Raw genomic sequence first — 57671 nt, 5'->3', positions numbered from 1 at the left:
ACTGGGCAAATTTCAAGACTAGAATCAAATATTTCACCACAAACTAAACATTTTACTAAAGTTCTCTTTGCAGACTTCTTAGCTGGGTTTTCTTTATTTTGTAAAACACATCCAAAATTATATCCAAAATCATAAGCTTCACTTAAATCATTATCACTTGGCTTAAACTTAATACGTAAGCCTTCAACGATCTTCATATTAAGCTGCTTTAATCTTTGCATGATATGTGGAACTCCTTCTCCACTCCAACCATAACTTCCAAATGCACTAGCAAGTTTCCCTCCATGAGTTCTTGCAAACATTTTTATAGTTAATTCCCAAATTGGTTCTAGAGCTTCACCAACAATAGTAGGTGTTCCAAATAAAATACCATCAGCAAAAGTTAATTCTTCTAAAACTTTTTCTTTATCATCTTCTACTAAATCATAAGATCTTACATCTATATCTCCACTAGCTTTAATTCCTTCAGTTATCTTACCTGCTAATTCCTTAGTGTATCCATAAGCACTTACATAAGGAATAATAACTGTTTTCTTAGTATTTGGATTCACTACAGTACACCATTTTTTATAAAGCTCAATAATCTCATCAATTCTGCAATCTATAACTGGTCCATGTCCTGTACAAATCATATCTATCTCTAAATCTTTGATTCTATTCAAAGCTTTTACCATAAATGGATTTTTAAAAGGTCCTATAATGCAATCAAAATAATATTTAGTTGCTCTTAAATATCCTTCATTATCTGTAACTTTACTTAATAAAATTTCATCAAAACAATAATGAGATCCAAAAGAATCACAAGTCAATAAAGTCTTATCTTCTTCTATGTATGTGTACATTGTATCTGGCCAATGAAGATTTGGAAGCATCATAAAGCGTAAAGTTTTATCCCCTACATTTAAAGTATCATTTTCTTTTACAGTTATGCTATAAAAATCACGATTTACAATATTTTTTAAAAATCCAATTGCAACTTGTGTTCCAACAATTTTAATATTAGGATTTATCTCAATAAGCTTTTCTATACTTCCAGCATGATCTGGTTCAGTATGATTCACAACAATATAATCAATATCTTTAATATCCACCAACTTCTCTAATGCATTTAAATAACCATCAAAAAACTTTGCTTTAGCTGTTTCAAATAAAACTGTCTTATCACTTGTTTTAAGTAAATAAGAATTATATGAACTACCAAATTCTGTTTCCATAATAATATCAAATACTTTTAAGTCTTTGTCTAATACACCTGTCCAATAAAAATCCTTTTTCAATTCCAATATTTCCATAAACTAATTCCTCCCTTGATGCACTTAACCATATAATATATTATATCCTATTTTATTAATTATTAACAGTATATTAACTAATAATTGTTATTTATTAAAACATTTCTTTACAAAAAAATCACTTCGAAATTAAGAAATAATTTATCTATAAAAAGCCTATCAATAGCTTATACTTAATAAATTTTATACTGGTTTAGATATAAAAAACAGGAGACTTTTTTTAAAGTGTCCTGTTTATAGGTACCATTTTAAACTGCTTTTCTTTTTCTTATTTATTCCTATACTTTTTCTCTAAAATCATCGTTACCCATTCATTAGTTTTTGTGCTCTTTATTAATTCATATCCTTGAGCTTTTAATTCTTCATAAACAACATTACTGCTCCATTCTACTAAACCAGATACATACAATCTTCCATTATCCTTTATAACATTATTTATAAGTTCCATTGAAGCTAAAGTTTCTTCTCCACCAATATTAATGAATACTACATCAAATTTCTCTTTACTTCCTAAATCTTTAGATGTAACATCTGCAACGACAACTTCTATATTACTAATATTATTTAAGGTAGCATTATATAATACTTCACTAGTTACATCTCGTATATCTAATGCCACTATTTTTTTTGCATTTTTTAATGCAGCTGCTATACTTAATATTCCAGAACCAGTTCCTAAATCAAATATGCTCAAACCTGAAAAATCTTCTTCTAATATATACCTAAGAAAATCTTGCGTAGTTTCATGAAGCCCAGTACCAAAAGACCCTTGTGATTCAAAGTTTATTTTATTTTTCTTTCCATCAATCATTTCATTTGGTTCTGCAATTATCCATCCATTATTTAAATCTACTGGTTCAAATGGCTTCTGCCAGTTGTCATCTTTTATTTCTATTAAATTTATTTTTTTATCTAAATTTAATACTTCTTTTATTTTAGCAATACATTTTTCACATTCCTCATAGTTTTCACATTCTGGATAAACCTTTAATTCTATAACTTCATTTTCTTTTTCATAAAAGCCATATCCATTAGAATCAACAGTTACTTGATAGGGAGCATCATAATAAGTAGAATAGAACCCTATACTTATAAGTTTATCAAGTATTACTTCGATTTCAGAATAGTTTACAGAAAATGATATTTGGAACATATCCTTCACCTCATTTTAATATCTCGTGTACTTGCTTGTACACTGCTTTATTTTATTTATATCTTCAAATAATTTATAACATAAAATTAAGGCTTATGAATTAAGCCCTAATGTATTTATATTTTATTGAACTTTATTGGGATTTTCTTTATTTTGTAAAAGGCATCCAAAATTATATCCATAACCATATGCTTCTTTTAACTGAGCATCACTTGGTTTAAATTTAATACGGAATCCTTCATCAACAACTTTCATTCTTAACTGTTTTAATCTTTGAATAATGTTAGGAACTGCTTCTCCACTCCATCCATAACTTCCAAATGCACTTGCAAGTTTTCCTCCATGAGTTCTTGAAAAAATTGATGTTGTTAAATCCCAAATAGGTTTTAATGCATCACCTACTATTGTAGGAGTACCGAAAAGAATTCCATCTGCAAATTCAAGCTCTTCAAGTACTTTTCCTTGATCTGCTTCTTCCATATCATAAGTTCTTACATCTATTTCTCCACTTTCTTTGATCCCTTTAGAAATTTCATTAGCTAATTCTTTAGTATATCCATAAGCACTTACATATGGTATAATAACTGTTTTTCTAGGATTTGGATTAGTTACAGTCGACCATTTATAATAATATTCCTTCACTTCATCTATTCTGCAATCTAATACTGGACCATGTCCTGTACATATCATATCAACTTCTAAATCTTTAATTCTCTCTAAAGCCTTTACCATAAATGGGTTTTTAAATGGACCAATAATGCAATCAAAATAATATTTAAGAGCTCTTAGGTATCCTTCATTATCCGTTAATTTACTTAATAATACACCATCAAAACTATAGTGAGAACCAAAAGAATCACAAGTAACTAATGTTTTATCTTCTTCAATATATGTATACATAGTATCAGGCCAATGAAGATTTGGAAGTGGCATGAAACGTAAAGTTTTATCACCTAAATCTAAAGTATCATTTTCCTTTACTGCAATACTTTCAAACTCTCTATTAACAATATTCTTTAAAAAACCTATGGCAACTTGAGTTGCAACAATTTTAATATTTGGATTAATATCTAAAAGTAATCCAATACTACCTGCATGATCTGGTTCTGTATGGCTTACTACAATATAATCAATATCCTTAATATCAACAAGTACCTTTAATTCCTTCAAATATTCTTCAAAAAATGTAACCTTCCCTGTTTCAAATAATACAGTCTTTTCACTGGTTTTAAATAAATAAGAATTATACGAAGTACCAAACTCTGTCTCCATAACAATATCAAATTTTCTTAAATTTGGATCTAAAAGCCCTGTCCAGTATAAATTCTTTTTTAATTCTAGTGTTTTCATTGTATACCCTCCTTAGTAAATTCATCTATATTATACAACTTTCTTTTATCAATTGGTATTCTGATTAATTTGGTTATATATAAATTTTCCTTTAGATTTTATTGTTCATTATTTCTTATTACTAATACCACTAATAATAGTATTATGTTATACTATTATATGAAATTTATTTAAATTATTCACTTGTTGGAGGCAGTCATTATGTTTCAAAACTATGAACTATTATTTATTGTTGGAACTTTAGGCACTATAATTTCTTTTTGTATTTTGCTTATTAGTATGGCAAAAGGGATTAAAGGCTTAAGAATTCTATCTGGCATTTTAATATGCATTTTTGTTATGACATTTTCTGGCGGTATCGCTTTAGGATATAATAATTATGAAAAAACAAAGAAAAATGTAAAAGCAACTGATAAAGTTGAGGAAATTCCCAAAGTAACAAGTGGTGCTATAACTGATCCAATTGTTATAACAGAAAAATCTTTTACTGAAGATGATTCTTACTACTATAGTGAATTTGAAATTAGAAATAATACATCACTTGAAATATCAAAAATTTCATATCATATAGCTTTTACTGATAAATTTACGCAAGCAGGTCTTGCTCATGATGAACATTTATTTCTTCTTGATTCAGTAATTCCTCCAAAGAAGACAGTAGTAAAAAATTATATTCGCAAAAAATATTATGATAATAAAAAAACAGGTTCTAGTAATCCAAAACTAGCTAAAATTCAAGATATTGTTTGCTATGTAAATGTTAATGGACAAGAACAGACTTTTAAGCTTGACGATTTAAAAGCTCTTGGAAATAATATAAAATAATTCATAGATGTTTAATCGATAAGCAAATTACTTAAAATATTTTTGGTAAAACCTGAAAGTTTAAATTTATAACACTTGTTAACCACAAATAAAGAGCTAGCAAAAAACAATTTTAAATTGTTTTTCCTTAGCTCTTATTTTATTTACACTACAAAAATTATCAATATTTCTATCTCTAAATAAATTACCACTACAGAATTCTATATATTAGTGAACATATTTTTTATATCTTTTGTTGCTTGAGCAATATCTTTTTGAGCAATGATAGCAGATACTATTGCAAGTCCATCAATCCCTATTCCTTCAAAATCTTTAACTCTTCCTTTATTTATGCCACCAATTACTACTATAGGAATAGATACATTATTTCTTATTTTTTCTAGTTCCTCTATACTTGTATGTTTTGCATCTTTTTTAGTTCCAGTTGAATACATTGCACCAACTCCTAAATAATCTGCACCATCCTTTTGTGCTTTCAATGCTTCTTCTAGATTACCAGTTGAAACGCCAATAATCTTGTCTTCTCCTAGAATTTTTCTAACAATTGTCAAGGGTAAATCACTTTGTCCTACATGTACCCCTGCTGCATCAACTGCTTGAGCAATGTCTAATCTATCATTGATTAATAATGGCACCTTATATTTATCAGTAATCTCCTTAACTTTAACTGCTGTATTATAAAAATCAAGGGAAGAGCAGTCCTTTTCTCTTAATTGAACTAAGGTACACCCTCCTATAATTGCCTGTTCTACAGCCTCTTCCAAAGTTTCTGTACTCATTAAATCTCTATCCGTTACAAGATAAATGCTATAATCTATTTGGGGCTTCATAAATTTTCCCTCCTCATATATGTCTTTATTATTTTATAGTTCTTTAGCTTTAGCCATCTCTCCAATTATTTCTAAGTTTAAATTGCTTATAGCATCTATAATTGCAATATGGAAACTTCCTGCTCCTACTTGGCCTGCCTTTTCAAATGCCATTTCTCCAGCTATCCCCATAGATATTATTCCAGAAACTGCAGATAAAAAATAATCTGTTCCAGCACCACAATATGCACCTACTAATGCAGTTGTCATGCATCCTGTTCCTGTGACATTTGCAAGCATTTTATGCCCATTCTCAATAATTACACCCCTTTTTCCATCAGCAATAATATCAGTTACTCCTGTTATTGCAACTGTACAATTAAGAATAATAGCCAATTCTTCAGCAACCTTTGCCCCTTCTTCATTGGCAGCATTAATATCTGCTTCTGATGCATCTACTCCCTTTGTAGTTGCTTGTAAGCCTGCTATAAACTTAATTTCAGACATATTTCCACGCAAAACACTTACTTTTACTTCTTCTAATATTCTCTTGGTAGTTGCATTTCTAAATTCAGATGCACCTGCTCCAACTGGATCAAATACAACTGGAATATTTAATTCATTAGCTTTCTTACCTGAAGCAATCATAGCTTCAATTGTTCTTTCATTTAAAGTGCCAATATTAATTACAAGTGCAGAAGAAATACTTGTAATATCTGCTGCTTCTCTTATATCATCCGCCATGATTGGCGATGCCCCTAAAGCAAGTAAGATATTGGCACAATCATTTACTGTAACATAATTAGTTATATTATGTACAAGCGGCTTCTTATTTTTAACCTCTTCTAATAACTTTCCTATTTCTTCAACTATTTTATTTTCCATAAATACTTTAGTAGGACAATAGCTTATAATTTCACCTGCCTACTAAACTCACCTCCATTTTATTAATTGTCAATGATCAGTGATCAATGCGAAAAATTTGATGATTAATTATCAATGATAATAAAAAATTTCAATGTTCAATTATCACTGCCGCAATACTCTATCGTCAAGGCTCAACTCATAACTCCTAACTAAATTACCTAACTCATACCTCTTAACTCTCAACTTTTAACTGAACTACCTCTCCATTTAATATCTTATTAGTAGTTCGTACTGCACACATTTTTCCACACATAGAACAACTATGCTGATCTTCTGGTGGTATACTTTCAAAGTATTCCCTTGCTTTCTTTCCATCAATGGCAATCTTAAACATACCTTCCCAATCAAGCTTTTGACGTGCATCTGCCATAGCATTATCTCTATCTCTTGAGCCTGGAATACCATTAGCAATATCTGCTGCATGAGCTGCAATCTTTGATGCAATAATACCTTCTCTAACATCTGATAAATCCGGTAGTCTCAAATGTTCCGCAGGTGTTACATAGCAAAGGAAATTTGCACCATGAGTTGCTGCAATAGCACCTCCAATTGCTGAGGTAATATGATCATAACCTGGAGCAATATCTGTAACAAGAGGCCCTAATACATAAAATGGTGCTCCATGACATAATCTCTTTTCAATTTGCATATTTGCTGCAATTTCATTCATAGCCATATGTCCAGGTCCTTCAATCATAACTTGGACATCCTTTTCCCAAGCCCTCTTCGTTAACAAGCCTAATTCTATAAGTTCTGTGATTTGCCCAGCATCTGTTGAATCATCAAGACACCCTGGTCTCATTGCATCTCCTAAACTTATTGTCACATCATATGCTCTTAGGATTTCTAATAACTCATCATAATATTCATAAAATGGATTTTCATTACCTGTCATCTCCATCCATGCAAATAACAAGGAACCCCCACGAGAAACAATATTTAATCTTCTCTTATCTTCCTTAAATAGTGAGACAGTTCTCTTATTTATCCCAGCATGAATGGTAACAAAATCAACTCCTGCCTTTGCATGTGCTAAAACTACATCAAGAAAATCCTTAGCCTTTATATCCATTAAATCTTTTTCAAGGTATCCAATTGCATCGTACATTGGTACTGTTCCTATCATTGCTGGAGAATATTCAATAAGCTTTTCTCTAAATTCTTGAGTCTTCCCATAATTACTCAAATCCATTATTGCTTCTGCTCCAAATTCTATTGCCATTTTTACTTTTTCCATTTCTCTGCAATAATCAACTGAGTCTCCTGAAATACCAAGGTTAACATTTATTTTTGTTCTAAGACCATCCCCAATTCCTTCTGGGCTAAGTGATTTATGATTAATATTAGCTGGAATTACAATTTTGCCTTCTGCTATAAGCTTCATTAATTTTTCTTCTGAAATATTTTCTTTATCAGCAACTACCTTCATTTCTTTAGTTAGCATACCTTTTTTAGCAGCTTCCATTTGTGTTTTATAATTCATTTTTCAACTCTCCTTAAATCTCATTTTAATATTTAAACTATTACCTAAACCAACTCTTACTTTAACAAAACAATAAATTTTTTATGAGTTCTTGTTTTCGCTTTGTGCTTTTTCTAAAAGTGTATAAAGTTCATAAAAATGATTAGTAGGCCCAACACCTTTCCCAAGTTCAAAACCATGCTCTATAGCTACTGTTATATATCTTTTACCTTCTTTGACAGCCTCCTCCATAGTCATACCCTTTGCTAAATTTGCTGCTATAGCTGAGGATAATGTGCAGCCAGTTCCATGAGTGTGAATTGTATTTATTCTTTCTTGTGGTAAAAATACAAAACTTTCTCCATCAAATAATAAATCAGTAGCTTCATTTTCTAAATGTCCACCTTTAACTAAGACTGCTTGTGGTCCAAGTTCCTTTAGCTTTAAAGCTGCTTCCTTCATTTCTTCTATATTATTTATTTTTAGCCCTAAAATTTCTTCTGCTTCTGGTAAATTTGGAGTTATTAAAACAGCCAAAGGAAATAATTCTTTAACCAAAGTGTCTTTAGCATCCTTTGATAGCAAATTGAATCCACTTTTAGAAATCATAACAGGATCTAATACTATTGGCGGTAATTTTTCAATTTTCCTCAAGGCTTTTGAAATAGCTTTAATTGATTCAATCTTTGAAACCATGCCTATCTTTACAGCATCAACTCTTATGTCCTCAAAAATAACATCTATTTGTGATTCTATCATTTCTGGATTTATGTCTTGAATACCAAAAACCCCCATAGTATTTTGAGCTGTTACAGCTGTAATAACACTCATTCCATAAACTCCATTAGCTGAAAAAGATTTTAAATCTGCCTGAATTCCTGCACCTCCGCAAGTATCTGAACCTGCAATAGTCAATGCTCTAAACATAAAATCATCCTTTCTCCTCATTAAATTATTTAAATGTGATCCACGCTATGTTTTTCATCAGATGGTACTTCATTATTTATAAGTATTTTCTTTATTATAGGAATATTTACAAAGAAATATGCTATAATTGCTCCAACACTGCAGCTTGATATAAATGGAATTACATATACAAATACTGCTACTTGCTTTCCTAAAATTAATGCTGCTACTGGATACGCTAATATTGCTCCTAATATTCCTGTACCAATTATTTCTCCAACCACTGCTATACTTGGCTTTCTAAATTTCTTATAAAGAATTCCAGCAAGGAATGCACCAACCATACTTCCCGGGAATGCTAATAAACTTCCTGTCCCCATAATATTTCTTATAATGGATGTAATAAATGCATTTGCAACTGCATACATTGGTCCTAAGGTCACTGCGCCAACCACATTTACAAAATGTTGAATTGGCGAGATTTTAGCTGCTCCAACTGGTATAGAAAAGGTTCCAAATATAACAGAGATACCAATTAAAACACCACTTAATGCAATTTTCTGTGCTTTACTTTTTTCTTTCATAAAAAATTCCTCCTTAAAAATCAATGAAATGATATTTGTGAAATTAAATTTTATAAAATTCTTTATAGATTTTATAATTGATTAACTTTAAGAAGTTATTATTTTAAACAAAAAAAATGTATCCCAAGGGATACATTAAATTATCTGCAAAAATATATGCACAAAAAACATCAATATACTTCCCTACGTTGGTACTAGCCAAATCAGGTTATAAGAGTCCAGGAAATCAATCTTTCCAATCTCAGCTAAAATATTAGCTCCCCTAGTTATTCAATTATAAAATTTTCATTCACAGCTTAAAGATTATACCAATCCTTATAAAACGTCAAGTAATATTTAATAGAAAAAGTGCTCCATCTTACAAAAATTAGCACTTTTTCTTATATTAACATTGTTATTTTGCTTGGCTCAGAGCATTCGCAACAGCACTCATTATTCCTTTTGAACTATAAGTTGCTCCTGAAACTGTATCTACTGCTGTTGACTGCTTCGAAATTATACTGTTCATTATAGTACTTTCAACTCTTTGATAAAATTTTGGAGTATCTTGATTAGATACTGTTTTTATATCAGTTATTTTTCCACCTGACACTGTAACTGAAACTTTAGTTATTCCTCCTCTATAGCCTTCTCCACTTTCTGTATAAGTTCCATCTTTATATTTTTGTGAAGAACTCTCTGATACTGATGAACTTTGAGTTGCATTACTCGATATTGTGCTATTATTTGATATTATTCCAGAATTACTTAACGCCTCTGCACCAAAATTAGTTAACCCATAAGCCCCTAACATTGCAGCCATTGCAACAGAACCAGCTAAATTTTGATTTACATCTTGACCTAGAATATTTATGTTAGCATTTTTTCTTGGGCACACTTCTGTACACTTTAAACAGTTAATACAATCGCCACCCTTAACACCATCTACCTTATAAAGGTTTAATCCCATAGAACAATTAATAGTGCAAGCTCTGCATTTGCCACAATCTGCTTTTGGTTTGTTTATTTTTACTATTCCAAATTTAGATATTATGGAAAATATTGCACCTAATGGACATAAGTATCTACAGAAAAATCTTTCAATAAAGGCTGCTCCTATTGTTATTAATATTAAGAGAATTAATCCTATTAGCAAAATTGAAAATAAAGTTGAAACATCAGTTATTTGCCCAAAAGCATCCCAAGGACTTGTACTTTCTAATATACTGCTTCCAAATGTCCATGAAAGAATTATTATAAATAGTAATATTACATACTTTGCATATTTTAATATTGAATCAACTTTTTCATCAACTTTATATTTCCCTTTAAAAACTTTTTTTGATAAGTAATATATTAAATCATTATATGCTCCAAAAGCACATATCCATCCGCAAAACCATCTTCCCATAACTATAGTTAATAGCATAACCACTACAAACTCCACTAAACTTGGAAATGCTTGAAGAAAGTTAAAATTACCATTAATAATCATTTGATAAACTGTTTTTACCTCACTAAACGTCATTGCATAAATTCCAGGCATTATTAGAAACATAATTAACTGTATAACATGCCTTAATACTTGAGATTTTTTTATTTTTTTACCCATATCTTTTTCTCCTTTTTAAACCTAATCTTTTATAAAAAATGAAATTATTCTTCTAAATTTTATAGGACAAAATAATTCCCATTTCTGTTTTTACATTTACTTATATAAATGCTTTAATTATTTCACTTTCTAAATTGTAACAAATGAGTCTTAGCATACCCTTAATGCTAGCTTAGAATTTGCTGAGAAAATTCGACATTCACTTAGTACATAAATAGTTGAAAAACTTATTCACAACTATCTAATATTTCAACATAAATATTGGCAAAAAATAAATACATTTGTGTATAACAGAAAATTTATCATGGTTCTGCATAACACAAATGTATTTATTTCAGTAATTTAACTCTAAATTTTATCTTCTACATTTTATATCTTTAAAACTAAGACATCCTTATTTTGCTTGACTTAAAGCATTTTGAACAGCCTCAATTATTCCTCTGCTGCTATATGTTGCTCCTGAAACTGTATCTACACTCCCTGATTGCTTCGAAATCACACTATTCGTTATAGTCCCTATAGCTCTATTATAATATTTTGAAGTATCCTCATTAGATACAGTTTTTACGCCTGTTATTTTTCCACCTGCAATAGTAACAGAAATTTTAGTTGTTCCTCCAAAGCCTGATCCAGTTCCTGTATATGTACCATCCTTATATTGGCTAGTGCTATTATTTTTACTTGTGTTAGCATTGCTATTAGCACTCGTACTTCCTTGACTACTAGTTGAATTTGATGAAGTACTTTTTTGAACTGGTGGTTGTGCTGAAACATTTTGATTAGCCACTGGTGGAGGTGTCATCGGTTCACTGTTAGCTGTATTATTGGAAGATGAGCTTGAACTTGTACTTCCTTGACTTGCTTTTGCAGTTGAAGTATTATTACTTGAAGCTGCTCCCCCAGCTTGACTAAGTGCATTTTTAACTGCACTTATAATTCCATTTGAACTAAAAGTTGCACCTGAAACTGTATCTACATTAGCTGATTGAGTTGATATTATATTTCCCATTATGCTGTTTGAAGCCTTTTGATAAAACTCTGGAGTATCTTCATTGGATAAAGTTTTTACATTAGTTATTTTTCCATTAGCAATAGTAACAGAAACTTTAGTTACTCCTCCAAAGCCTTGTCCAGTTCCAGTATATGTCCCATCCTTATATGTTTTTGAAGTATTATCTGTAGCTGTTGTCTTTGTATTATTTGTTGAAGCTGGGGCTGCACTCTCTGCTCCGCTTGGAGCTGCATTTTCCCCTGTAGCTATTGTATTATCATTACTAGAAGTAGCACTATCTGAACCTGAAACAGTGGCTTGACCCAATGCATCCTTCACTGCTTCTATTATTCCCTTAGAACTATAAGTAGCTCCTGATACTGCGTTAACTTGTGCTGTTTGATTAGAAATTATCCCCTTAGAGATTGTTCCAAAAGCTCTACTATAATAATCTGGAGTATCTTGATTTGATATAGTTTCTATGTTTGTTATTTTCCCATCTACTATTGTTACAGATACTTTAGTTGTTCCTCCAAAGCCATGTCCAGTTCCTGTATATGTTCCATCTTTATATTTTTGTGATGAATTATCTGAAGCTGATCCCAATGAAGCATCACTTAAAATAGCACTTTCATTTGATATAATTCCTGCTTTAGTTAGTGCATCAACTCCAAAGTTTGTAATCCCATATGCACCTAACATTGTTGTCATTGCTAATGATCCTGCTAAGCTTTGATTTACGTCTTGGCCAAGAATATTTATATTTGCATTTCTTCTAGGACACACTTCTGTACACTTTAAACAATTAATGCAATCTCCACCTTTAGCATAATCGCCTTTATAAAGGTTTAATCCCATAGAACAATTCATTGTACATGCTCTACATTTTCCACAATCAGCTTTAGGCTTATTAATTTTCACAATTCCAACTTTAGATATTATTGAAAATACAGCACCTAAAGGACATAAATATCTACAAAAAAATCTTTCTATAAATGCAGCTCCAATTGTAATTAAAACTAAAAGGATTAATCCAATAAGTAAGTTATTCACTATAGTTGATACATTAGTAATCTGCCCAAAAACATCCCAAGGACTTGTACTTTCCAAAATACTGCTTCCAAAGGTCCATGAAACAATTATTATAAATAATAATATTACATACTTTGCATATTTCAATATAGAGTCAGCTTTTTCATCTATTTTAAATTTTCCTTTAAATACTTTTTTAGCTATAAAATATATTAAATCATTATAAGCTCCAAAGGCACAAATCCATCCACAGAACCATCTTCCTATTAAAATTGTTACTAGCATTACAGCTACAAATTCAATTAAACTTGGAAACGCCTGAAGAAAATTAAAATTTCCTTCAATAATCATTTTATATACCGTTTTTGTTTCATTAAAGGTCATTGCATAAAGACCTGGTAATGCAAAAAACATAATTAATTGCACTATATGCCTTAAAACCTGAGATTTCTTAATTTTTTTAGCCATCTTTGTTTCTCCTTCTTAACTTTATCCTTTTCCACAATCTTTACTTAAAATATCAACTTTATTAACAACTAACTGTTTATTTATCTATTAAGGTAAATTCTTCATTTGTTAACATAAAAATTTCTTTAACACCTGAGGTCATATAAACCTTTTTATCCTCTGTAACAAGTATTGCATCTACTCCTCTAACTGCTTCTATAATATTTAAAGCTTTATCTACTCCAAGAATATAAACACCTGTTGATAACCCATCACCATCTATTGAATTATCAGATATAATAGTTGCACTTATAATTTTGCTTTCTGATGGATATCCAGTTTTAGGATCAATTATATGATGAAATCTCTTCCCATCTTTCATAAAATATCTTTCATAATTTCCAGAGGTAACAATTGATTTATTTTCAACATCTAATATTCCTAAAAAATCTCCTCTAGAATTAAATGGATTTTGAATACCAACTTTCCAAGGAGTCTTATCTTGTTTGCATCCCAACGCAAAAATATTTCCTCCTAGGTCAATTAAGGCACTTTTTATTTTACGTTTTAAAAATATATCACGAGCTTCATCAGCTGCAAAACCTTTTGCAATTCCTCCAACATCCAAAGCTTGCTTCTTTTGCTTTAACATTATCGAGTGTTTATTTTCATCTAAAAGCACATCCTTATAATTTACAAGCTCCATAGCAGTTATTATTTCAGCCTCTTCCGGTATTTTTTCTTCTTTTGTTCCTATACTCCAAAGCTTAACCAATGGCCTTATTGTAGGATCAAAGGTTCCCTCTAAAATTTTGCTATATTCTAAAGCCTTTTTAATGACAAAATAAGTATCATAGCTTACCCTTTCAGCTTTGTTTCCAGCACTAACGGTTATTTTTGATATTTCACTTTCTTCTTTAAAAGCTGACATTTTATCATCAATATCATTTAATCTTTCAAGTACTTCATCTACTGCCTTTTCAGCATTCCTTCCAATTGCTCTTAAATTTATTAAAGTTCCAAGTGCATAACTACTCTTTATATACTCATGTTTTTCATACTTTCCAGTAATAAATACAGAAATTAAAATAAATAGTATAACTGCAGAAAACATTATTAATAAAATGCTTGTTATATCTATGATAATCACACTCCTTTATGTCTCTTAATTTCCTCACTAGCTAAATTATAGCAATTAACTCTTAATTTATCCTTAGCATAAGCTTAGAATTTGCTGAGAAAAGTCATAACAGTTTTTTTGAACACCAGGTATAAAAAAAGAAGGATAATAGTCTTCTTTCACTATTATCCTTCCCTTAAAAACTTATTAAGTGATTCTTATATTTTTTAACCAACTACAACTAATATTTTTACTTAATTTTCTGTTTTAAGATAAACAGTAAATGTGGTTCCAACCTCCAACTGACTTTCTACCTTTATTTTTCCATTGTTACTATCTATTATGGCTTTTACTATAGAAAGTCCAAGCCCATATCCTCCATGTTCCCGAGATCTATGAGTTTCGCTTCTAAAAAATCTATCATATATTTTTTTAATATCCTTCTCTGGTATTCCTGTCCCATTATCACATATCTTTAATACTGCAAATCTTTGATTTTCAAATATTCCAAAATCAGTAGCTATAGTAATACTCCCTTTAGTCTTATCTGTATGCAGAACAGCATTTTGTGTTAAATTGAATATGACTTGCTTTATTTGATCTTTGTTTATAATAGCATATATATCCTCTTTTAAATCAAACTGCAGTTTCCTATTTTCACAAAGCACTTGAAGTTGAGGTTGAATTTCTTGTATCAATCCATTAATATCTTCCTCTTTCATTTCTACAACAGGCTTTTTATCAAGCTTTGTTAAAATTAAAAGGTCATTGACTAACTTTGTTAGCCTTTCACTTTCCATCAATATACTATTTAAAGCTAGATCTAATTGATCTTTATTTTTAGCTGCGCCTCTTAATAAGACTTCAACAAATCCATGAATCGAAGTCAATGGAGTCCGAAGTTCATGAGATGCATCTGATACAAAACTTCTCATCTTTTCCTTAATAAGTTGTTCCTTTTCAAATGATTCTTCTATCCTTGAAAGCATAATATTAAAGGATTTTGCTAATCTATCTATTTCAAATTGGCCATTCTTCTCTTCAAGCCTTGTATGAAGATCCGTTACCTCTATACCTTCAACCGTATTAGTTATTTTGTATAGGGGCTTTAAAGTCCTATTAAAAATTGCAGTTCCCATTATTATACCTATTATTAGTATAAAAATTGACAAAGTGCTATCTACATATAACTGTTTAAGCAATATGTCTTTTATATCTTGTATTGGAGTACTTAATTGAATTAAGCCTGAAGGTGAAGAAAGGTCACCAACCTTTATCCATACTACCATTTGATAATTATTATCTTCATCTTTTAAAGTTTTATATTCATGTTCTAAATTACCTGATTTATTCAAAAGACTACTATATTCATCTTTGGAAAGCATAGGTACCTTTAACCTTTTAAAAGATTTTTCATCTATTTCCTTGTTATCCTCATCACCATCATTATCATCTTTTTTGGTTATATCCTCTAAATTGCTGTATATTAATTCTCCATTTTTATTAATTAGTGAAGCTCTAATATTTTTACTTGCTACTCTATTTAAAATCTCCATTGCTTCTGTTTTTGTGATAGTATTTAAATCTTCTTTTGATAACTTACTAAAATCTAAATTATGAAATCTTTGTTGTAATACTTGCCTCTTATCTTCACATAGATACTTTTCCATACTTATAGATTGAAAAATCCCCATTGTAATTAATAAAATAACTAATATAATCATTAAGCTAAATAACAATTGCCACTTTAAGCTATTTATTTTAAACTTATTTTTCAACCTCTTCATTGTGCCACCATTTTATACCCAACACCACGAACAGTCTTGATAATATTGTGCTCATTATCTTCAATCTTATCACGGAGATATCTTATATATACCTCAACAATATTTTCCTCTCCATTGAAATCATATCCCCATACTTTTTCTAGTATGAGAGCTTTACTTAATGCAATTCCATTATTTATTAGTAAAAATCTTAATAAATTATACTGAGTTGGGGGCAATTCTAATGTATTCCCACAATATGTAATTTCATGTGCACCATCATCAATAGAAAATTCACCTATATGTACAATATCGTCTAATTCTGGATAGCTATTTCTAATTCTAGCATTAATACGCGCTAAAAGTTCTTTAAAACTAAAAGGCTTTGCCATATAATCATCTGCCCCAATATCTAGTCCCTTAACCCTATCATCAACATCATCTCTAGCTGTAAGCATAATAACTGATGTTTTAATCAATCTTTTAAGCCTTGAACACACTTCATATCCATCCATTCCAGGCAGCATAATATCTAGTATTACTATATGTGGATTTATTTCTTCAGCTAATTTAATGGCCTCATTCCCATCAAAAGCAGAATATACTATATACCCCTCTGATTCTAAACCCATTTTAATAAAATCAATTATACTTTTTTCATCATCTACTACAAGAATAGTAATTTGGCCTTTTGTTAATGGATTCATATTTTTTCTTCCCTTTCATAAACAGTTTATAATTTCATATTTTTTTCTTTAAGCCTTCTCCTGTTTTCTCCTGTTGAACTTTTACATTTTCCCCTAGGCATTTCTCTTTTAGACTTACATCATTAATTTACAATTAGACACTTATATTGATAATTGTTCATTCATCATAAATGTTAATAATTGATAATTTATCATCGAAAATTGACAATTGATCATTTTGTGCTATTTCCCGAACACCTGCTCTTTAAGTCTTAACCCTTCTTTAGTTACAGCTACGCCTCCCAAAGCTGTTTCTTTAAGAGCTTCTGGTAAGCATTTTCCCACTTTGTACATTGCACTTACTGCATCATCAAAAGGAATCTTTGATACTACTCCTGCCATTACCATATCTACTGTACAAAGAGCAGTTATAGCACCTTGAGCATTCCTTTTAGCACAAGGAATTTCAACAAGTCCAGCAACTGGATCACATACAAGCCCTAAAACATTTTTAAGAATTATTGCTGCTGCATCTAAACTCATCTTTGGAGTTCCTCCCATCATTTCAACAACAGCTGCTGTTCCCATAGCAGAAGCCGAACCACATTCTGCCTGACAGCCTCCCTCAGCTCCTGATAAGGTTGCATTTTGACCAATTATCATACCAACGGCAGCAGCAGCAAATAGACCTTTTACAAGTTCATCCTCATTTAAATTAAGTTGCTTTCCTGCACTTAAAATTACTGCTGGCAAAATCCCACAAGAGCCAGCTGTAGGACATGCAACAATTTTTCCCATAGATGCATTTACTTCTGCAGAAGAAAGAGCCATTGCCATTGCCATTGTAGTCACACCACCAGTAAGCGTCTTTCCCTTTTGAGCATAATTGTATAATTTATATCCATCACCACCGATTAAACCGCTAACCGAATAAACTTCTTTCTCCATCCCTTCATTTGCTGCTGACATCATAACTTTTAAATTTTTTCTCATCTTTTCTATTACTTCTTCTCTGTTTGCGTCACTTTCTTCCATCTCACATATTATGGCATATTCGCTCAATGAAATATTATGTTTTTCACAAATCTCTAATAATTCTACTCCCGACCTTGCTATCATAAAAAATTCCTCACTTTCTTCTTCCAACTGTAAACTCTTAATTCCTAACTTTAAACTATAAGCTGCTAGCTCCTAACTGTAAATTGCCCACAGGGTACCCTAAAGGGCATAAACTGTTAACTGATCACCGCTGGGCTGATTGAAATCACATTATTTACTAACTCTATCTTCCTAATCTCTTCAATTAATTCATCACTTAATTTATTGTCCATTTCACAAATCATCATAGCTTCTTCACCTTTTTGATGTCTAAAAACTCTCATAAATGCAACATTAATATTTTCACTGTAAAGTAACCTTGTTACACTATTTATGCATCCAGGAGCATCCTTATGGGCCACAATTATTGTTTCATACATTCCTGTAAAATCAACCTCATTATCATTAACTTCTATAATTTTAATATTTCCTCCACCAATAGATGAGCCTGTAACCTCACAGTGATTGCCTTTTACTGTTCTCATAACAAATTTAACTGTATTAGGGTGGACATCTCCTAAATCAGCTTCTTTAAATAAAAATTTAATTCCGCTTTCTCTTGCTATATCAATAGAATTTCTAAGTCTCTCATCACTTGGTTCCATTCCTAAAATTCCTGCAATTAGTGCCCTGTCTGTTCCATGACCTTTATAGGTTTTTGCAAATGATCCATGTAATAAAAATGTTACTTCTATTATATCTTCACCAGCAATACTTCTAGCAATTTTCCCAAGTCTTGCAGCTCCTGCTGTATGTGAACTTGATGGTCCTATCATAATAGGACCTAAAATATCAAAAACTCCAATTTTTTTCATTCTTACTCCTCTTTCTTAAACCCTTACAATTTCAATATATAGTTTTAATTAATATTATAAATTTCAATCAAAAAAATTCTATTCTTTCTTCTGACTTTTTCCTATAGAGCCTTCATCCTTAATTGAACATTGCTCTTTAGAACCTGCATATTACTATTTTTATATTAATTAAACCATAATATAATAAATTTTAATATATTTTATTATGAAATTTATTATATTTAATACAAAGCTATTTTCACTAATTGTAAATTGATAATTGCACATTGACAATAAAAAAGAACAACAGTAGTTTACTTTCTCCTACTATTGTTCCCTCATAAGCATATTATTAATATTAAATCCTAAACTTTTGAACTATTTCATTAAGTCTTTGTGCAAGTTCTGCTTGCCCTTGTACTGTTGACGCCACCTGTTCTAAGCCTTGCGTAGTTTCATTCATACTTTCTTTTATTTTCAGAGCGTGTTCAGTGGATTTTTGAGTTGTTCCTGCCATATTTTGAATTGCTTCGCTTACTTGTCCAACAGTTGCAGTAACTTCTTCTGACATAGCCGCAATCTCCTCTGACATATTACTTACAAATTCAGAATCCTCATAGTATTGAGTCCCCGTCTTTTCATAAGCTTCAAATTGTTTATTTACATCCTTATCAATAAATTCTAAAATATCACTTCCAGTATCGATGCTCCTCTTAAAAGCAGCCTGTACTTTAACGATAGTCTCCTGAATATTTTGTACTGCTCCTGAAGATTCCTCTGCAAGTGTTCTAACCTCTTCTGCAACAACTGCAAAACCTTTTCCCATTTCTCCTGCTCTGGCAGCTTCTATTGCTGCATTTAGTGCCAGCAAATTAGTTTGTTCTGATATTTCAGCTATAGTTCCTGCCATAACTCTTATATTATCTACAACTTTACCTTCTTCAATAACTTTCGCCATTCTTTGTTGTTTCTCATCCGATACTTCTTTAGATTCTTTCAAAGCTTTTTGACTATCATTTTTAACTTGTACTGCTCTTTCTTTAGCAGAATTTGCATTACCACTTCCATCCATAGCTTTTTGTGAAAGTACAGAGATACTTGAATCAACCTCTTGGATAGATGCACTTATTTCTTCTGCTCCTGCACTGGCTTCTTCCATATTTCGAGCAATATTATTTACAGCTTCGTCAACACTAACTGCCTTTGATGATAATTCCTGCACCGTTGCTGAAAGCTCTTCTGATGAAGCACTTAAATTTTGAGAATTATCAAGGATAGTCTTAATCAGTTCTTTAATATTACCTTGTGCCTTAAGTAAAGAACCATACGTTTGTCCAAATTCATCACCTCGGATTACCTTAGATTCATATGATAAATCATAATCAGCAAGTTTTTCTCCAAGTAATCTCATTCTTTGTAGTGGCTTATTTATATCACTTGATAATATTAATCCTATTACAATAGCTAATATAAGCCCAACAACACTCAATATAACCATAGTAGTATTTGCAGCTGTATAAATTGAAACAATATTATCATTTGCATCACTAGATTCTTTTAAATTTACTTCTATTAATTTATCTAAATAATCAAACAGATTATCTGTAATTTTCGGTATATCTTTATATTGCTCAGCAGCTCCAGCATACTGGCCTGCATCTATAAGTTTGATGGTATTTCCCCTTACTATACTGTACTGGTTTAATTGACTATTAAATTGTTCAAATAATTCATTTTCATCATTATCTTTAGGCAAATCTTTTAACTGAGCTATATATTTGTCATTTTCTGCATTATTATCTTCAATACTTTTTTCCAATTTAGCCTTTATATCTGAATCTTTTTCATCTTTTAAGTTTATTAAATCTGCTAAATTACTCTTTATCTCAGTTAAATTTTGTTTCATATCCGTTAACATATAAACACCTTGTAAATTTTGGCTATACATCTTTTTTGCATTTTCTCCTACATTTTTAAGCGAAATAATTCCTACTCCACCTACTATGCCAATTAGCAACGCAACAATCAAAAATGCTATAATTAATTTTATCCTTACCTTTACATTTTTTAATATATTCATTTGTTATCGCTTCTTTCTATAATAAATTTAATTATTAACAATTGTTTCAACTCATAATTTGATTAAGCATACCTTTTGTAATAGGTACTTTAAAAATTAATATAATTATTTTCTATATCTTAAAATATTGCTGAACCAGTGATACTCAGCTATACTAGTATTATCACCATTATTCATATAGTGAATATACAATAGGGAGGATTTTCAATTGGCTACTATAAAAGAAATTGCATCTCTTGCAGAAGTTTCTATAGCAACAGTTTCTCGAGTTCTAAATTTTGATGAAACCTTAAATGTTAGCAATGCAACAAGAGAAAAAATCTTAAAAATTGCAGATGAACTTGAATATGTACCTTTAAAAGCTAAAAAAACTAAAAATAAACTTTGTAAGGATGTTGGCATAATTTATTGGTACAATTACCAAGAAGAATTAGAAGATCCATATTATTTATCAATAAGGTTAGCTGCTGAAAAAAAATGCAATGAAAATAACCTTAACTTAGTAAAATTAACTGAAAACAGTTCTATTGATGATATTAGCAAAGTAAATGGAATAATTGCCATTGGAAAATTTAATTCAGATACCATAGAGAAATTATCCAATGGAAACGAAAATATAATTTTTGTAGATTTTTCTCCAAATGAAAATAAATTTGATTCTGTGATAGTAGATATGGGAAGAGCAACAGCAAAAGCCTTAAACTACTTATATGAATTAGGACATAGAAAAATAGGCTTTATTGGCAATAAAAACTCTGACAACCTATCTACTGAAGATATATATGCAGATGAAAGATCAATTGAATATAAAGAATTCATGCTTAAAAATAACATTTTTAATCCAAACTACATATATATAACAGAAAAATATACCTTTAAAGCTGGCTATAAGCTTATGCTTAAAGCTTTAGAATCGGATGATAGACCAACTGCATTTTTTCTTGGAAATGACTCTATGGCTATTGGAGCATATAAAGCTATTTCAGAAGCTAATCTATCAATCCCTAATGATATTAGTGTTATAGGCTTTAATGACCAGCCAAGTGCTAAATATATGATTCCAGCTTTAACAACTGTACGAATTCCAGGAGAATATTTAGCTGGTGCTGCTGTTGATTTATTACTTGAAAATCTAACTTCAAATAGAAATTATAATAAAAAAGTCATTATCCCAACAGAATTTAAAATAAGAGAAAGCTGTAAGAGAATAAAATAATAAAAAATAGTCTACGTAACTTTCAAATATAGAAGATGCATAGACTATTTTATATTTTTAATTAATTATCTTTCTTTAATATTTTAAATCCATATTTATTTAAAATAACTTCATTTCCTACTTTTGCATCCATCACTATGTCTGTGTATTCATCATTTCCTAATGAAACTTTTTTCTCTTCTTCACTAAAATTCATGATAAATATATATTTATTATCCTTGCTACAGCGCATTTGAGCAGTAACCCCTTCTGGCAACTCTGCATCAATTACACTCTTGATATTCAAATCACAAATAAGCTTTGAGTAAAAATCCTTGTTAAAAGTATGTTCTGTTCTAGCTGCTATATAATATGCTTTTCCTTTACCATAACTATTTACTGTTAATGCAGGCATATCTGCATAGAAATCATTTTTATATACGCCAAGAACTTCTGCTGTTTCTGCATGAATCAAATCGCAGTAATCACTTACTTTATAGCTAGTTTTTAACCCCTCTATTTTTTTGCCGTTAACTTCTATGTAATTTGCTTCATCATCATATAGTGAATCTATCTCTTCTGACCAAATTCCTGTAACTTCTCTTAATGGTCCAGGGAATCCGCCTAAGAAACAGAGATCATTTTCATCCACAATACCACTAAAATAAGTAGTTACAAAAGTTCCTCCATTTTTTACAAATTCGTTAATTTGTTCTGCAACTCCAAGACGTATCATATAAAGCATTGGAGCAATTACAAGTTTATATTTTGATAAATCACATTCCATATTAATAACATCTACTGGAATTCCCTTCTCCCAGAACACTTTATAAGCTTCTTGACAACTTTCTGCATAACCTTTTTTGTATTTCTTTAAGCCTTGTGCATCATCAATTGCCCATCTGTTTTCAACATCATATATTACTGCCACTTCTGGCTTTACAGTAGAACCTTGAATTTCCTTTATTTTATTTAAAAGTTCTCCAACTTCAGATACTTCTCTAAATACTCTAGTATTTTCATGTCCACAGTGATCTACTACAGCACCGTGAAATTTTTCTGAAGCACCTCTTCCTTTTCTCCATTGAAAATATAAAACTGAATCTGCTCCATGAGCTAAGCCTTGTAGTGATGACAATAAATGCATTCCTGGGCGTTTTAGTTTATTAGTATCATGCCAATTTACTAGACTTGGAGTACTTTCCATAACTAAAAATGGCTGGCCACCTTTCAGTGTTCTATATATATCGTGCACAAAACCCACATTTGCTGCTAAATCTGCAGTACTTTCAAAATCATTATGCCATGCAGGATAATTATCCCAAGAAGCCACATCTACTTCTTTTGCAAATTTCCAATAATCTAATCCTATAAATAACTCCATATGAGGATAATTTCCCATGAAGTTAGCTGTTACAGGTATATTAGGAGTAAGCTGTCTTATAGGTGCAATTTCATTTTTATAAAAGTCTATTGTTTGATCAGTAACAAATCTCTTCCAATCTAAATTATGTCCATGAACGAATATTTCACCTTTTTCAGATGGACTTTCTATTTGAGACCAACTGGTAAATTTATGACTCCAAAAACCAGTCCACCATGCTTCATTTAACTTTTCTAAATCATTATCGTATTTTTTCTTTAGCCAATTTCTGAAAGCTTCCTGGCAAAGTTCACAGTGACATTCTCCTCCGTACTCATTAGAAATATGCCACATTATTAGAGCTGGATGATCTTTATACCTTTTAGCTAAAATCTCATTAATTGCATAAGTTTTGCTTCTATATACGGGGGAAGTGAAACAATGATTATGCCTTTGGCCATGAAGATTTTTGCTTCTATCACCATTAACTCTTAAAACTTCTGGATATTTTTCAGACATCCATGCAGGCCTTGCGCCACTTGGCGTAGCTAAAATTACATGGATATTATTTGCTGCCATATCATCCATGATTTTATCTAGCCACTCAAAGGTATATTTACCTTCCTCTTGCTCAATGGCACTCCATCCAAAAATATTTATAGAAACACAATTGCAATTTGCAAGCTTCATAAGCCTAACATCTTCTTTTAATATTTCAGGATAGTTTAACCATTGATCAGGATTATAATCTCCACCATGCAATAATCCCTTTACCTTATTAATCCCTTTGAATTCTTCCTTCATGAGCTTTCCTCCTAAACTTTAAACTATAAACCTTGAACTGTGAACTAAATCAAATTCTCCACCAACAACTGTAACCTGAAAATTGTAAACTGAGAACTGAATCAATCTCCTCAACTGTAAACTGTAAACTACTTAATAGATCCTGTCATTCCAGCAACAAAGTGCTTTTGCATTACAAAGAATACTAGTGCTGTTGGTAAAGTTGTAATTACTATAGCAATCATAATTAATCCATAATCAGGTGAATAACTTGATGCTAATTTTGAAATTGTAAGTAAAACAGTCCATTTTTCTGGTGATTGTAATCCAATTAATGGCCATAAATATGCATTCCATGCACCCATAAAGGTAATAATTGCTGCTGCTGCATAAGTTGTTTTCATAGTTGGGCAGAATATTTTAAGAAAAATTCCAACTTCACCTAACCCATCAATTCTTGCTGCTTCTAAGATTTCTTTTGGAAAGTTTTTTGTATTTTGTCTAAAAAAGAAAATTAAAAATGCAGTACAAACACTAGGTAAAACTATAGCTCCCATTGTATTTACAGCTACAAATCCTAATGGTGAATTTTTTAAGCTTGAAAATAGTTTAAATAATGGAATCATTATAGCTGAAAATGGAACCATCATAGATAAAAGTAAAACTGTAAATACTCTATCTCTAGCCTTTGTTCTAAATATTTCAAAACCATAACCTGCTATAGAGGATACAATCAATGCAAGAATAGTTGTTATAATTGCAATTTTTCCTGAATTAATTAATGAAGTAATAAAGCCTAAATCTGGCTTTAATAAATTGTTTATATTTTCCATAAAGCTGCTTCCAAAGGATAATTTTCCTCTTGTTACATCAACTGATTTATTTGTAGCACTTACAATCATCCAAAAAAATGGAAATATGGAAATAAAAGATGCTACACATAGAAATATATATTTAATTGCCTTATTAAATTTGTTAGTCATTTTTATCGCCTCCTATTTTAAATTGAATTATGGCTAATATTATTACCATAACAACAATTAAATAAGCTACTGCTGTTGCATATCCAAAGTCTGGTGTGTACGTAAAGCATAAATCGTAAATGTATTTAGAAATGGTAGTGGTTGCATTTGCTGGACCACCCTTTGTAATATTCATAATTTCATCAAATAGCTGTAATGTACCAATTGTTGAAGTAATTGTTGTAAATAAGATTATAGGTTTTAATAATGGTATTGTTATAGCTGTAAATTTCTTAAATGGAGATGCTCCATCAATATCAGCTGCTTCATAAATTGAATAATCAATATTTTGTAAGCCTGATAAATAAAAGATCATGTTATAGCCTGTCCATCTCCAAGTAATTGCAATAATTATTAAAACTTTAGCCCAAACTGGATGTGTAAGCCATTCTATTGGAGCTCCAATTAAATGAAGGCCCATAAGCATTTTATTAACTAAGCCATCTGATGCAAATATACTCTTGATAATAACTGAATATCCAACCAAAGATGCTACACATGGTAAGAAAATTGCAGTTCTGAAAAATCCACTAAATTTTAAAGTTCTATCATTAAGAACTGATGAAATAATAAGTGCTAAAATAATCATTACTGGAACTTGAACTATCAAATAAATAAATGTATTACTAACTGCTTTAATTAACGTTGCATCAGAAAACATCCTCACATAATTATCTAATCCACTAAACTTTAAATTGTTTCCTTTTCCTGATTGTAGGGACATAATTAACGATTGAACCATTGGATAAAATACCAATAATCCTATTAAAAATGTACCACCTGCTATGAAAACCCATCCCCACATATTTTCCTTACTGTTGAGTCCCGCATGGTTGTTTCGTTTCATTTCTTTATCAACTCCTATTATTTATAAAGACCATTTGCTAAATAATCTTTTAAAACTTTAACAAACAGTCTTTATAAAATCTCATTTTCTATTATATTTAACTTATTATTATTTGCTTACAGCAGCTTCTGCTTGCTTTTGTGTATTCTTAAGTGTTGCATCAATATCTGCTCCACCTACGATAGCTTGCATACCTTCTGACATAACGCTTTCTAATTGATATGTGTAAAGACCATAGTTTACAGCTGGAACTTTAGTAGTCCATAATGCCATGTCTTTGTATACTTCTTGATTACCATAGAATTCTAATGGCTTACTGTAATTTGCACTTGAACTTGCTGATTTTAATGTACTTACTAAACCAATTGCTGGAACTAAATCATTCATTAAATCATTATCTGATGCAAAAGTAGTTGCTAAGAAATCTGCAGCTAAATCTGAGTTACCAACTTTATCTAATACATACCAGCTACTACCACCACTATTTGATGAATTTACTGATTTAGCATTTGCACCTAATCTTGGAATAGCTGTTACTGCCCATTTACCTTTTTGATCATCTGCTTTTTGTATTGAAGAAGAAATCCAACATCCACTTGGTACTGATGCAACGTCACCTTTTTGGAATGCTGCTAAGAAGTTATCCCATCCAGAAACTTGTTTAGTAATACCTGCATCAACCATTTGTTTGTATATTTGAACTGATTGTTTTAATGCTTCATTACCATCAATATTTACTGTCTTACCATCTTCTTTTACATACCATGAACCTGCTGATTGCATCATGATTCTAAGTTGATTTAAATCACTTGGATCAATAGTAAGCATTGCTTTTCCAGTTTTAGCTTTTACTGCTTTACCAATTTCTATGTATTTTTCCCAAGTAAGATCTTTCATATCTTCTTTCTTATATCCTGCTTGTTCAATTAAATCTGTTCTATAGAATAATGCTGCTACACCACTATCAAATGGTACACCATAGAATTTACTTCCATCTGACATAACATTTAATTTGTAATCTGCAAATTTAGTTTTATCAACTTTACCACTTAAATCTTTAATTTCACCTGGATAAGATTGTAGATAGTTTTGAATTCTATAATCTTCAATTAATACTACATTTGGAAGACCATCGTATGTACCTGATGAAAGACTTGTATTTAATTTTTGTACTACATCAGCTTGAGCCATATTTACAACATCTATTGTTACATCTGGATGATTTTTTAAGTATTTTTCTTTTGCCATATTTACAGCCTTAATATTGAAAGTATCATCCCATGCCCAAACTGTGATTTTTTTATCATCTTTACCTTTGTTTGCTGTTGATCCAGCATTTCCACTTGGTGCTGATGATCCACATGCCATTAAGCTAACTGCCATCATACCAGTTACAACTGCAGCCATGATCTTTTTAAGTTTCATAAATTTTTCCCCCTTGAAATTAAAATTAATTAATTAGTAGTTTTCTTGTTTATGTTTACATTATAACATCCGCTTCTTTGTAAACGTTATGATATAATTTATATTAATTTGTCATAATTTTATACGTTTTCAAAATATAATTGTTATTTTTTTATGCTTTTGTACTTTTTTAATATTAATATTAATATATACGAGTCATAATTCATAATTTAGTACAAAATTACTTCACAATTATGAATGTTAATCCAAAAATCTACAAATTTTTGCTATTAGGTACAATAAAAAAATAAGTAGCACATTGTGTTTAATTGTTTCATTAGGAATCATTTATTAAATCCCTAGAAACAAAAACACAATAGGTTACTTATTTCAATAAGTTATTTATTAATCTTATTTTTTGCTTTTAGTGTCTCCACTATTAATCTTCTTTAAATTCCTTTTGAGCAGGAATAGTTATTTTTACAGTAGTTCCCTCATTTAACTCACTCGTAATAATTACTCCATACTTTTCTCCATAAAGAAGTTTAATTCTATCATTAACATTGTTAATTCCAATACTAGTAAAATGCTCATGTTTTTTAGATGAATTACTAAACAAACTTTTTATATCCTTACTTGCTATCCCAACTCCGTTGTCTATAATCTCACAAATTAAAACTCCATTCTGTTCATTTATAAGCACATGTATAACTCCATTGTCCTTATCTGTAAACCCATGAAAAAATGCATTTTCAATAAATGGTTGAAATATTAATTTTGGAACAATATATTCTTCACAATTTGGCATTACAAAAAAATTCACCCTAATATTGTCTCCATAGCGAATGTGATTTATCAACACATAATTTTTCAAATTTTCTATTTCCTGCGCTATTGTTATCATTTCATTTTTATTACTAATTGTATTTTGTAATAAAGAAATAAATGCATCTATTGTTTCCGTAGATTTTTCTACTTTCCCCTGCCACATGAGCCATTTAAGTGATGAAAGTGTATTATATATAAAATGCGGATTAATCTGCATTTGCAATGCATGAATCTCTGCTTTTCGCTTTTCCTTCTGCATTTGCATTTGATTATTTACATAATTATTTAAACCATCTAACATATAATTAAATGTTGAAGATAATTCTCGAACTTCATAACTCCCTGAAATCTCAATATGATTATTAAAATTACCATCAATTATTTTAGGCATTGTTTTAACAAGGGTTGAGATTGGTGTTGTAGTTGTTCTTATTATAAAAAATGTGATAATAATAAACAATAATGCTATTATTGTGCTAGTTGCCATAATTTCTCTAGAATCATATATTTCATCTAAAACTATATTTTTATCAATAGTACCAACTATATTAAAATTATATGTAGGTAAATGCTTTGCCAATATTGCTACATCAGAATAATCTAATTTCGTGTTCACATATTTATAGTCATTATCTAAAATATTTTTTGATATATTATATAATTCTAAATTTTTAGTTCCTATTTTAGGCATATTATTAGAAGAAACGATAGTTCCATCGTCAGATATAATTGCAATATTATTGCCATTACCAACGAAGTGATCATAATATTTATTTAATGAACTTTGACTGATAAGAACATAAACAAATCCATAAGGCTCTTTTGTGAATTTATCACATAAAACCTTTATTGCTAACAATGCACTGGAATATCTAGTTGTATTCGTAAACCCATTAGCCAGATATTGATATGAAACCACATTCTTATTTGCTAATGCATTTTTTGTAATAGTACTATTTAATATTGTAGCAGGACTTAAAACAAGGCTGCCATCATTCGGGAAAAAAGTATTCCCATTAAATCCAATTACCACTACAGAAATATCATAAAAATCTTTTTGAGGTACAGTTTTGTCTACTAAATTTTTTTTCATATTATACAAAGTATTGAAATTAAGTTGGGGCCCCATTTCTTCTTCTGTTTTTGTTAAATATCTCTGGTAATCTGGAATATTATCGATTGCATTCATAATATTAATGATTTTATCATTAAGTTCATTAATGTTGTTTGTAATTTGTGTTAAAACCTTATAATTAGATTTACTGAAGGTATCAGCAAGGATGCCTTTTGAAATTTTAATTGTAATCACACTTATAGAAATAGATACTAATATAACACTTACAAGTACAATTGAAGCAACTCTAGAAAACAAACTAGTTGAGTGGATAAATTTCAATATTTTCGACATTCTTTATATTCCCTTCCTTAAGGCACATTCAGAAAATAGCAAATCCATGTGTCTAACTTAATCCTTTTATACTGTTTTTTCTAAAATTACTTGGAGTAACTCCAGTAAATTTTTTGAATACCTTACTAAAATAACTTTGATCAGAATATCCAACCATACTGCTAATATCTGAAATAGGTATATCTTTCTGTAAAAATTCACAAGCTTTCTTTATTCTTATTTTATTAAGAAATTCATTAAACCCTTCTTCATTATGTGAACTAAAGTATGATGATAAATAGTAATAATTGAAATTAAATAATTTTGATACATATGACAAAGTAAGCTGTTCATCATAATGATCATATATGTATTGTATTATCTTATTAAGCATATGAGAATTAATATTACTTTCTTGCTTATCTATAATTTTGTTAAATAAATCTAAAATTTCTTGATAAGCTTCCATAAGATCTTCCGCGTACTTGCTACTATCAATTTTATCAAAGCACTCTCGCTTTAATGAATTTGATGAAATTCCATCACTATTTAAATATTCTAAAGTAGAAATTACATTATAAAAACAATTTTGTATCAAGGTCTTTAACTCAAATTCTGTAAGAGCTTTATTGTTAACAACCTTATTTATATACTCGGTCAGCATTTCAAAAGCCTTTGGAATTTTTAATATTGAAACCAACTCAGAAAAACCCTTAAAATTAAATTTTTCTATTTCAGGTGATTTCTTTAAGCTTTTTGAAGCTAATAAATTAATATTCTTATTGTAAAAGTATTGCTGCGTTAACAACAAAAAATCAGTTTCATATATATCCTTAATATTTTCAATATTATAAAATTCTTTACTTAAAACAAAAAATGCTTCACTAAATTTAGAGGCAACTTCATTTGAAATTTTAATTAACTTATTTTCTACATCTGCATAGTTTTCACGTTTAAAGTTAATAATCATAATAACCATATCATTTTCAATATTAGTAACTTGTGTTACTTCTTCTTTAAAATCCTGTAAATCTATTTCTGATATAAGGCTGCTAAGCAATTTTTGCTTCTCCTCATAATTAGGATATACTTTTTTAGCATTAATTCCAAAGATACAAAAACATGGATTAATAAATAATTTATTCAAATGTTCAAAATCAATATCATAACCAAGAATTAGTCTATTTAATAAATTATCAATATTAACTGTACTTTTAGAAGGCAAATCCACACTTGATATTTTCTTTGCAATTTTCTTTAATGTGTCAAGGAAATCCAAAGGCTTTAATGAAGGTTTTAATACATAATCTACTGCTCCATTTTGAAATGAAGATCTCACATACTCAAAATCGCTATAGCTGCTTAATATAACAATTTGTATTTGAGGATATTTTTCTTGTACAATTTTAGTAAACTCGATACCATCTACTTGAGGCATTACTATATCTGAAATTATAATATGAGGAATATTAGTTTCAATTATTTCAAGTGCTTCCTGACAACTTGAAGCTTCTCCAATAATTTGAAAGCCTTCCTGTTCCCAATCGATCATATGTTTAATTCCTTGTCTCATAATAAATTCATCGTCAACAATTAATATTTTACAATATTCACTCAAGCTTCTACCTCCTAATGCAAATTTATTGATAAAGTTTACATAAATAATATAATTATATAATATATTTATATTCTTTTCAAATCGCAAAATATTTTACTAAACTTTTACTAAAACAAATTGACTTTTTACTTAGAAGTTTATACAATTGAATTGAAAACGATTTTGAGTCAGTTAACAGTTTTGAGTTAACAGTTTTGAGTTTTGGATGAAATCTCTAAATAGATTTCTAAATTTTATTTTGAAAAGCCCTAGGCTTTTCTTCCTTAACTCCTAACTCATACCTCCTAACTCTTAACTGCTACAAGAAGGTGAGGTATTTATATGAACAATATTAAACAACCATCTTTGGATTGGCTAGAAGATCCACAAGTTTTTAGAGTAAACAGAATAGATGCGCATTCAGATCATTGGTTTTTTGAAAAAATGGATGACTTAAAGCTAGATGATGATATGCCTCTTAAACAAAATTTAAATGGAAGCTGGAGATTTTCATATAGTGAAAATCCATCCTTAAGACTTAAAGATTTTTATAAAGAAGATTTTGACATTAGTGGCTTTGACTATATAGAAGTACCAGGACATATCCAACTTCAAGGTTATGACAAATGCCAATATATTAATACAATGTATCCATGGGAAGGCCATGATGAATTAAGACCTCCTCATATTTCAAAAACTTATAATCCTGTAGGAAGTTATGTGACATTTTTCAACATTAATGATGAACTTAAAAACAAACAAACTTTTATTTCATTCCAAGGTGTTGAAACAGCTTTTTATGTATGGGTTAATGGTGAATTTGTTGGCTACAGTGAAGATACTTTTACACCATCAGAATTTGATATTACTAGCTATTTAAAGGAAGGCGAAAACAAACTTGCTGTTGAAGTTTATAAAAGAAGTAGTGCAAGCTGGATTGAAGATCAAGACTTCTGGAGATTTTCTGGAATATTTAGAGATGTTTATTTATATGCAATACCAGAAACTCATATAAAGGATATGTTTGTTAAAACAGATTTATCAGAAGACTTCTCTAATGCCAAACTTAATGCAACATTAAAAATGATTGGAAATGAAAATGCGAAAATAAACGCATACCTTGAAGATGCTGCTGGAAATAAAATTGTTGAAACTAAGGATATTCCTTTTAACAACGAGCTAACCTTCTCCCTTGATGTTGAAAAGGTTAAGTTATGGAGTGCTGAAGAACCAAATTTATATGAACTATATATATTTGTTGAAAAATCAGATAACACTTTAGTTGAAGTTGTTAAACAAAAAGTTGGCTTTAGGCATTTTGAAATGAAAGATAAAGTTATGTATCTTAATGGAAAAAGAATAGTGTTCAAAGGTGTTAATAGACATGAATTTAGTGCAAGACGTGGTCGTTCTATCACAAAGGAAGACATGCTTTGGGATATTAAATTTATGAAGCAACATAATATTAATGCTGTTAGAACTTCTCACTACCCTAATCAAAGCTTATGGTATAGATTATGTGATGAATATGGTATTTATTTAATAGATGAAACAAATTTAGAAAGTCATGGTTCATGGCAAAAGATGGGACAATGTGAGCCATCTTGGAATGTACCAGGAAATTTACCAGAATGGCAAGCTGTTGTTTTAGATCGTGCTACTTCAATGCTTGAAAGAGATAAAAATCATCCTTCTGTAATTATTTGGTCATGTGGTAATGAATCCTATGCTAGTGAAGATATATACCAAATGTCAGAATACTTTAGAAAAACAGATCCTTCTCGTCTAGTTCATTATGAAGGAGTATTCTGGAATAGAGAATATGAAAAGATAAGTGATATGGAAAGCAGAATGTATGCAAAGGCTTTTGAAATTGAAGAGTATCTAAATAACGATCCTCAAAAACCTTATATCAGCTGTGAATATATGCATTCTATGGGTAACTCTACTGGCGGAATGATGAAATATACTGAACTTGAGGACAAGTATTTAATGTACCAAGGTGGATTTATTTGGGACTACGGCGATCAAGCTCTTTATAGAAAATTACCAAATGGTGAGGAAACTTTATCTTATGGTGGAGATTTTACTGATAGACCATCAGATTATAATTTCTCAGGAAATGGTTTAATTTATGCTAACAGAGAAGTATCACCTAAAGCTCAAGAAGTAAAATATTTATATCAAAATGTAAAACTATTCCCTGATAAAAATGGTGTTACTATTAAAAATCAAAATTTATTTATAAATGTAGATAAATTTAATTTATATTATAAAGTTGAAAAAGAAGGATCACTTTTAAAAGAAGGTATTACAAAGGTTTCTGTTGCCGCTGGTGAAGAAAAATATTTTGAACTACCATTTGGAGATCATAATTGTTCAGAAGAACTTGCATACACTGTTTCATTAGTATTGGCAGAAGATACCCTTTGGGCTGCTAAAGGTTACGAAATAGCTTTTGGGCAAAAGGTTTATGAAAGAAAAGAAATTGCTAAAACTGCTCCTACTTCTACTTTAAAATTAGTTCATGGTGATGTTAACATTGGTGTTCATGGAAAAGACTTTAAAGTAATTTTCTCAAAACAAGAAGGTGGGATTGTTTCTTTAAGATATAGCGGAAAAGAGTTCATTACAAGAACACCTAAAACTTATTATTGGAGAGCAACAACTGATAATGACAGAGGAAACAAACATGAGTTTAAATGCGCTCAATGGCTTAGTGCTTCAATTTGTCAAAAATATGTTGATTTTTCAATGGAAGAACAAGCTGATAAAGTTGTGCTTCATTACACTTATGAACTTCCAACAATACCAACTACAAAGGTTAAAGTAGATTATGAAGTTTCAGCTGATAATTCAATTAAAGTAAATGTAGCTTATAAAGGTGTAGAAGGTTTACCTATACTACCAGTGCTAGGAATGAACTTCAGACTTTTATCAGAATTTAATTCCTTCTCTTGGTATGGAATGGGACCAGATGAAAACTACATTGACCGTGCAGAAGGTGCAAAATTAGGTATTTACTCAAGTACACCACTTAAAAACTTATCTAAATACTTAGTTCCACAAGAATGTGGTAATAGAATTGATACTAGATGGGTTGCTATTAAAAATGAAAAAGGTGAAGGACTTAAATTCTCTTATGAAAAATTGCCATTTGAATTCAGTGTTTTACCTTATAACAATATGGAACTTGAAAATGCTCTTCACCAAGAAGACTTACCTCCAGTTAACTTTACAAATGTAAATATAATAGGAAAGCAAATGGGTGTTGGTGGAGATGACAGCTGGGGAGCTCCAGTATTATCTGAGTACTGTATAGATTCAAACAAAGATTTAGAATACAGTTTTGTAATTTCTAATATATAATAAATTTTCTTAATAAAGATATCCAAATCGAAAATTAAACTTATGCAACAATTACCTAAATCAGATACATTTATCTTCCACAGGACTAGTGAAATTTTCGCTGAAAGGTTCTAAGTGGAAGGTTGCACCCATTTCTGCATGTTCCTAAAGTAAATTTATGACAAGCAGAAAATGAAACAACCTTCCACTAAGAACCATCATCAGCTCAATTTCACATGCCTGCTTCCAGAAAAATGTATCTGATTTCTAGTGTAGTGTTACGATTATAATTTCTCAATGATGCATGTATATTCCATTTATAAGTTTGATTATTCATTTTGATATCTATATGGAACAAATATTAAAGCATACTTTGCTGGATTATTTGTTCCATAAATTATATATATTCGAATTAACAATTTTCAATTATTAATTAGCAATTTACTACACTCCTACTCTGCTGTTCTAAGCCTTATAATATTCTTATCAGTTGTCAATCAGTAATGAAAGATCGACAAGAAAAGTTAAAAGAACAAAATATAAAAGTCACGCATGGAAATTTCGAATAACGAAATATGAAAATCCCACATACAAAGTTCATGTAACCAAATTTATAAATTAAGGATGATTATTATGACAATAAGAGAAAAAATGAAAAATGGTATGCTATATATTGATGTAGGTGAAGGACTTGAAGCTGATCGTAGAAGATGCCAAGAATTGCTATATGACTATAATCATACGCGTCCAAGTGAAGAAATAAAAAGAAAAGAAATATTAAAAGAATTATTAGGTGATATAAAGGAGCACATTTGGATTGAACCGCCCTTTCATGCTGCATATGGTTCAAATATCCATATTGGAGATCATTTTTATGCAAACTTTAATCTTGTAATTGTTGATGATATCGATGTTTATATTGGTGAGCATGTTATGATAGCCCCTAATGTAACAATAACACCTACTGGACATCCTATTGATCCAACTCTTCGTAAGCCTGGAACTCAATTTTCTATTCCAGTAAGAATTAGCAATAATGTATGGATAGGCTCTAATGCAGTAATTTTACCAGGAGTTACAATAGGTGATAATTCAGTTATAGGTGCTGGAAGTGTCGTTACACACGATATTCCTGAAAATGTAGTTGCTGTAGGAAATCCATGTCGTGTATTGAGAGAAATCAATGAACATGATAAAAAATTCTACTATAAAGATAAATGTATTAAATAAAAATATGTGAAATGGATAGCAAAAATATTTCTATCCATTTTATTAATTTACCAAATAATTATTTATAGCCAATGTTGTAAATTTTAGTAAAAATAAATACAATAAAGTTATACGAACAATTTATGCGCAGAAAATTAAGGACGGTGAAAATAATTGAAACACATTTTCTTTGTTGAAGATAATTTGAGTTTAATTAATGGTTTATCTTTTGCAATCAAAAAGCAGGGATACGAAATAGATGTTGCCCGTACAATTCTTGAAGCAGAAGCACTATTGGCAAATAAGAAATATGATTTGGTGATTTTGGACGTGTCGCTTCCCGATGGCTGCGGCTACGATTTATGCGAAAAAATTCGTAAAACATCAAAAGTGCCAATTATATTTCTTACTGCTGCTGATGAAGAAACGGATATCATAATGGGGCTTGATATTGGTGGCGACGATTATATAACAAAGCCGTTCAAACTGGCGGTGTTTATGTCGAAAATAAATGCTTTGCTTCGCAGAAGTGACAATTTTATTCAAGCTGATACTGAATTAAATTCTAATGGCATAAATGTACAACTTCTAAAAGGAGAAGTCTATAAAAATGGAAAACAACTTGACTTAACAACAAGTGAGTATAAAGTGTTATGCCTGTTTATGGAAAATCCCCATATTGTTCTTTCTCCTGAACAAATTTTAAGCAAACTATGGGATTGCAACGAAAACTATATAGATAATAATACTATTACCGTATATATACGCAGACTTCGTACAAAAATCGAAGATAATCCGAGCGAGCCTCAAAAAATAGTGACTGTTCGACGTATGGGGTATAAATGGAATGCTGTTGATGGGGGTGTATGATGAAAATACTGGTAAACAGGAAAATCAAAAAACTTTTTTGTTTGGTATTGCTTCTTATAGTAGCCTTTACCTTGATTTCTGCTACCTTAATAGGTTTGAACTTTAAAAATGTAGCGCTATATATACTGGTATGTTCCTTGTGCATGAGTATCTTCATATTAGTAATAGTCTATATGTATTTCAGGGAACAAAATATAATCATGGAGAATGCGGTAACGCAAATCAAAGAATATATTTCTGGAAATCAAAGTGCACGTATTGAATGTAATGATGAAGGAGAGATATACAGATTATTTCATGAAGTAAATTCCATAGTTTCCATTTTAAATGCCCACGCTGAAAATGAGGGAAAAACAAAAAAATTTTTGAAAGATACCATTTCTGATATTTCTCACCAGTTAAAAACTCCGCTTGCTGCTCTTAATATATATAATGGAATTATGCAAGAAGAAGCCAAGAGTTTACCGACAATCAAAGAATTTACTTCTCTTTCAGAGCAGGAGCTTGACAGAATAGAAACACTGGTGCAAAACCTCTTGAAAATCACCAAACTCGACGCCGGAACAATCGTGATCAAAAAAAATAAAGAAAATGTATCTGAAATGATGGGCAGTATAGAAAGGCACTTTTCATTTCGTGCCAAGCAGGAGGAAAAGGAACTATATCTATCCGGGGATGATGACGTTACTTTATTATGTGACTGTACTTGGCTGATTGAAGCAATCAGCAATATTGTTAAAAACGCTTTTGACCATACGCAAAAAGGAAATGCTATTTATATTGAATGGAGACAATTCACATCTATTATTCAAGTCATCATAAAAGACAACGGAAGCGGTATTCACCCAGAGGACTTACATCATATTTTCAAAAGATTTTATCGCAGTCGTTTTTCTAAAGACACACAAGGTATCGGACTTGGATTACCCCTTGCAAAAGCTATTGTTGAAACACACAATGGAACAATCGAGGTTGATAGCGAATTGGGTATTGGCACTACTTTTACAATTAATTTTTTAATTCCTACAAAATTGTAGGATAAGTGTCATATAAAAGTAAGATTGATATGATAATATTTCAATATCAAGATAGAAAGAGGTGGATAACCTATGAATTTATTGGAAGTTAAATCAATTTCTAAAACCTATGGTAACGGTGAAGCTACCGTACATGCATTAAAAGATATCAGCTTTTCCGTTCCGAAAGGCGAATTTGTCGCAATAGTCGGAGAATCTGGCTCTGGAAAGAGTACACTTCTTAATCTAGTAGGTGCACTTGATATGCCAACTTCCGGCAAGGTATTTATTGACGGTAAAGATATTTTTTCCATGAAAGATAGTAACTTAACAATCTTTCGTCGCAGAAATATTGGATTTATTTTTCAGAGTTTTAATCTAATTCCAGAATTGAATGTTGAGCAAAACATCATATTTCCCGTACTTCTTGATTATCAAAAGCCTGATAAAAAGTATCTTGAAGAACTACTTACGGTGCTTAATTTGAAAGAACGCCGTCACCATTTACCTAGTCAATTATCAGGTGGACAGCAACAGCGTGTAGCAATAGGACGTGCGCTAATTACGCGGCCATCGCTTATCCTTGCCGATGAGCCAACGGGTAATCTGGATACGCAAAACAGCAGTGAAGTGATTACTTTGCTAAAAGAAGCTGCAAGAAAGTACCAGCAGACTATTATTATGATTACCCATAGCCGAAGTATCGCACAGGCTGCAGATCGGATACTACAAGTGTCTGATGGCATACTGACCGATTTAGGAGGTGCCGCGAATGAAAAGCTATCTTAGTCTAATTCCGATTTCTGCAAAAGTACACAGAAGACAAAACCACATGACGCTTCTGTGTATTATATTTGCCGTATTTTTGGTAACTGCTGTTTTTAGTATGGCAGATATGGGTGTTAGAATGGAGACATCAAGATTACTGGATAAGCAGCAAGACCTTAGTGTAAGATCGATGCAAACTCTATATTCTACAGCAGCTGTACTATTTGTGCTTATAATGATTGCAGGGATACTGATGATTTCAAGCAGTATAAACAGTAATGTTGCCCAAAGGACAAAGTTTTTTGGAATGATGCGCTGCATTGGAATGAGCAGACAACAGATTATCCGTTTTGTCAAACTGGAAGCCCTCAATTGGTGCAAAACTGCGGTTCCAATAGGTGTGATACTTGGGATTGTAGTCACATGGGGATTATGTGCTGGGCTACGGTTTCTTGTGGCGGTAGAGTTCTCTAATATACCCCTTTGGAAAGTCAGTCCAATTGGCATTATCAGCGGAATAATTGTTGGAGTTGTTACAGTACTCATTGCCGCCAGGTCTCCGGCAAAACGAGCTGCAAAGGTATCGCCTGTAATGGCAGTATCAGGAAATTTAGAAAACACAAAGAATGCAACCCATGGGTTGAATACCCATTTTTTAAAAATTGAAACTGTCCTCGGTATTCATCATGCAGTATCTAGAAAGAAAAACTTAATACTTATGACAAGCTCATTTGCTCTTAGCATTATTCTGTTTTTGAGCTTTTCAGTCTTAATAGAGTTTATCGGCTATATTATGCCTCAATTTTCAGATACTCCTGATATCAGCATTTCTAGTAATAACAGTTCAAATTCCATAGATAGTGTACTGCTTGATAAAATAATTGGTATGTCAGGTGTAAAACATGTTTTTGGCCGAAGGAGCTACTTTGATATTCCGGCAGAAGTAAATTCTCAAACAAACACAATCGATATGATTTCCTATGATGATTATGATTTGGACTGTCTTACAAAAGATAAGCAACTTAGAAAAGGCAGCGATATTTCAAAAGTTTATGGAGACAGTAATTACGTACTTACAATCTGGGACAAGGACAATCCTTTAGCAATAGGAGATAAAGTACAAGTAGGCAATAAGGAAGTAGAAATCGCAGGGCTATTAAAATGTAACCCATTTAGTGATAACGGTGCTCCAAATGGAAAAATAACACTCATTACTTCTGGGAAAACTTTTACTCGCCTTACCGGCGTAACTGACTATTCACTTATTCTTATACAGACGACAAAAGATGCAACTGACAGAAATGTTGAAGCCCTCCATAATGTCGTAGGTGAAAAGTACAAGTTTAGCGATAACCGAGACCTACGGACTATGCAATCCAGCACATATATGGCATTTACGTTTTTTGTATATGGATTTTTGACAATTATAACTTTAGTTTCTGTATTAAATATTATGAACAGTATTTCTATGAGCGTATCCGCAAAAATAAAGCAATATGGAGTCATGCGCGCAGTCGGTATGAATGAACATCAGATTACCAAAATGATAGCCGCTGAAGCGTTTATCTATTCTATATCAGGTTGTATTGTGGGAGTTGTAGTTGGTCTGTTCATTAACAAGTTACTATACGACAAGCTTATTACTGCTTATTTTAACTACGCTACTTGGAGTATTCCTATTATGCATATAATTATTGTGCTTTTGGTTGTTGCAATTACGACTATTGCTGCAATCTATGCTCCATCAAAACGTATTCAAAATATGGTGGTAACTGATACAATTAATGAAGTATAAGAGTGTTATTTATAGAAGTCAGGACCACCCGTAAAATGGGTGGCTTGCTCTGCGCCTATAAGCATTTGTTACTGGCTGTGTTGCCTGCACATTGAACATTTTACCAACCGCATATCTTTACTGGCTGCACCTAAAAAGTGCTTTATTTCTTGTCTTTATTTACTGGCTCACTTGTAAAGGGGGCAATATATTCCTTCAAGCTCATTTGTTCATATGCTATATCTTCTTATTTCTTCCTACGGTATCAACATAGTATCCCCTACGCCAAAATTGTCTATTGCTATACTTGCATTTCAAATTTGCATGTCTTCAAAAATTATCAGCGAACTCTTACATTTGAGATGTTACACAAATACTGAATTTAGGTAGTATTCTAAATACAATCATCTTCATGAAGTTTACACAGATTATTTTACACTCTCCCAAACACTAAAATCACCTATTAACTTGTTATTATTTCATGTTCCTTATTCGAGTTATTGATATCAAAATAGTACTTTTTCCCTATATTTTTTAGGAGATATCCCCTTCTCTTTCTTGAATATTTTAGAAAAGCCAAGGGTATCATCGTACCCTACTGATCGTGAAATATCCCCTATGGTTAAGCCTTGATTGTTCATAAGTTCACAGGCCTTATTTATTCTATATTTTATTATATATTGCTGAGGAGTTACTCCTATATTTTCCCTAAAAAAGGTACTGAAATAGTTTTTATTCAGGCCTACACTTTTAGCCATTTCAGATATACTTATCTTACTAGAATAATTTATCTCAACAAACTGAAGGCTCTTTTTTATGTACATTTCTTTATAATTACTGCTTATAATAACATTTTTTCCTGCTTCCTCAATAAGCTCCGATAAAAACATTATTAGCAATCCCTGCAATCTTAATTCTCTTCCATATTTTAATTCTGTAGACTTCCTCATATTTTCAAAACATTCCTGTACAAAAGCTACTTCTGTACATTCAAAAATAGGATTTTCTTGATCAAGATTTGCTAATTTTAAATATTTTTCAGCTTTTATACCTTTAAATCCAACCCAAGTATATATCCAAGGTTCTTCCTTATCAGCTTCATAATAAGTAACAATGTTAGGACAAATTAAGAATCCTTGATTTTTCTTTATCCTATATGACTTTCCACCTACATAAAATATCCCACTGCCTTCAAGTACAAAATGTATTAAATAGTGATCTCTAATTGCTGGTCCATAAGAATGTGATTTCTTACATTTTTCCATGCCACATTGATATACAGTAATATCAAATCCATCATCATTTATCGTCGAAAAATATTCCATATTAATATCTTCATTCATTTTCAATACCTCATTTATTAAAATGCATATAATTAATTTCTTAGATTATACCATAATAATCTTATTTTATTCCATTTCATTTTTTATCGATATCTTTATACTTTAATATATAGTTTCAGTTATCAATGATCAAATATCAATTGATCACAAAGCATAATATTCTGAAGCATCTTCAAATACATTAGGTATCTTTAAATATAGTATAAATTAGAGCTTCTATATGTAATTATTAAATCTTTTTAAAACTTTTTAATTGAATTGGAGGAATTAATTTGAGTATTAAATTTGATAACAACACAAAAGCCTTTCACTTAACAGCTAAAAATACTAGCTATATAATAAAAATCACTGACGAGGGTTACCTTTCACATGTTTACTTTGGAAGAAAACTAAGAACTTTTAATTCTGATAATTTATTACCAATTAGAGAAAGATGTTCTTTTTCACCAAATCCTAATCCCAATAACAAACTTCTTTCCCTTGATGCACTTCCACAAGAATATCCTTCTTATGGAACTAGTGATTTTCGTGTACCTGCATATTCAATTCAACTTGAAAATGGTACTACTATAACTGATCTCAGATACGAATCGCATAAAATAATTAATGGAAAAGTAAAATTAGAGGGTCTTCCAGCAACTTATGTTGAAAGCGATGATGAAGCTCAAACCTTAGAAATATCTTTATCCGATTCATTAATTGGTTTAAAAGTAATTTTATCCTATACAGCTTATGAAGATTTTGATGTTATAACAAGAAATGCAAAATTTTTAAATTTTGGTAAAGAAGATTTAAAGCTGCAACGAGCTTTAAGTATGAGTATAGATTTTAATAGTTCTAATTATGATTTTCTACACCTTCATGGTGCATGGGCAAGAGAAAGGCATATAGAAAGAACTCCACTTTTAGTTGGTACTCAATCTATAGAAAGCAGACGTGGTTCAAGTAGTCATAATCAAAATCCTTTCATTGCATTACTCAGCAAAGATGCTACTGAAGAACATGGTGAGGTATATGGCTTTAGCTTAGTATATAGTGGAAGTTTCCTTGCTCAAGCAGAAGTTGACCAATTCAAAACTACCCGTATATCAATGGGGATAAATCCTTTTGATTTTTCTTGGTTACTTAAACCAAATGAAAACTTCCAAACTCCTGAAGTAGTAATGGTTTATTCTTCAAAAGGTATTGGTGAAATGTCTAGAACTTATCATAGACTATATAGAAAAAGACTATGTAGAGGTGTTTATAGAGACAAAGCAAGACCAATTCTTGTAAATAACTGGGAAGCAACTTATTTTGATTTTAATGCTGAAAAAATCGAAAACATTGGCAAAGCTGCAAAAGAACTTGGAATTGAACTTTTTGTTCTTGACGATGGCTGGTTTGGAAAAAGAAATGGTGATGAATCTTCTCTTGGAGATTGGGTGGTTGATAAAAATAAACTTCCTAATGGTTTAGAGGATTTAGCTAATCGCATAAATAATTTAGACTTACAATTTGGTTTATGGTTTGAACCTGAAATGGTCTCACCAGACAGTGATTTATATAGAGCACATCCTGATTGGTGCTTACATGTGCCAGGGAGATATCGCACTCAAGGAAGAAATCAGCTAGTATTAGATCTTTCTAGAGAAGATGTATGTGACTACATTATATATTCTTTATCTAAAATTTTAAATTCTGTTAATATCAGCTATATTAAATGGGATATGAACAGAAATATGACTGAAATAGCTTCTGCTCTTCTTCCACCAGAAAGACAAAGAGAAACATCTCATAGATATATGTTAGGCTTATATAAAATATACGAAAAACTTACAACCGCTTTTCCAAATATATTATTTGAGGGCTGCTCTGGAGGCGGAGGAAGATTTGATGCCGGTATACTCTACTATATGCCTCAAATTTGGACTAGTGATGATACTGATGCTGTTGAGAGATTGAAGATTCAATATGGAACAAGCATAGTTTACCCAATAAGCACTATGGGTTCTCATGTATCTGCAGTACCAAATCATCAAGTTCATAGAAATACTTCTCTTAAAATGAGAGGGGATGTTGCAATGCTTGGTAACTTTGGATATGAACTTGATCTTACAAACTTTAATGATGAAGAAATAGAAACTGTAAAAAAGCAAGTTGAAACTTATAAAGAATTACGTGAACTTATTCAATTTGGAGATATGCATAGACTTCTTAATCCATTTGAAAGCAATGAAGCTTCTTTTATAGTTGTCTCAGAAGATAAAACTGAAGCTTTCGTGAGTTTTTTTAGTGTTCTTGCCATACCAAATGACCCAATAAGAAGACTATATTTAAGAGGCTTGGACCCTGAAAAGAATTATTCAGTTGAAGGCTTCCAAGAAATATTTGGTGGTGATGAACTTATGTATGGAGGACTAACTATACCTGATTTACAGGGAGATTATCAAAGTATTACTTGGAGAATAAAATCAGTTTAATCCTCTATTTTAATTTTAAATTTAGCAACTAAAATGGGATTGTCACGCTAATGACAATCCCATTTTTTAATGTTAAATCAATTATTTAACTACTACAGAAACTCCATCAGGAATAACTACAACTTTTGCAGTTTCCCCCTTTAATTCATAAGCTTTTTTTAAAGCTTCTTCAAAAGTATATGCATGGTCCATATGCATATTTCTAATTATTTCAGGGTCACACATATCAGTTACCATGATAACTTTATTTTTGCTTAATATTCTTGCTAAAATCTGAAATTCCCATTGATCTGGTTCTGTTTTGTCTTTTGAAACTTGGAGTACTTTATCGAGTACTGCCGCTGGACTTTCAGCTTCTGCCATGTTTCTGTAGAAGGATTCTCCTCCATGTCCATCATTGCAGGCTGATACCATTATTATTACTGATCCCTCTTTGCAACAAGCTTCAGCAGCTGTCATTCCTTTAACTGATTGATAAATATTTTGATCAAGAGGATATCCGCCATTAGAGCTAATTACTATATCTCCTTTAACGCTATCTATACTTGAAAGTTCTGAAACAAATTTACACCCTTCTTCATGTGCAAGCTTACTATGTCCACTAACTGCATGTATAATCTTTTTATCCTTGTCTATAACAACATTTAATATGAATGCTAGCTTAGCTTTTTCAGCTGCAAAAACCATATCCTCATGTATAGGATTTTTACCCAATTTTCCTGTTCTTGCATTACTGCTTCCTATAAATTCTGAATTATGATTCCACATTATAGTTTTGGCACTTGCAATTCCAGGAAGAACACTTTTTCTGCCTCCAGAAAATCCCGCAAAAAAATGTGGTTCTATAAACCCTTCAGATATTAGCAACTCAGTATCAGCCGCCAACTTATTTATCCATAATTCACCACCAGATGGAAGAATACCTGCTAAAACTTGATCCTCTTGTCTTTGCGAATAATGATTAATTATCTGTTCATTCTTCACTATTTCTTCTCCAAATTTATCAATCATTTCTTCTCTAGTTGTTGGTCTATGAAACCCTGTTGCTATAAGAATCTTTATATCTATATCTGGATTTACCTTTCTAATTCTTCTAAGAAGTATTGGTAACGTTATCTTACTTGGCACAGGTCTTGTATGGTCACTTGTTATAATAACCATGTTCCCTTTTCCTCTTACTAATTCTTCTAAACTCTTACTTTCAATAGGATTATCCAAGGCTTTTTCAACAATTTCTTCTTGAGTTAATTCTGATTTGTAATTATGTGCTTTAGATTCAAGCACAGCCTCAAGATTCTTATCAGAAATACTTGCTTCTAGAAATCTTTTATTATAGGGTATTTTTATTGTTGCCATAATATCTTCTCCTTTTTAATACTTACAATTTGGTCAGACCAATTTCATTAAGATAATATTATCACAATTATCTTAAGATTTCCATAATAGTTATTTTATTCACAATTTACTCGAGATAAATTTACGCTATCAACTAAACTCTATTTAAAGTTAAGTGTATAAAAAAAATAACAAGCCTATCTGCTGCTACACTCTAGACTTGTTATTTTCATCAATATGCTTAATTTATGTAAACTATTATTTAATCCATACACTTTTTACAATTTTCAAAATATCTTTAATTGTTTCAAGATAATTAGATATATCTTCTTTTGTATCAATAGCTGTAGAAGTGGCTTCAATGATTACATCACTTGTTGTCTTTAAATTTTCACTTACTTCAACTGCATTATTTGCTATAACCGGCATAGATTTTGCCGCCTCTGAAATCTTTCCAGAATTTTCATTCCAAAATACAGATATTTGTTTTAGTAATGAATTTAATTTGCTCAAGCAAAGTATTAAATAAACAAGAGTAACTACTGCTAATATCATCAAAATACCATAACATAAAGTTGAAACCTCAATATACATATAACCCACCACTATTTCTATTCTACTATTTTTTCTTCAACTACTTCTGTTTCTATAGCTTTATCTTCTAATTCTTCATTTTCCTCAGATAAAATATCGTTCTTTTCTTTTTTTGCTGCTAGGTAGCTATTAATTTTATTTCTTGTTTCATTTACACCACTAGATAGCTTTTCTTTTGTAGCTTCTATATCTTTTTTTAGATTTTCGTTAGCGTCATTCGCTGTTTTAGCTATATCTTCTCTAAGCTCCTTACCAGACTTAGGAGCCATCATCAAACCTCCAATAACACCACTTATTGCAGTTACTGCTAGTGATGCAGTGATTCCAATTATCTTTTTTGTTCTTTGTTCTTTTTGTTTTCTAAGCTTTTCTTTTTTTATTTCACATATCATATTTTTTAACAACATATCCTATACCTCCCATAATAATATTTAATTTCATTTATTATACAGGACTTTATATTAAAAGTCTTGTAAAAATCAGACAAGTTATGCAAATAAAATGTTAAGTTCAAACTTCCATACATTTAATTATTATTACTTAGCATGGTTTATATAAATACAGTTGGCGATACACCACAAAAAAATTTAAATTCTTTTGCTAAATGCGATTGATCATAATATCCATTCTCTAGTGCAACACGTTTCAAATCTAAGTTAGCATTATTTTTTATGAAATAAAGTGTATTTTGCAATCTAACTATTCTACAAAATAATTTTAGATTCAGACCAATTGAGCTGTCAGATATTCTGCCCAAGTTCCTAGAACTATAATTAATTGCTTTTGCTAATTCCTCTATGGATACTTGTCCCTTCTTATCATAAATGTATTTTGTTGCACTTCCTATTATAGTTTCATTTTTACATGCTGTTGAATTTGCTAAAAACTCTATACTATAATCATTTATAGATGAAATTAACATGTTTTCATTAATTTCTTGATAACCTTTAGGTATATGCTTATAAAAGTCATTAATTACATCCTTCAGCAAAAGTTGTTTATTAACAATCGATTTCATTGGAACATTTGTTAAACTAGTAAATTTACCTGGTAATATTCTTATTCCTAATAAATTTACGTTACCAGTCACTTCATAATTAGCACAACTTGTAATTGGTCCAATTATGGATATGCTTTTTTCTATTTCATCTTGATTTAAGTCTATTACAATATTTATACATCCATCAGGAATCATGGGCATGGTATAACTACCATTTACACTGTTTTTCGAAAAAAATCTGTAATAACAGGCTATAGTATCACCCATTTCTACACTTGGACTTATTTCCTCATAATTTAAATTGTTTGAAATAAATTTAGAATTAATTATTGGCATTTGAATTGATATAAATTTACTCATAAAACTCTCCATAAATGCATCTTTAATCTCGAATATTAATTTACTATTCACAAAACAACATTAAACCTACTTCTATTATATATTAGCTGAACAATAATAAAAAGCTAGGTCTATTAATTTATTTATAGACCTAGCACATCTCATAATATTATTTCAATTATTTATATACATTTTTTGTTGCAACAACATTAACACCAGTTTCAAGTATATTATTAACTACTATATCTCCTATCATAACAGGCGCTTTTATAGTAATATTGTTAATTTCCTCCATACACTTCATAATAAGTCCTTTTGGTATTGCCTTTTCAGTTTTTACTGGAACAACAGGCACTTCTCCTCCACTAACCTTAACTGTTGAGGTTACTATTCTAACTGGATTTGTTACTTCATTAATTCCGTATTCTGCTCCTTTAGGACAGCTATTTCCGCTGACTGTTAATTTCTCTTCATCAACTTTTAAATGACACCCCTTTGGGCAGCTTATGCATATTAATTCTCTTTCCATTCTATTCACCGTCCTCTAATGATATTGTAATATCATTATTAATTTTATCTAATAATACCTTACTCAAAACTACTTTTTCCATTTCTGATGGTGCTAAATGAGCTCTCTTAAATCTAGCTACAACTTCATCACCACTTCTAACTACTAAAGCCTTATCGTGATATATGTTATTTACTCTCATAAATATAGTTAATTTGTCTTGAACATCTTCTTTATTTAATCTTTGTGGAACTGTGTAATTAACATTTTGTCCATTTTTTATATTTACATATTTATCTTTTTTAAGTTCATTTTTAATATATCTAGCTGCTGAAATACCTGTACGCTTTGATTCTTCTGTTACAAAATCAACTAAATCATGAACATGAACAACATTACCACATGCAAAAATTCCATCTACAGATGTTTCCATACTTTCACTAACCATCAAACCATTTGTTCTTCTATCTGGTTCAATACCTGCATTAAAGGATATATCATTTTCAGGAATCAATCCAACTGATAATAGCAAGGTATCTGCCTCAAATTCTATTTCAGTTCCCTTAATAGGTTTTCTATCTTCCCCTACTTTTGCTATTACAACTTTTTCAACTCTATCTTTTCCTACAATATCTGTAACTGTATGTGATAAGTATAATGGAATATCATAATCATTTAAACATTGAACTATATTTCTATTTAAACCATTAGAATATGGACATAGTTCAACAACTGCTTTAACCTTTGCTCCTTCAAGAGTCATTCTTCTTGCCATTATAAGACCAATGTCTCCTGATCCTAAAATAACAACTTCTTTCCCTGGCATATATCCTTCTACATTAATATATCTTTGAGCTGCACCTGCACTAAATACACCTGCTGGTCTATCTCCTGGTATATTTATAGCTCCTCTAGTTCTTTCCCTGCATCCCATTGAAAGAATTACAGCTTTAGCTTCAAGCTCCATATATCCTTCTTCTGAATTTATAGCATAAACTTTTTTATCTTTAGATATTTCTAAAACCATAGTATTTAACTTAACTTCTATGTCCGTATCTTTCACCATATCAATAAATCTGCTTGCATATTCTGGGCCTGTAAGTTCTTCTTTAAATGTATGAAGTCCAAATCCATTATGAATACATTGATTTAATATTCCACCTAATTCATTATCTCTTTCTAAAATTAATATCTTTTTTATTCCATTATTATATGCCTCATATGCTGCGGCAAGGCCTGCTGGTCCTCCACCTACTACAATTAATTCATAACTCATAATACTATACCTCGCCCTTCTACTTAGTTTTTCCTAATAAAATATAAGAATTATCTTTTTCTAAGACAACACTTTCTAGTGAAACCTTATACTCTCTTGCAATTATTTCTTGAACTCTTGGTCCACAGAAGCCACCTTGGCATCTTCCCATTCCAGGTCTGCATCTTCTCTTTATACCATCTAAAGAAAGGACTCCAAAACTTCTCTTTATTGCATCTACAATTTCACCTTCTGTTATACTTTCACATCTACAGATCATTCTTCCGTATTGTGGATTTTTCTTGATTAACTCAGCCTTTTCTTGTGCTGGTAATTCCATAAAATGAACTTGTTCTCTATTTGCTATGAAGTTTTCTTTCTTTTCTAATTTACAACCTGCTTTTTCTAATATATCCACTACGCCTAAAGCTATAGCTGGTGCTGATGAAAGACCTGGCGACTTCATTCCTGCTACATCAATAAAGCCTTTAACTCCATCATTTTCTTCAACTATAAAATCCCCTGTATCTGGATTTGCACGAAGACCAGCAAAATTTCTTATACTTTCTCTAAAATTAACTTTCGTAGTTGTACGCATTGAAGTTTCTCTTATTGAATCTAAACCTTCTCCAACAGTTCCTAAATCTTCTTTATCGTCTATATCTCTAGCATCTGGTCCAATTAATAAATTTCCGTGTACTGTTGGCGTTACTAAAACACCTTTTCCTAGTTTTGATGGACATTGGAATATTGTATGACTAACTACATTTCCCTGACTCTTGTCCATTATGAAGTATTCACCACTTCTTGGAATTATCTTAAAGCTTTCTTTACAAATTAAATTATGAATTTTATCTGCATAAAGTCCAGCAGCATTTATAACATATTTTGCTTCAATAACTTCCCCATCTTGAGTTGCAATCCTAAAAGTGTCACCTTTTTCTATTGAAACAACTTCTTTTTTCAATTTGATTTCTCCACCATTTTGAACTGCATTTTCAGCTAGTGCAATTGTATATTCAAAAGGTCCAACTATACCACCAGTTGGTGCATATAATGCTCCTTTAATTTCTTCATTAAGATTTGGTTCCATTTCTAAAACTTCAGCTTTGCTTAATATTTTTAAGCCTTTTACACCTATCTTACATCCATTTTCATAAAGTTCTTTAACAGTTTGCATATCTTCTTCATCAAAAGCTAAAATTAACGATCCATTTCTTTTAAATGGTACACTCAATTCTTTACATAAATCTTCAAACATTTCATTTCCAGCTACATTGTACTTTGCCATCAAAGTACCTTCTTTAGGATCATATCCAGCATGTACTATTGCTGAATTTGCTTTACTTGTTCCCATTGAAACGTCGTTTTCTTTTTCTAAAACAACCACCTTTAAATTATATTTAGTTAATTCTCTAAATATCGAGTTTCCAAGAACTCCTGCTCCAATTATTGCTACATCATACATATTATATCCCCCTTGTATTCAGTTAACAGTTTATGCCCTTTAGGGTACCCTGTGGGCAATTTACAGTTAACAGTTTTTTTGGATGACAGATCCAAGGAGAAAGTTCGTGTTTCCAAATGTAAAAGCTCCAAATGAGAAAGTTCATGTTTCCAAATGTAAAATTTGGACATTCACTTTTTCAACACTTACTTTTTGGACATTTACTTTTCCTGCGGAATGTCTTTAAATTTATATTTTACTTTTTCTTGGCATTAAAAAAAGCCAAGCTAAAAACGGGCGAAAAAATCACCGATGTTTTTATGCTTGACTCTAAATTCTCTAAGCATTTATATTCAATTTACATTCAAATTATATCATGTAATTGTATACCTGTCTAGTCCTAATAAACTTTTCTAGACTTAAATAAACAATTTTCAACAAAGCTTATTATACAATTCTCTTTTTACCAGCTGCGCAATTCACTTCATAAATTAATAAATGAGTAAGGAATCCGCAAGGATCCCCTCAACTGTAAATTGTGCACTGTAAACAGCCTATTCTTCTTCCCAGCCTTCAGCTCTCTTAACAGCCTTCTTCCAACCTTTATATAATTTTTCTTTTTTCTCTTCTTCTAAATTTGGAGTATAAGCTTGGCTTACTGCCCATTTTTCAGCAATCTCTTCTTTTGATTCCCAGAAACCTACTGCAAGACCTGCTAAATATGCTGCCCCAAGAGCTGTTGTTTCAGTTATTATAGGTCTTACAACTTCTGCCCCTGTAATATCTGCTTGGAATTGCATTAATAAATTATTTCTACTAGCGCCTCCATCAACTTTAAGTCTTGTAAGCTTACATCCTGAATCTTCCTGCATTGCATCTATAAGATCTCTTGATTGATATGCAATAGATTCAAGAGCTGCTCTAATTATATGATTTCTATTAGCTCCTCTTGTTAATCCTAAAATAGCGCCTCTTGCATACATATCCCAATACGGAGCACCAAGTCCAGTAAAGGCTGGAACAACATATACTCCCCCATTATCTTCTACCTTTTGAGCAAAGTATTCTGTATCTGCTGCATCGTTAACTAATCTAAGTTCATCTCTAATCCATTGGATAACAGCTCCCCCAACAAATACTGAACCTTCTAACGCATATTGAACCTTTCCATCTAAACCAATTGCAATAGTAGTTACTAAGCCATTTTTACTTTGGATCATCTTTTCTCCTGTGTTCATAAGTAAGAAGCAACCTGTTCCATAGGTATTTTTAACGCTTCCTTCTTCAAAACAAGTTTGTCCAAATAGAGCACATTGTTGATCTCCTGCCATACCAGCTATAGGAACTCTAACTCCACCTGTTCCACCAAGATTTGTATATCCATAAACTTCTGAAGAGTTCTTAACTTCTGGTAACATTGATTTTGGAATATTAAGCTTTTCTAATATTTTTTCGTCCCATTTTAATTCTTTTATATTATAAAGCATTGTTCTAGATGCATTTGTATAATCAGTTACATGAACTTTACCATTTGTAAGCTTCCAAACAAGCCAAGTATCAACTGTACCAAATAACAATTCACCTTTTTCTGCTCTTTCTCTAGCACCTTCTACATTATCTAAAATCCATTTAATCTTAGTTCCTGAAAAATATGCATCTAATAATAATCCTGTATTTTCTTTTACATAAGTATTGAATTCTTCGTCCTTTTTAAGTTCTTCTACTATAGCAGCAGTTCTTCTACATTGCCATACTATTGCATTATATACAGGTTCCCCAGTATTTCTATCCCAAACTATTGTTGTTTCTCTTTGATTTGTAATTCCTATTGCTGCTATTTCATCTTGATTAACACTTGTTTTAGCCATAACTTCTTGCAATACGCCATATTGGCTTGCCCATATTTCTAACGGATTGTGTTCTACCCAACCTTGTTTAGGATAAATTTGAGTGAATTCCTTTTGACTTACTCCTAATATATTTTGATCTTTATCAAAAACTATTGCTCTTGAACTTGTAGTTCCTTGATCTAGTGCTATAACATATTTTTTCATTAAAATGCCCTTCTTTCTACTTAATATATTTTTCAAATTATAAATTTCCAAAATTATAGCCACATAAAACCTTCACCCATACAATAGTAATAGTATATTTTTCATCAATTACCATGTACAAATTTAAAATTCACTTAGTTAAACAAACTGTTTTCTAAATAAATTTAGTTTTATGTGGCTCTATTCTCTAATTCTCTATAGCCTACATTTCCCAAATTTCCTTTTTAGTTGTAGATACACAGGTAGCTCCTGAATTTAAAGCTTGTATTACCTCTTCTTTAGTTTCAATTAATCCTCCAGCTACAACTGGCTTATTACAATGATCTGCAATAATACCAAGCACTTTAGGAATTATTCCTGGTAATACTTCTACTGCATCACATTCAGAAATCATATGATTTTTAACATTATTTAGCGATAGTGTATCAAAGACAAACACTCTTTGAACTCCTAATAAATTGTATTTTTTAGCTAGTTTTACCACTTGTGGTTTTGTGCTAATTATTCCACTAAATTTTGTTTCTTCTTTTATATATCTTATTACTACTTCTTTATTAGTAAATCCTTCAACCAAATCTATATGAATTATTCCTATTTTATTCTTAGATGCTATAACATTACTTATCTCTTTCACATTCATTACATCTCCAAATAAAACAAATATAATTTCAGCCTCTGAATTTACTGCTAATTCTAATTGTTCTTCATTTTTTACTGCTGCTATAACCGGATTTTTTTCTAACAAGTCTTTAATATTCATACGTACTCCTATGTAATTGTTTTCTTTACATTTTAGTATTACATAATTATTATCTAGTGTCAAACTTAACTCCTAAATATTATAAAATCTAGTAAACACTTAATTTTTTTATCTATCAAGATATAACATTTAGAATATTTTTTCTAAAATATAGAGCTTTTATCATACATTTATCTTTTACTTAATTATTAAAACTATGAGCTTTATAAATTACATAATCATTGTATAACATACTGCACCTAAAACAGCACCTATTATTGGAGCAATTACTGGAATCCATGAATATCCCCAGTCTGAATCTCCTTTTCCTGGTATAGGTAATACTGCATGTGCAATTCTTGGCGCTAAATCTCTAGCTGGATTTATTGCATATCCTGTTGTTCCTCCTAAACTTAAACCAATTGCCCAAATAAGGAATCCTACAAACAATGTTCCTATTCCATTAGTTAAGTTTTGTGCACCAATTCCTAAAATCCCAAATACTAATACAAATGTTCCTATAACTTCACATATAAAATTAATTCCTGTATTTCTTATAGCTGGTCCAGTACAAAATACGGCAAGTTTATCGCCTTGACTATCAGTACATTTAAAATGATCATAATTAAAAATAAATACTAGCACAGCTCCTAAAAAGCCACCAATAAATTGTCCTGCTAAATAGATAGGAACTTGAGCCCAAGCCACTTTTCCTATTGTAGCAAGTGCAATTGTAAGTGCTGGATTAAAATGTGCACCACTATAGCTTCCAAAAATCAATGCTGGAACTGCTACTGCAAATGCCCATCCTGTTGTTATTACCATCCATCCTGAACCGTATCCTTTTGAATTCTTTAATACCACATTTGCAACAACGCCATCTCCCAACAAGATAAGTAATAAAGTACCTACTAATTCTGCTAAAAAAATTGTCATATTATTTTTCCCCTTTCGAACTACACAGTATTATTTTTTTGTATTAATTATTTTCAAGCATTAGATTAAGCCATTTTATAATTTATTCAGTATATCTGACTTTCTCTAACATTACTGTGCCCCAATCCACTTTACCCTTTCTTAAAGAACTTTTTTGCTTAACTTGTACCTCCCCGCCTCCTTGCCATATTTAAAGAAAACAAAATACCCTTTAATTATCAATATAAATGCTTTTTTATTTGTAAAAACTAAGGCAGAACTATCAGTGTATTCCTTAATTTTTTCCACAACAATAGCCACATAAAACATACTCATACTTTAATAAAATATACATTTAAATATACCTTAAAATATAAGTTAATTTACTTAGTTCTAAGTAAATTTAGTTTTATGTGGCTGTATTCTCTCATTCTCTATAGCCTACATTTATTTTGATTTGCGTCAGCTTCCAAATGTAATTGTTTTCTTAACAATTTTAGTATCACATATTTATTTTTAAGTGTCAAGTTTAGTTAATTATATAACGATTTAAATTCAATGAATACTAATTCGTAGCCCCCTAAACTCTTTTCAAATATACAAAAAATTATTAAAATTATTTTTTATTGTTGCTTATATAACTATTAATTGTTAATTACATAACAAGTTCATATTTCTTAATATTCATAGAAAATAGATCCTCCAATAAATTCTCTTAACAAAGAATTTTTAGGCACTTCCTCTATATCAATTTCATTAAAGAAACTCAAAAACGCTTTTAATCTTATTGCTTCAGAATATACTGGACTTTCTTCAGTTATTTTATTTAGTTCCTTTAAAGCATATGGTTTCAACACTCCAAGTTCATAAACTAAAGTTGAATTAAATGCAACATCTGCTTCTTCTTGATAAACAAATATATTTTTTCTTTCCCCTCTTTTAATTGAATCCCACATTTTTAAAGTTGATTCTGCATCATAGCCCCTTGATAAGGAATCTCTTACAATTCTTCTTACTTTTCTAACATCTGTTGTAGAAATTCTATTGTGATTATCAATATTTAATTGAGTTAATGCTGATATATATATTTTAAACACATTGCTATTTAGTCTATTAGAAATCAATTTTGGATTCAAACCATGAATCCCTTCTAAAAGCAAAACTCCATTTTTAGGTAGCTTAACTTTATAACCATTCCATTCCTTTTCTCCTTTTTTAAAATTATAAATCGGAAGTTCCACTTCTTCTCCACTCATTAAGGCTTCTAAATTCTCGTTTAATAATTTCAAATCCAATGCATCAATTGTTTCAAAATCATATTCGCCATTTTCATCCTTAGGAGTATCGACACGATTTACAAAATAATTATCTAAAGATAATGGCATAGGAATTAATCCATTAACCCTAAGTTGTACACTCAATCTATTGGCAAAAGTAGTTTTGCCAGAAGAAGATGGACCTGCTATAAGAATAATCTTAACATCTTTTCTATTTAAAATTTCATCGGCAATATTCGCAATTTTCTTTTCATGAAGTCCCTCTGAAACCATAATTATATTTATCAATTCATTATTAAGTATTCTTTCATTTAAACTTCCCACATCTTCAATTCCAAGTATGTTAAGCCATCTCTCAGTTTCAATAAAAATTTTAGTAAGACTTTTTTGTTCTACAAATTCAGCAAGTTCACTTAGATTTCTTCTCTTTGGCCTTTGCAATATAAAACCTGATTCATACTTAAATACATCAAAAAGTTTAATTATACTTGTAGAATACCCCATATGTCCATAAAAATAATCATATCTGCCTTCAAGTTCATATAAATGAACATATTTTATATTGTAATATTTTAAAAGCTTAACTTTATCATACATATTATATTTTTCAAATATTTTAATAGCCTCTTCTTTTGATGTCCTAATACTCTTTATTGGTACATTTCTGCTTATAAGCTCCTGCATTTTTACTTTAATCTTATCAATATCGCCCTTACTCAAAGGTGTCTCTTTATTTACTTCCCCATATACCGCACCACTTATAGAATGTTGTATTGTTATCTTTGAATCTGGAAATAAATCCAAAGCTGCTTTTATAAAGATAAATTGTAAGGTTCTAGTATAAATCTTAATGCCAAGTTCTGTATCAAACCCAATAAGTTCAACTTCTCCATCGTCTTCTATTATTTCAGTTAATTCATGATACTTCCCATTTAATTTGCATATTGCAACTTCATCAATTCTATCTTTACAATTACTAATTATCAATTCATAAAATGTTAATCCTTTTTCAGCCTTGATAGTATAATCTTTAAAATTCAACCCATTTTTATTCTCCATATAAATTGCCCTTTCTTTCCAATAATATTAAGTAATCCTCTGAAATCAACCTTCACTAAAAGTATTTACCGAATCACCCATTATTTCTAAATATATACTCAATTAATTTAATTTCTTCAAATTTAATAAAATACTCCAATTATATTATATACATTTTTTCTACAAAAGATAAACGAATTTTTTGAATACAGAATAAAACACCAAATACAAATGAATATAAATTTTATTTTTGTAGATATTATTTGGAGAGGTGTTTTTTTATGTTTGTAATATCAATTAGAACTGCAATTTTATATCTATTAGTTGTTCTTACAATGAGATTAATGGGAAAAAGGCAAATCGGCGAACTCCAACCCTATGAATTTGTAATAACTATTATGATTTCTGATTTAGCCTCCTTACCAATGCAGGATACAAGGCTTCCTTTGCTATTAGGAATTATTCCAATAATAACTTTATTATTTTTAAAAACAATATTAACTCAAATTGTATTAAAATTTCAATCCACTAGAAAATTTGTAGATGGCGAACCCTGCATATTAATCAATAAAGGCAAAATAAATTATTCAACCCTAAAAAAGCAACAATTAAATATTGATGAATTATTAGAAGAGTTACGTCTTGCAAATTATTTTAATCTTGATGAAATTCAATATGCAATTTTAGAAAATGATGGTCAGATATCTATACTACCGATGAATTATAATTCTACTAAAAAAACAATTTCAAACTCTGAAAATACTTCAAAAAATACTGAAGCTAAATTGCCTAAAGTATTAATTTCCGATGGCAAAATAAATAAAAACTCCTTAACTTGTATGGATAAAGATGAAAAATGGATACTAAATTTACTTGAAAAACATAATATTTCATCAATAAAACATGTTCTTATAGCCTTATATGATACTGAAGGTAAATTCAAATATCAGCTTTTTGATAAATATGAAAAGGAGTATATGAAATGAGGAATGCATTATTGTCAATACTTATATTTATATTCACCATGTTTTGTGTATACAT

General features: G+C 30.6%; 45 protein-coding genes, 1 pseudogene and 1 riboswitch (2 of these 47 cut by a window edge). Of the genes and pseudogenes, 11 read left to right on the top strand and 35 right to left on the bottom strand.

The window, feature by feature from the left end:
- The 3 genes from L3B98_RS00545 to L3B98_RS00535 all read right to left on the bottom strand — a co-directional run.
- Positions 1-1292 carry the 5' portion of an FAD-dependent oxidoreductase gene (locus L3B98_RS00545; RefSeq protein ID WP_015390950.1) on the bottom strand. It extends 1237 nt beyond the left edge of the window, so 1292 of the gene's 2529 nt are visible here — the first part of the coding sequence; its start codon is at positions 1290-1292; the stop codon falls past the left edge of the window.
- Positions 1293-1560: 268 nt separating this feature from the next.
- The gene (locus L3B98_RS00540; protein ID WP_015390949.1) at positions 1561-2445 is read right to left on the bottom strand and encodes a 50S ribosomal protein L11 methyltransferase; all 885 of its coding nucleotides are present in this window, start codon (positions 2443-2445) and stop codon (positions 1561-1563) included.
- Between the two features lie 123 nt (positions 2446-2568).
- Positions 2569-3795 carry an FprA family A-type flavoprotein gene (locus L3B98_RS00535; RefSeq protein WP_238915151.1) on the bottom strand — a complete coding sequence of 409 codons (1227 nt, stop codon included), beginning with the start codon at positions 3793-3795 and terminating at the stop codon, positions 2569-2571.
- A gap of 201 nt (positions 3796-3996) precedes the next feature.
- Between L3B98_RS00535 and L3B98_RS00530 the strand changes: the two genes are divergently transcribed.
- Complete coding sequence (locus L3B98_RS00530) at positions 3997-4620, top strand: hypothetical protein (protein WP_238915150.1); 624 nt, start codon at positions 3997-3999, stop codon at positions 4618-4620.
- Between the two features lie 200 nt (positions 4621-4820).
- Here the strand turns inward: L3B98_RS00530 and thiE are convergent, their stop codons facing one another.
- The 13 genes from thiE to L3B98_RS00465 form a co-directional block, all read right to left on the bottom strand.
- Positions 4821-5450 (bottom strand): thiamine phosphate synthase, encoded by a 630-nt coding sequence (gene thiE / locus L3B98_RS00525; protein WP_238915149.1) that lies wholly within the window; start codon positions 5448-5450, stop codon positions 4821-4823.
- A gap of 33 nt (positions 5451-5483) precedes the next feature.
- Positions 5484-6314, bottom strand: coding sequence for a hydroxyethylthiazole kinase (thiM, locus tag L3B98_RS00520; RefSeq protein ID WP_238915148.1), 831 nt, complete (start codon positions 6312-6314; stop codon positions 5484-5486).
- 214 nt (positions 6315-6528) lie between these two features.
- Positions 6529-7839, bottom strand: coding sequence for a phosphomethylpyrimidine synthase ThiC (gene thiC, locus L3B98_RS00515; protein WP_238915147.1), 1311 nt, complete (start codon positions 7837-7839; stop codon positions 6529-6531).
- Between the two features lie 81 nt (positions 7840-7920).
- Positions 7921-8745: a bifunctional hydroxymethylpyrimidine kinase/phosphomethylpyrimidine kinase gene (gene thiD, locus L3B98_RS00510; protein WP_015390943.1), complete on the bottom strand. Its 825-nt coding sequence runs from the start codon at positions 8743-8745 to the stop codon at positions 7921-7923.
- Positions 8746-8774: 29 nt separating this feature from the next.
- Positions 8775-9308 carry an energy coupling factor transporter S component ThiW gene (thiW, locus tag L3B98_RS00505; RefSeq protein WP_238915146.1) on the bottom strand — a complete coding sequence of 178 codons (534 nt, stop codon included), beginning with the start codon at positions 9306-9308 and terminating at the stop codon, positions 8775-8777.
- 163 nt (positions 9309-9471) lie between these two features.
- Positions 9472-9582: riboswitch (TPP riboswitch) on the bottom strand.
- Positions 9583-9702: 120 nt separating this feature from the next.
- Entirely contained in the window at positions 9703-10899 is a 1197-nt protein-coding gene (locus tag L3B98_RS00500) for a 4Fe-4S binding protein (protein WP_238915145.1), read from the bottom strand.
- A 394-nt stretch (positions 10900-11293) separates the two neighbouring features.
- A complete protein-coding gene (locus L3B98_RS00495; RefSeq protein WP_238915144.1) occupies positions 11294-13390 on the bottom strand; it encodes an FMN-binding protein in 2097 nt (698 codons plus the stop codon).
- Between the two features lie 76 nt (positions 13391-13466).
- Complete coding sequence (locus tag L3B98_RS00490; RefSeq protein ID WP_238915143.1) at positions 13467-14483, bottom strand: FAD:protein FMN transferase; 1017 nt, start codon at positions 14481-14483, stop codon at positions 13467-13469.
- 260 nt (positions 14484-14743) lie between these two features.
- The gene (locus L3B98_RS00485; protein WP_015390937.1) at positions 14744-16276 is read right to left on the bottom strand and encodes a HAMP domain-containing sensor histidine kinase; all 1533 of its coding nucleotides are present in this window, start codon (positions 16274-16276) and stop codon (positions 14744-14746) included.
- On the bottom strand, positions 16273-16962 hold the full coding sequence (locus tag L3B98_RS00480; RefSeq protein ID WP_238915142.1) for a response regulator transcription factor: 690 nt from the start codon (positions 16960-16962) through the stop codon (positions 16273-16275). The genes L3B98_RS00485 and L3B98_RS00480 overlap by 4 nt, the downstream gene beginning before the upstream one ends.
- A gap of 222 nt (positions 16963-17184) precedes the next feature.
- Positions 17185-18060, bottom strand: a complete 876-nt coding sequence (gene sdaAA, locus L3B98_RS00475) for an L-serine ammonia-lyase, iron-sulfur-dependent, subunit alpha (protein ID WP_077366748.1) — start codon at positions 18058-18060, stop codon at positions 17185-17187.
- Between the two features lie 116 nt (positions 18061-18176).
- Positions 18177-18854, bottom strand: coding sequence for an L-serine ammonia-lyase, iron-sulfur-dependent subunit beta (gene sdaAB, locus L3B98_RS00470; protein WP_077360654.1), 678 nt, complete (start codon positions 18852-18854; stop codon positions 18177-18179).
- Between the two features lie 337 nt (positions 18855-19191).
- Positions 19192-20913, bottom strand: a complete 1722-nt coding sequence (locus L3B98_RS00465; protein ID WP_238915141.1) for a methyl-accepting chemotaxis protein — start codon at positions 20911-20913, stop codon at positions 19192-19194.
- Positions 20914-21121: 208 nt separating this feature from the next.
- Between L3B98_RS00465 and L3B98_RS00460 the strand changes: the two genes are divergently transcribed.
- The gene (locus tag L3B98_RS00460; RefSeq protein WP_238915140.1) at positions 21122-22129 is read left to right on the top strand and encodes a LacI family DNA-binding transcriptional regulator; all 1008 of its coding nucleotides are present in this window, start codon (positions 21122-21124) and stop codon (positions 22127-22129) included.
- Between the two features lie 61 nt (positions 22130-22190).
- On the opposite strand, the gene L3B98_RS00455 is transcribed toward L3B98_RS00460, so the two are convergent.
- The 6 genes from L3B98_RS00455 to L3B98_RS00430 all read right to left on the bottom strand — a co-directional run bounded on the left by L3B98_RS00455 (position 22191) and on the right by L3B98_RS00430 (position 31360).
- A complete protein-coding gene (locus tag L3B98_RS00455; protein ID WP_238915139.1) occupies positions 22191-24275 on the bottom strand; it encodes a beta-galactosidase in 2085 nt (694 codons plus the stop codon).
- A 128-nt stretch (positions 24276-24403) separates the two neighbouring features.
- A complete protein-coding gene (locus tag L3B98_RS00450) occupies positions 24404-25237 on the bottom strand; it encodes a carbohydrate ABC transporter permease (RefSeq protein ID WP_238915138.1) in 834 nt (277 codons plus the stop codon).
- Entirely contained in the window at positions 25230-26123 is an 894-nt protein-coding gene (locus L3B98_RS00445; protein WP_238915137.1) for a sugar ABC transporter permease, read from the bottom strand. The genes L3B98_RS00450 and L3B98_RS00445 overlap by 8 nt, the downstream gene beginning before the upstream one ends.
- A gap of 108 nt (positions 26124-26231) precedes the next feature.
- A complete protein-coding gene (locus L3B98_RS00440; protein WP_238915136.1) occupies positions 26232-27548 on the bottom strand; it encodes an extracellular solute-binding protein in 1317 nt (438 codons plus the stop codon).
- A 418-nt stretch (positions 27549-27966) separates the two neighbouring features.
- Positions 27967-29763 (bottom strand): sensor histidine kinase, encoded by a 1797-nt coding sequence (locus L3B98_RS00435; protein WP_238915135.1) that lies wholly within the window; start codon positions 29761-29763, stop codon positions 27967-27969.
- 52 nt (positions 29764-29815) lie between these two features.
- Positions 29816-31360: a response regulator gene (locus L3B98_RS00430; protein WP_238915134.1), complete on the bottom strand. Its 1545-nt coding sequence runs from the start codon at positions 31358-31360 to the stop codon at positions 29816-29818.
- Positions 31361-31681: 321 nt separating this feature from the next.
- Here L3B98_RS00430 and L3B98_RS00425 point away from each other — a divergent pair, with 321 nt between their 5' ends.
- The 6 genes from L3B98_RS00425 to L3B98_RS00400 all read left to right on the top strand — a co-directional run bounded on the left by L3B98_RS00425 (position 31682) and on the right by L3B98_RS00400 (position 40345).
- Positions 31682-34708 carry a glycoside hydrolase family 2 TIM barrel-domain containing protein gene (locus L3B98_RS00425; protein WP_238915133.1) on the top strand — a complete coding sequence of 1009 codons (3027 nt, stop codon included), beginning with the start codon at positions 31682-31684 and terminating at the stop codon, positions 34706-34708.
- Between the two features lie 612 nt (positions 34709-35320).
- Entirely contained in the window at positions 35321-35917 is a 597-nt protein-coding gene (locus tag L3B98_RS00420; protein ID WP_238915132.1) for a maltose acetyltransferase domain-containing protein, read from the top strand.
- A 153-nt stretch (positions 35918-36070) separates the two neighbouring features.
- Complete coding sequence (locus L3B98_RS00415) at positions 36071-36766, top strand: response regulator transcription factor (RefSeq protein WP_238915131.1); 696 nt, start codon at positions 36071-36073, stop codon at positions 36764-36766.
- Positions 36766-37803 (top strand): HAMP domain-containing sensor histidine kinase, encoded by a 1038-nt coding sequence (locus tag L3B98_RS00410; protein WP_238915130.1) that lies wholly within the window; start codon positions 36766-36768, stop codon positions 37801-37803. The genes L3B98_RS00415 and L3B98_RS00410 overlap by 1 nt, the downstream gene beginning before the upstream one ends.
- Before the next feature lie 72 nt (positions 37804-37875).
- Positions 37876-38571: an ABC transporter ATP-binding protein gene (locus L3B98_RS00405; RefSeq protein WP_238915129.1), complete on the top strand. Its 696-nt coding sequence runs from the start codon at positions 37876-37878 to the stop codon at positions 38569-38571.
- Complete coding sequence (locus L3B98_RS00400; protein WP_238915128.1) at positions 38555-40345, top strand: ABC transporter permease; 1791 nt, start codon at positions 38555-38557, stop codon at positions 40343-40345. Before L3B98_RS00405 ends, L3B98_RS00400 begins: the two co-directional genes overlap by 17 nt.
- Positions 40346-40487: 142 nt before the next feature.
- On the opposite strand, the pseudogene L3B98_RS00395 reads toward L3B98_RS00400, so the two are convergent.
- Both L3B98_RS00395 and L3B98_RS00390 read right to left on the bottom strand, forming a co-directional pair.
- Positions 40488-40704, bottom strand: a pseudogene (locus L3B98_RS00395) (transposase); the annotation flags it as partial.
- 126 nt (positions 40705-40830) lie between these two features.
- Complete coding sequence (locus tag L3B98_RS00390; RefSeq protein WP_238915127.1) at positions 40831-41667, bottom strand: AraC family transcriptional regulator; 837 nt, start codon at positions 41665-41667, stop codon at positions 40831-40833.
- Between the two features lie 272 nt (positions 41668-41939).
- Between L3B98_RS00390 and L3B98_RS00385 the strand changes: the two genes are divergently transcribed.
- Positions 41940-44129: an alpha-galactosidase gene (locus L3B98_RS00385; protein ID WP_238915126.1), complete on the top strand. Its 2190-nt coding sequence runs from the start codon at positions 41940-41942 to the stop codon at positions 44127-44129.
- Between the two features lie 81 nt (positions 44130-44210).
- Here the strand turns inward: L3B98_RS00385 and larA are convergent, their stop codons facing one another.
- The 11 genes from larA to L3B98_RS00330 all read right to left on the bottom strand — a co-directional run bounded on the left by larA (position 44211) and on the right by L3B98_RS00330 (position 56651).
- A complete protein-coding gene (gene larA / locus L3B98_RS00380) occupies positions 44211-45485 on the bottom strand; it encodes a nickel-dependent lactate racemase (protein WP_238915125.1) in 1275 nt (424 codons plus the stop codon).
- 237 nt (positions 45486-45722) lie between these two features.
- Positions 45723-46058, bottom strand: coding sequence for a hypothetical protein (locus L3B98_RS00375; protein WP_238915124.1), 336 nt, complete (start codon positions 46056-46058; stop codon positions 45723-45725).
- A gap of 17 nt (positions 46059-46075) precedes the next feature.
- Entirely contained in the window at positions 46076-46465 is a 390-nt protein-coding gene (locus tag L3B98_RS00370) for a YtxH domain-containing protein (protein WP_238915123.1), read from the bottom strand.
- Between the two features lie 143 nt (positions 46466-46608).
- Positions 46609-47418, bottom strand: a complete 810-nt coding sequence (locus tag L3B98_RS00365; RefSeq protein WP_238915122.1) for a helix-turn-helix domain-containing protein — start codon at positions 47416-47418, stop codon at positions 46609-46611.
- Positions 47419-47575: 157 nt separating this feature from the next.
- A complete protein-coding gene (locus tag L3B98_RS00360) occupies positions 47576-47926 on the bottom strand; it encodes a DUF1667 domain-containing protein (RefSeq protein WP_015390913.1) in 351 nt (116 codons plus the stop codon).
- A gap of 1 nt (position 47927) precedes the next feature.
- Positions 47928-49181, bottom strand: coding sequence for an FAD-dependent oxidoreductase (locus L3B98_RS00355; RefSeq protein WP_015390912.1), 1254 nt, complete (start codon positions 49179-49181; stop codon positions 47928-47930).
- A 19-nt stretch (positions 49182-49200) separates the two neighbouring features.
- Positions 49201-50628, bottom strand: coding sequence for an NAD(P)/FAD-dependent oxidoreductase (locus L3B98_RS00350; RefSeq protein WP_238915121.1), 1428 nt, complete (start codon positions 50626-50628; stop codon positions 49201-49203).
- A 533-nt stretch (positions 50629-51161) separates the two neighbouring features.
- Entirely contained in the window at positions 51162-52661 is a 1500-nt protein-coding gene (gene glpK / locus L3B98_RS00345) for a glycerol kinase GlpK (RefSeq protein ID WP_015390910.1), read from the bottom strand.
- A 202-nt stretch (positions 52662-52863) separates the two neighbouring features.
- Positions 52864-53421 carry a glycerol-3-phosphate responsive antiterminator gene (locus L3B98_RS00340; protein ID WP_017810819.1) on the bottom strand — a complete coding sequence of 186 codons (558 nt, stop codon included), beginning with the start codon at positions 53419-53421 and terminating at the stop codon, positions 52864-52866.
- A 210-nt stretch (positions 53422-53631) separates the two neighbouring features.
- Complete coding sequence (locus tag L3B98_RS00335; RefSeq protein ID WP_238915120.1) at positions 53632-54336, bottom strand: MIP/aquaporin family protein; 705 nt, start codon at positions 54334-54336, stop codon at positions 53632-53634.
- Between the two features lie 656 nt (positions 54337-54992).
- Positions 54993-56651 (bottom strand): nucleoside kinase, encoded by a 1659-nt coding sequence (locus L3B98_RS00330; RefSeq protein WP_238915119.1) that lies wholly within the window; start codon positions 56649-56651, stop codon positions 54993-54995.
- 260 nt (positions 56652-56911) lie between these two features.
- Here L3B98_RS00330 and L3B98_RS00325 point away from each other — a divergent pair, with 260 nt between their 5' ends.
- Together L3B98_RS00325 and L3B98_RS00320 are read left to right on the top strand one after the other, a co-directional pair.
- Positions 56912-57616: a DUF421 domain-containing protein gene (locus tag L3B98_RS00325; protein WP_015390906.1), complete on the top strand. Its 705-nt coding sequence runs from the start codon at positions 56912-56914 to the stop codon at positions 57614-57616.
- Positions 57613-57671, top strand: partial view of a DUF4363 family protein gene (locus L3B98_RS00320; RefSeq protein WP_015390905.1) — the start only. The gene runs 322 nt beyond the window's last position; the window shows 59 of its 381 coding nt (coding positions 1-59); the start codon lies at positions 57613-57615; its stop codon lies off the right edge, out of view. The genes L3B98_RS00325 and L3B98_RS00320 overlap by 4 nt, the downstream gene beginning before the upstream one ends.

The sequence above is a fragment of the Clostridium sp. YIM B02555 genome, assembly GCF_022320955.1.
Lineage (GTDB): Bacteria > Bacillota > Clostridia > Clostridiales > Clostridiaceae > Clostridium > Clostridium saccharoperbutylacetonicum.
The sequence above is the reverse complement of the archived record's forward strand: the minus strand, read 5'-3'. Positions and strand labels throughout refer to the sequence as shown.

Coding starts and splice junctions, on each gene's coding strand:
- L3B98_RS00540 (WP_015390949.1), bottom strand. CDS start 2,445: ATGTTCCAAATATCATTTTCTGTAAACTATTCTGAAATCGAAGTAATA.
- L3B98_RS00535 (WP_238915151.1), bottom strand. CDS start 3,795: ATGAAAACACTAGAATTAAAAAAGAATTTATACTGGACAGGGCTTTTA.
- L3B98_RS00530 (WP_238915150.1), top strand. CDS start 3,997: ATGTTTCAAAACTATGAACTATTATTTATTGTTGGAACTTTAGGCACT.
- thiE (WP_238915149.1), bottom strand. CDS start 5,450: ATGAAGCCCCAAATAGATTATAGCATTTATCTTGTAACGGATAGAGAT.
- thiM (WP_238915148.1), bottom strand. CDS start 6,314: ATGGAAAATAAAATAGTTGAAGAAATAGGAAAGTTATTAGAAGAGGTT.
- thiC (WP_238915147.1), bottom strand. CDS start 7,839: ATGAATTATAAAACACAAATGGAAGCTGCTAAAAAAGGTATGCTAACT.
- thiD (WP_015390943.1), bottom strand. CDS start 8,745: ATGTTTAGAGCATTGACTATTGCAGGTTCAGATACTTGCGGAGGTGCA.
- thiW (WP_238915146.1), bottom strand. CDS start 9,308: ATGAAAGAAAAAAGTAAAGCACAGAAAATTGCATTAAGTGGTGTTTTA.
- L3B98_RS00500 (WP_238915145.1), bottom strand. CDS start 10,899: ATGGGTAAAAAAATAAAAAAATCTCAAGTATTAAGGCATGTTATACAG.
- L3B98_RS00495 (WP_238915144.1), bottom strand. CDS start 13,390: ATGGCTAAAAAAATTAAGAAATCTCAGGTTTTAAGGCATATAGTGCAA.
- L3B98_RS00490 (WP_238915143.1), bottom strand. CDS start 14,483: ATGTTTTCTGCAGTTATACTATTTATTTTAATTTCTGTATTTATTACT.
- L3B98_RS00485 (WP_015390937.1), bottom strand. CDS start 16,276: ATGAAGAGGTTGAAAAATAAGTTTAAAATAAATAGCTTAAAGTGGCAA.
- L3B98_RS00480 (WP_238915142.1), bottom strand. CDS start 16,962: ATGAATCCATTAACAAAAGGCCAAATTACTATTCTTGTAGTAGATGAT.
- sdaAA (WP_077366748.1), bottom strand. CDS start 18,060: ATGATAGCAAGGTCGGGAGTAGAATTATTAGAGATTTGTGAAAAACAT.
- sdaAB (WP_077360654.1), bottom strand. CDS start 18,854: ATGAAAAAAATTGGAGTTTTTGATATTTTAGGTCCTATTATGATAGGA.
- L3B98_RS00465 (WP_238915141.1), bottom strand. CDS start 20,913: ATGAATATATTAAAAAATGTAAAGGTAAGGATAAAATTAATTATAGCA.
- L3B98_RS00455 (WP_238915139.1), bottom strand. CDS start 24,275: ATGAAGGAAGAATTCAAAGGGATTAATAAGGTAAAGGGATTATTGCAT.
- L3B98_RS00450 (WP_238915138.1), bottom strand. CDS start 25,237: ATGACTAACAAATTTAATAAGGCAATTAAATATATATTTCTATGTGTA.
- L3B98_RS00445 (WP_238915137.1), bottom strand. CDS start 26,123: ATGAAACGAAACAACCATGCGGGACTCAACAGTAAGGAAAATATGTGG.
- L3B98_RS00440 (WP_238915136.1), bottom strand. CDS start 27,548: ATGAAACTTAAAAAGATCATGGCTGCAGTTGTAACTGGTATGATGGCA.
- L3B98_RS00435 (WP_238915135.1), bottom strand. CDS start 29,763: ATGTCGAAAATATTGAAATTTATCCACTCAACTAGTTTGTTTTCTAGA.
- L3B98_RS00425 (WP_238915133.1), top strand. CDS start 31,682: ATGAACAATATTAAACAACCATCTTTGGATTGGCTAGAAGATCCACAA.
- L3B98_RS00420 (WP_238915132.1), top strand. CDS start 35,321: ATGACAATAAGAGAAAAAATGAAAAATGGTATGCTATATATTGATGTA.
- L3B98_RS00410 (WP_238915130.1), top strand. CDS start 36,766: ATGAAAATACTGGTAAACAGGAAAATCAAAAAACTTTTTTGTTTGGTA.
- L3B98_RS00405 (WP_238915129.1), top strand. CDS start 37,876: ATGAATTTATTGGAAGTTAAATCAATTTCTAAAACCTATGGTAACGGT.
- L3B98_RS00400 (WP_238915128.1), top strand. CDS start 38,555: ATGAAAAGCTATCTTAGTCTAATTCCGATTTCTGCAAAAGTACACAGA.
- L3B98_RS00390 (WP_238915127.1), bottom strand. CDS start 41,667: ATGAATGAAGATATTAATATGGAATATTTTTCGACGATAAATGATGAT.
- larA (WP_238915125.1), bottom strand. CDS start 45,485: ATGGCAACAATAAAAATACCCTATAATAAAAGATTTCTAGAAGCAAGT.
- L3B98_RS00375 (WP_238915124.1), bottom strand. CDS start 46,058: ATGTATATTGAGGTTTCAACTTTATGTTATGGTATTTTGATGATATTA.
- L3B98_RS00370 (WP_238915123.1), bottom strand. CDS start 46,465: ATGTTGTTAAAAAATATGATATGTGAAATAAAAAAAGAAAAGCTTAGA.
- L3B98_RS00365 (WP_238915122.1), bottom strand. CDS start 47,418: ATGAGTAAATTTATATCAATTCAAATGCCAATAATTAATTCTAAATTT.
- L3B98_RS00360 (WP_015390913.1), bottom strand. CDS start 47,926: ATGGAAAGAGAATTAATATGCATAAGCTGCCCAAAGGGGTGTCATTTA.
- L3B98_RS00355 (WP_015390912.1), bottom strand. CDS start 49,181: ATGAGTTATGAATTAATTGTAGTAGGTGGAGGACCAGCAGGCCTTGCC.
- L3B98_RS00350 (WP_238915121.1), bottom strand. CDS start 50,628: ATGTATGATGTAGCAATAATTGGAGCAGGAGTTCTTGGAAACTCGATA.
- glpK (WP_015390910.1), bottom strand. CDS start 52,661: ATGAAAAAATATGTTATAGCACTAGATCAAGGAACTACAAGTTCAAGA.
- L3B98_RS00340 (WP_017810819.1), bottom strand. CDS start 53,421: ATGAATATTAAAGACTTGTTAGAAAAAAATCCGGTTATAGCAGCAGTA.
- L3B98_RS00335 (WP_238915120.1), bottom strand. CDS start 54,336: ATGACAATTTTTTTAGCAGAATTAGTAGGTACTTTATTACTTATCTTG.
- L3B98_RS00330 (WP_238915119.1), bottom strand. CDS start 56,651: ATGGAGAATAAAAATGGGTTGAATTTTAAAGATTATACTATCAAGGCT.
- L3B98_RS00325 (WP_015390906.1), top strand. CDS start 56,912: ATGTTTGTAATATCAATTAGAACTGCAATTTTATATCTATTAGTTGTT.